This window comes from [Mycoplasma] gypis (genome assembly GCF_016924775.1).
Classification (GTDB): Bacteria; Bacillota_I; Bacilli_A; order Mycoplasmatales; family Metamycoplasmataceae; genus Metamycoplasma; species Metamycoplasma gypis.
In genome coordinates, this window is sequence record NZ_JAFFTD010000001.1 from 237,672 (window position 1) to 295,342 (window position 57,671).

The window sequence follows — 57,671 nt, forward strand, 5'->3', positions numbered from 1 at the left end:
TGGTAAATCAATTAAAAAATACTCAAATATTAAGAATCCAAGTATTAGTTACTATGCTCAAGAAATTAAAAAGAATACCTATAACTTAACAAGAATGAACTTATTGATGCGAGGAATTGAACATAATAAAATCCAAGTGAGAAATGGGGATACTTTAAAAGAAGACTGACCAGTTATTGACAAAAGACACTCAACTGATGTCGAAAGAAGATTACGTTTAGATGCTGTTGTTTCTAACCCACCTTATTCATTAAAATGAGAATCAGAAAACTTTAAAGATGATCCACGTTATACTGACTACGGTTTAGCTCCTAATTCTAAAGCTGATTTCGCTTTCTTATTACATGATTTATACCACTTAAAAACTGATGGTATTATGGCGATTGTTTTACCGCACGGAGTTTTATTCCGCGGTAATGAAGAAGCAAAAATTCGTCAAAAATTAATCGAAAATCAAAAAATTGATGCAATTATTGGGTTGCCTGCGGATATTTTCTATGGAACAAGTATTCCAACAATTATCATGATTTTAAAACAAGATAAAAAAGATAAAGATGTTTTAATTATTGATGCTTCAAAAGGGTTCACAAAAGTTGAAAAACAAAATGTTTTAAGAGCTAGTGATTCTAAGAAAATTATTGATACATATAATAACCGTTTAGAAATTAAAAAATATTCACGCCGTGTATCAATTGATGAAATCCGTGAAAATGAATACAATTTAAATATTTCACGTTATGTTGATTCAAGTGACAAAAATGAAACTTGAGATATTTATGCATCCGTTTTTGGCGGAATCCCAAAACAAGAATTAGAAGAATTAAATCAATATTGAGAAGCTTTTCCAAAATTACAAGATGATTTATTCAATATTAAAGATAACAAATATTGCTTCTTAAAAGACGAAGATATCAAAGAATCTGTTACAAATAACCAAGGAATTAATGATTTTAAAGTTAAATTCAATGAATCTCTTCAAAATATTTCACATGAACTTGATGAAATTTTAATTCAAAATTTAGACACTGTTCAATACGAGACACAAGAAGAAAATATTACAAAATTAATTCTTGGCGCTTTAAAACCTTATTCAATTGTTGATGGCTATCAAGCATACCAAATTTTTAGTGAAACATGAAAAATGATTCAAAATGATTTTGAAATTATCCGTACTGAAGGAAAAGAGCAAATTACTGCTTTAGTTGATATAACAAAACTTTCAAACAAAAAAACAAATGGTAAGCAAACTGAAGAAATTATTGGTCGTGAAGGAAAAATTCTTCCTTTAGACCTTGTTAAAAAAACTTTTTTTGCTGATCAAAGTAACAAACTAGAACAACTAAATAACGACAAGGAAGAAGCTGAAAATAATATTAAGCAATTTAGTGAAGAATTAAACGAAGATGAAATTGAATTAATTTCAGATATTTATGATTCAGAAAAAAACAAAATTGATTTTAAAAAAATTGATAGCACAATTAAATTCTTAAAACACGAAAAAGAAAGTGAAGAATTTATTGACAAATTAATACAAGTTAATGAAAATAATAAAATTTTTTCAGATTCTAAAAAAGAAATTTTAAATCTTGAAAAAGAACTTAAAACACTTTCTGAACAAAAGCTTCAATCATTAAATAATGAAGAAATTAAAATTTTATTAAACAAAAAATGAATTAATTCAATTATTGACAACCTAAACAAATTACCACAAAAAATCATCAATACATTAGTTTTAGATTTAACAACATTACATGAAAAATATAGTGAAACTTTATTAGATATTAATAATGAAATTAATAAAGTTGAAAAAGAACTAGCTGATATGATTGATGAACTACAAGGTGACGAATATGATATTAAAGGCCTACAAGAATTTAAATCATTATTATTGGGTAAAAAATAATTTATAAAGGAAAAAATAATGTCTGTTCACATTCCATTTAGAGATGATTATGTCAATGAAAAAGATTTTGAAGAAGACTTAATTGAAAAATTACAAAAAATTGGAAAATGATCAAAAGAAGTTTTATTTAATGTTGATCAAAATGATTTATTAGAAAACTGAAAAAGAATTATTGAGCGAAATAATAAAGGGGTTTTAAATAATTTACCTTTAGTTAAAGGTGAAATGGAACAAATTTATGACAATTTTAAAAACGCAAGCCCCTATCAAGTTAATGAGCTGCTTATTTCGGGTGAAGTTACAATTAAGCGTGAAAATCGCGATGACGTTATAAAAGTTGGTACTGATATAACTTTAAAAATTTTTGATCGTCATAATTTTGAAGCTGGTAAAATTGAATATCAAATTGCTCACCAGGTTGTATTGCAAGGTACAAAAGGTCAAAAAAACAGTAAAATTGCTGATATTGTTTTATTAATTGATGGAATACCTTTATTTCAAATTGAATTAAAGAAAAATAATGTAAGTTTAGATGAAGCTGAAAAACAATACGCGCGTTATATAAAAGCTGGTGTATATTCTGGTATTTTTTCTCTTATTCAAATTTTAGTTATGATGAATCCATCTAAATCAAGATATTTCGCAAATCCAGGAAACGGAGCCGATCCCAATATATGATCGAAATTTATCTTTGAATGAAAAAATAAATCTGGTGAGCCAATGAATCGTTGAAATGATTTTGTGGAAAGTTTTTTAATTATTCCAACAGCACACGAAATCGTGTCTAATTTTACGATAGCTGATACTTCTTTAAAAAAATTAATTGTTATGCGTAGTTATCAATATCATGCAACAAAAGAAATTATTCGTAAAATAACAAATAATCCTCTTGCTTTTAGACATGATAAAAACAACATAACTCAGAATGGTGGTTATATTTGACATACAACAGGTAGCGGTAAAACTATGACTTCGTTTAAGGTTTGTCAAATTCTAAGTCAACAAATTTTAAAAAACTCTGGTTCAATCATTTTTATGGTTTTAGATCGTTCTGATTTAGGCAAACAAACAAAAGATAATTTTCAGTATTTTATTAATGAAACAAGTAAAGATTCAGTGATTTTTACCGAAAGCACTGCTGAATTAAAACATCAAGTCTTTACAAGAAAAACAAATTCTTGTCGTATTGTTATTACTTCTATTCAAAAATTAACTAAATTTTTAAAAGCATATGATGGTCTTAATGCAAGTGATTTTCAAAACAGAATTTACAACAAAAAATTTGTTTTCATTTTTGATGAAGCGCATCGTTCAACCAATGGAGATAGTTTTAAATTAATTAGAACATTATTTTCAAGTAGTCCCTTCTTTGGTTTTACCGGGACTCCATTGCTTTCGAAAGAAGATTTTGACAATAATGGCGACAATATGTTTATTGAAGGTAAAACTACTGAAGAAATTTTTGGACAACCATTGCACAAATATTTAATTTCAGACGGTATTAAAGACGGTAATGTCTTGGGGTTTGACCCTTACATTTTTACAACTGTTAACTACGAAAGCTGAATGAAGTCATATCTTTCTAATGAACTAGAAAAATATGATGGGCAACCTAAAAAACAAGAAGAAATTAAGAAAAAATTGAACTTTTTACCCAATGGAATTTGTGAAACAACTTCTAAACAAAGTGATCTTTCAATTGAAAAACTTTTAGAAAAATCTGGTTATTATGAAACAACCCAACACCGGATTGATATGATAAAAAATATTCAAAGTACAATTGAAAAAGAGCAACTAAAAGAGAAAAAAGAAAAAGTTTTCCATGGGATTTTAGCAACAACAAGTATAAAAAATGCTTGTGAAATTTATGATTTATTTAAAATTCACGCACCTAATTTAAGAGTAACAGCATTATTCGATGCTTCTGATTATGAAAATGATAGTAATCATGATTATGATTACATCAAAAATAAAGATGAAAAAATTAAAGAAATTATGAATGATTATAATGAAATGTATAATCTTGCGTTTACTGATAATAAAGATTTCCATAATGATGTTCGTAAACGTCTAGCACACTCTGGTAATTATAATTTTTCAGCTTTTGAAAAAACACTATTGGAAAAAAATCGCATTGATCTAGTTATTGTTGTTGATCAACTTTTAACCGGTTTTGACTCAAAATGAGTTTCTTATTTATTTCTAGATAAATTTGTTAAAATGCATTTATTGATTCAAGCTTTTTCAAGAACTAATCGTGTTTTTGATGAAACTAAAAAATTTGGAATCATTAAATATTATCGTAAACCATATTCACAAGATTTAGAATTCAAGCATGCTCTAAATCGCTACGCAATTTCTTCAAAGAGTTCAATCAGTAATGTTAAGGCTAAAACTTTAAAACAAAATATCGATGATATCAATAAAGTCTTTGATGAAATTAAAAAACTTTATGAAGAAGAAGGATATGGAAATAACTTTTCTGAATCTCTTAAAGATCGTATAAATCGTCGTAAATACATAAAATTAGTTAATATGCTACACAGTCTTTCGTTATCAGCAACAATGCAGGGTTTTGTTTTTGGAGATGACGTTGAAACAAACACATTTTTCACTCATATTAATAATGAAAACAAAGAAGAAGAAATCTTTTGTAATTTAACCAAAACTGATTACAATGCAATTGTTCAAAGATATAAAACTCTTGAAAGAGAAGAAAGAAAAAAACAACAACTAGAAAAAAATGGTGAAATTGAAGAAATATTTGATTTTGAAAGAGAAATTTACGAATATGACTTAGAAAAAATCGATGCTAAATATTTCCGTGAAAAATATGCTACAAAATTAAGCCGTTTTTTCGATGAAAATCATTTTAATAATAATTCAGAATTAAATGATAGAAATCCCGATGGTACTTTCAAACATAATGCTAAACGTCAAGAATGATTAGAAATTGTTACTGATTATATTAAAGGTACTGAAAAATATTGAGCTTCTTTAAGTGATGAAGACCGCAAAATTTACGAAGACATTTTAAGCGAAATAACAAAAGGCGAATTGTTATTTACTGAAGATATTGAAATGCTGAAAAGTGAGTATTTAAATACAAAAATTAATAAAAATGTTAATTTAGTTTTACAAGAAGCAAAAATAACTCTAGCTAAAGAAATAGCAGAATTATTCTCAGAACGTGAAAAATATTATACAAAGGAAGATGATAAAGAATATTTCGATACCGATTTTATCAGTATATTTTCAAAAATCCGTGATGAAATTAAAAATAATTTAAAACATAATGTTTTATACACAAACATGTACGATGAAGAAGAATTTAAAAATTTCAAAGGCGATATTCGAAGAATTCTTTTAGCAAAAATTGAACAAAAAATCCGTGATTTTATTTGAGACGGGGATGTAAATAAATTTTTATCAAAGATTAAACCTGAATAATAAAAAAATGCAGAATAATCTGCATTTTTATTTTCATTAATTTGTATTTTTAAATTTTAGGTTCAATAATTTGGGATGTAGTTTTAAAGTTTGTTTTTGCAACTTCATCTAAAACCTCTGCTCCAAATTTTTTTATTAATTCTTTACCAAAGTCAATAATTTTACTTGATGCTCCAAGTGGAAATTGAACTCCATATTTTGCATTTTGTTGTTGCATATAATCAAGTAAAAAGTAACGAGCAAGAATTGATGCTACTCCAACGCTAAGTATTTTATCTTCAGCTTTTGTTTCGAAAAGGGTATTGTGTCTTGGGATTTGAAAATCTAAATTTAATTTTAATAATTTAGATTCATAACCCTTAATACTATTCAATGTTGAAAATTGATCAATAAATGCTTGTTTGTCAATTTTTTGTTGTAAATTATTAATATTTTTGTAGTGATAGAGTAATTTTATTTCATTAACATTTAAAAAATTGGTTAATCGATTATTGCCTTTTTGAGTCAGAATAGTTTTTGAATAAAAAACCAATTTTTGTAATTCTTGAGCAATTTTAATAATTTTTGTATCACTAATTTTTTTAGAGTCTCTAACACCTAAATCTAAAATTTTTTGGTAATTTTGTTTGGGAATATAAGCCGCAACAAAAACGATGGGACTAAAATAATCTCCAACACCTGTTTCGTCACAACCTATAAAATCACTATTCATCATAGAAATGATCTGCCTTAACTAGTTGAATTCTTTCTTTATCTAATTCTTTGTGAAATTTTTTAGCTCTCTTGATATATTTTTCTGGGTTGTCAAGGAATTTTTCAATGAAGTAACCAACAGCCCCTTCTTTATTTGTTTCTTCAACTGTTTCAGAAGCAAGCGATTTAATATATTGTTCAGCATTAGCAGGAGCTACTCCAACATTACAGATTTCAAACATACTTGCATCATTGAACGAATCTCCAAAAGCAATGGTGTCATTTACATCAATGTCGTAATATCTAAGCATTAAAGAAACAACTTTTGATTTTGTTACTCCAATCGAAGTAATATCGAAAACAGGAGTTAAACCTTCACCTTTTGATCATGAAGAAAATTCCCCAAGATCTCCGTAACGTTTTTTTAGATATGAAAGTAATTCAACAACGTTTGTAGTTGGTTTAACATCAAAAACAATTCCAGTTGGTTTAAGTGGTAATTTTGTAAGTTCAATGTTTTCTCTAAATTTTGTTGCTGTGTTGAAGTTGAAAACTTTTTCAAGTGCTTCATCACGGTGCATAAGCTGTACTCAGTCAGGTCCTTCAATTGCATAATTGGAAATTTCTTTTTTAACTTTTTCATCTCCAAGAATGTATAAAGCCTCATTTAAATCGATATATGAAATTGTAGGGATGAAGAAAGGTTCAAGGGGTGAGTGGATGTGGGCTCCGTTATAGTTACCAACGATTGCATTTAAACCTAAACGATCATAAATTGGTTTTGTACTTCTTCAAGGGCGACCGGTAATGATAGAAACAATATGTCCTTCTTTAACCGCTCTTTTAATTTGTTCTTCAGTTTTTGGGTGAATTGTTTGTTTTGCACTATCGGCAAGAAGAGTACCATCTAAATCTACTGCAAATAGAAATCTTCTTTGTGTTGAACGTCTGTTCATTTATATCCTCTCTTTGAATGATTTAATAAATTATTTGATAATATAATTTTAACTGAAAAAAAGCAATATTAAATAATTGCTTTTGCAATGATATAAATTTTTTCTGAATACATAGAGTATAATAATTATTATGTCAAATCACGAATATGAATCAAAAGATTTAAAAGTTTTAAAAGGATTAGAACCAGTCAGAAAAAGACCAGGAATGTACATTGGTTCAACTGATATAAATGGTTTACACCATCTTGTTTGAGAAATTGTTGATAACTCTATTGATGAATCGCTTGCAGGTTTTGCTACTGAAATTACTGTTACATTACACGAGGACCAATCAATTAGTGTTGAAGATAATGGACGGGGAATTCCTATTGATTTTCGCAAAGAATTCAACAAGACTGGAGTTGAATTAGTTTTTACTGAGCTTCATGCTGGGGGAAAATTTGATGACAGTGTTTACAAAACTAGTGGAGGATTGCACGGAGTAGGTTCAACTGTTGTTAATGCTTTAAGTAGCAAACTTGAAGTTGAAGTGTATAAAAACAATGCAATTTGATTAACTGAGTTTTGTCAAGATAAGATAATTCAAAAAACTCACAATATTGGTAAAACCACAAAAAATGGAACAAAAGTTCATTTTTGACCAGATCCTACAATCTTTAAAAAAGTTAAATTTAACTCACAAACAATTATAGAAAAACTTCGTGAAGCCAGTTTTTTAATCAGCAATTTAAAAATTGTTTTTAAAGATTTTGCTAACGATGCTGAATATGTTTTTGAAAATAAAGATGGGCTAAAAGAATATGTTCGTTTTATTAATGATACAAAAGATGAAATCAGCCAAATTATTTATTTTAAAGGTGTTGTTAAAGGGATTGAAACTGAAATTGCCTTGCAATATACCGATAGCTACTCGGAAACAATTCAATCTTTTGTTAATAACATTAAAACTAGAGATGGTGGAACTCACGAAACCGCTTTTAAAACCGCTTTAACAAAAACTATCAACGAATTTGCACAAGAAAAAAATTTCTTAAAAAATAAAACAACTTTTGACGGAAATGATGTCCGTGAAGGATTAACTGCAATCATTAATCTAAAAGTTCCAGAAACAATTCTTGAATTTGTAGGTCAAACTAAAGATAAATTAGGAACTCCTGAAGGGCGTGAAGCAGTTGATGAAGTTTTAAGCAGTAATTTAAAAGTTTATTTAAATGAAAATCGTAGTGATGCTGAAAAGATTATTAATAAAATAAAAAAAGCTTTTGACGCTCGTACTGCCGCCCGTAATGCCCGTAATGAAGTAAGAAAAGTTAAAGATAAGTTACAAAACAAAAAAATTATCAGTGGTAAGCTTACTCCAGCTCAATCAAAAAATCCTACCGAAAAAGAATTATTCTTAGTTGAAGGGGACTCAGCTGGTGGTTCAGCAAAACAAGGTCGTGATTCTAAAACACAAGCAATTCTGCCTTTGAAAGGTAAAGTTGTTAACTCCGAAAAAGAAAAATTAATTGATATTCTAAAAAATGAAGAATTTGCAACAATTATCAATATTTTAGGTACTGGTGTTGGTGAAGATTTTAATCTAAAAAATCTTCAATACAACAAAATTATTATCATGACTGATGCTGATACGGATGGGGCACATATTCAAATCTTGCTTTTAACATTTTTCTTTAGACATATGAAACCTTTAATTGAAAATGGTCATGTTTATATTGCATTGCCCCCACTATACAAAATTTCAGGGAAACTAAAGCAACAAAATACGGTTGAATATGCTTGAACTGAAGATGAATTAAGAAGCGTAACTGAAAAATTCAGTTCTTATAATATTCAACGTTATAAAGGTCTTGGAGAAATGAATGCTGATCAGTTATGAGAAACAACAATGGACCCACATACACGAACTTTAATTCGCGTTTCACTTGCTGATGCTGTTTTAGCTGAACGCCGTGTATCAGTATTTATGGGTAAAAACGCTGAACCAAGAAAAAAATGAATCGAAGATAATATTGATTTTTCACTTGAAGACGACTATAAAATTGATAAAAAATAGGTAATTATGGCAAAAAAACAACAAGAAGAAATTATTGAAAAAATTATTAATGAATCGTTAGATATTATTATGTCTAACGGTTTTAGTCGTTATTCAAAATATATTATTCAACAACGTGCTCTACCTGATGCCCGTGACGGACTAAAACCAGTACAACGTAGAATTCTTTTTTCAATGTGAGAAATGTCACTAACAAATGATAAGCCTTTTAAAAAATCGGCTCGTGTTGTTGGGGATGTTATTGGTCGTTTCCACCCACATGGAGACTCAAGTATTTATGAAGCTTTAATTAGAATGAGTCAAGAATGAAAAATGGCTCTTCCCGTTGTTGAAATGCACGGGAATAAGGGGTCGATTGATGATGACCCTGCCGCAGCAATGCGTTATACTGAAACAAGACTTGAAAAAATTGCCTTACCACTGATTGGTGAAATTGATAAAAAGATTGTTCCGTTTGCACCTAACTTTGATGATTCTGAATATGAACCAGTTGTTTTGCCAACACTTTTCCCTAATTTATTAGCGAATGGAGCAAAAGGGATTGCTGAAGGTTATGCAACTGAAATTCCACCGCATAATTTAAAAGAATTACTACAAGCTTGTGTGTTTATAATTCAAAATCCAGCAGCAAGCGACGAAGAATTACTAAAAATTATCAAAGGTCCTGATTTCCCAACGGGGGGAATAATTTCTGATTTAGAAGGGTTCAAAGAAGCATTTAAAACTGGTAAAGGTCGTGTTTCAATATATTCAAAAACTAATCTAATTAAAAATAAAAATGATGAAGTAGAAGCAATAGAGGTTACAGAAATACCTTATTCAGTTGTTAAAATTGAGCTTATCAAACAAATTGATAATTTAATTTTTACCAAAGCAATTAACGGAATTAAAGAAGTAAGAGATCAGTCATCTCGTAACGGTATTTCTATTTATATTGAGTTAGAAAAAGATGTTAATGCCGAAGCAATTTTAAATTATTTATTCCAAAAAACAGATTTAAGAAAATATTACAACTACAACATGGTTTCGATTTGCAATAATGCTCCAAAATTACAAGGAATAAAACCATTATTAAACATTTTCTTGGATCATCTTGACCAAATCAAAACTCTTTCGTTGCGTTATGATTTTGAAAAATTATCACGTCGTTTAGAAATTGTTGAAGGACTGATTCGTGTTTCGGAGATAAGTGATGCAGTTATTAAGACGATTCGTGAATCAGATAATTCTAAAAAAGGTGTTATTGAAGCTTTAATCAAAGTTTTCAACTTTACTGAATTACAAGCAACTGCCATTGCGGAATTAAGATTATATAAATTATCAAGAATGGACCAAGAAGAATATCGTGCCGAAAAATATGATTTAGAATCAAAAATTGCACGCATTAGTCTACTCTTAAACAATAGAGATGAATTTAAAAAATACTTAATTTCAATCCTTGAAGATATTTCGACTCAATATGCTATTCCAAGAAGAAGTTTAATTTCACATGAAAAAATTGAAACTGAGCTTGATATTAAAGACCTTGCTAAAAATGAAGATTTTTATGTTTTTGTCTCAGTTGATGGGTATATTAAAAGGGTTTCACAAAAAATTTATAATCTCAACAATTTTTCAACCTTCAATTTAAAAGATAATGACACTTTACAATTTTTCCAAGAAGTTAATTCACTTTCAAAACTTTTATTCTTTACTAGTCAAGGTAATTACTTTACTATTGATGCATTCAATATTAAAGAAAACAACTGAAAAGACATTGGTAATCACTTAGGTGACTATGTAAGATTAGATAATAATGAAAAAATTATTAAAGTAATAAATATTGAAAACCTTGAAGTTGACGGCTTAGTTTTATTAGTTTCAAAACAAGGTTTAGCCAAAAAGATTGATTTAAGAGAACTAAGCAATCAGTCATCACGGCGTTTAAGTGCAATAAAATTAAAACAAAAAGATGATGAAGTTGTTACAGCTCAACTGACAAACGAAACAAATAAAGTTTTTGTTTTATTAAATAACGGTTTATATCAATATTTTGATCAAGAAGCAATTCCGGTTTATAGTCTTAAAGCAAGTGGAATTCAAATGACAAAATTAAGTGATGCTCAAATTTTTAAAGTTCTTTGTGTTAATGAAAATGATTCCATCAACTTAGTTAACAGTCTTGGAGAATTTAAAAAAATTAATTTAAGCGAAGTTAGCGAAGTTAAGCGTCAAAACCAACCAAAAATACTTTACCTTAAACTAAAAAACAAAGATTTTGAAATTATTGATGTCTCAAAACACACAAAATTATCAAGATTTTGATATGTTGATCAAGAAAATATCTTGAATCAGTTTAATACTGAATCATTGTCGGTAACATCACCAAAAGACAAATTTAGCTTAACAAAAATCAGTTTAAAAAATGGTCGTTTTATTAGTGATTTTGTTTTAAGACAAAACGATCATGCGCCTAAAATGCAAAATATTGATAAAAACGAAAATAATGACGTAAACAAAGAAAAACCAAATTCTGAGCCAAAGAATAAAACAAAATCAGGCGGGGATGATTGATTGAATTTTGATGATTTGTTTGCAAAAGCTAACACACTTAAAAAAAATAATGACAAAAAATAATAATTTAGCAATATTAATAATTTAAAAAATTGTTATAATTACATTTATTAAAATTATCTTGTAAGGAGGATTGTTCATGCGTATTGAAATTAGACAAAGAAATAAACTTAGAGCTGAAAAAAGAGCTAAAAAACTAGCTAAAGAACACGCTCGTGAATTAAGAAGAGCAGCAAGACTACAAGAAAGCAAATAATTATGGAAATGTTTAAAGAACTTAATCTAAATAAATTAAAAAAATTAAATGTTGTTTCCTTGATTACAATCAACATTAATTTATTTTTAGTGTTCATTTTGTCTTTGGTAACAAGAATTAGATTAAGTGGTGATATAGTAACAGCAATTTTATCGTTATTAAATTACATTGTTTTAGCCTTTTTTATCGTTTTTGAAGTTATAAAAATTAAAAAAACATTACTTTGAAAAAAATGAGAATTATATTTAGTTAAATCCTTTTTAGGAATATTAATTATTTATTTTTTCATTAAAATTATTGGCTTAGTCTTGACAATGTTGAGTGTATCTGGTACTTATTTTTCAGCGATTTTAGGTATTTTAAATAGTTTAATGGCATTAAATTTTATTAACGCTTTATTATTTATGACTTTAGTAGCAGGAATGGGATGATTTATTTTTAAACAATTTAAAAATAAAAAAGTTGTTTATGATTTATCGAAAAATAGCGAAAAATCACTTGATTTAGTTCATGCTGTTTATATTGCTGTTATTTTTGGAATTATGTCAACATTTGCATTAAATAAATTTATAGTTGCTTCAATATCATTCCATAATTATATTTATATTTATAATTGAGGTGAAATTACATTTGTTTTAGCTTTAATTATTACAAACGTAGTTTATTTAGTTTTCAATAAAAATACTTTATTTGACAAACAAAAAATAAATTTAGAAGAAATGATTAATTAAAATAATATTAAAAATCACCGCTGGTGATTTTTTTAATTGTTTATAATAAGTTTATTAATTTAGGAAGCGAGATTAAAATGAATAATAAAAAAACATTTTATGTAACAACACCAATTTATTATCCAAATGGAAAATTACATATTGGTCACTTTTTTACAACAACAATAGCGCAAACCTTGGTAAATTACAAAAAATTAAATAATTATGACACATTTTTTGTAACAGGGATTGATGAGCATGGGCAAAAAATTGCAAAATCTGCCGCCAAAGATAATCTTAAACCACAAGAATATGTTGATTTAAGAACAATAGAATTTAAAAAACTTTGAAAAGATGTTGATATTGAATACGATTTCTTTTCAAGAACAACTTCACCTAAACACCAACTAACAATTCAAAAAATATTTAACAAAATGCTTGAAAAAGGTCTTATTTATTTAGGACACTACAAAGGTCTTTATTCAATTAGTGATGAAGAATATTTAACACCAACTCAAGCGATTGAAAAAGATGGAAAATATTATCATCCAACTTCAAATCATGAATTAGTTGAAGTAGAAGAAGAGACTTACTTTTTTGAAATGTCAAAATTCGGACCTTGAATTGCTAGTCTTTATGAACAAAATCCTGAATTGATTAGTTCTGAAAAAGTCAAAAATGAATTGCTTAATAATTTTATAAATAAAGGTTTAGAAGATTTAAGTGTTACAAGAATTAGTTTTGATTGGGGAATTGAAGTTAATGTTCCTTCAAAATTCAAACATGTTATTTATGTTTGATTAGATGCCTTATTTAATTATTTAACTGCTTTAAATTATTTAGAAGAAAATGATGAAAATTATCAAAAATATTGAAAAAATGGTGATGAAATCATCCATGTTGTCGGGAAAGAAATTACTCGTTTCCATTGTATTTACTGACCAATCTTTTTACACAGCTTAGATCTAAGAATGCCAACCAAGATTTTAACTCATGGTTGAATTGTTACACCTGAAGGCAAAATGTCGAAATCAAAAGGTAATACAATTGATCCATATGACTTAATTAATAATTATGGTGTCGAAGAAACCAAATATTTCTTCATGTCTCAAATTAGCTTGAATAATGATGGTGTTTTCGAAAAACAAGCTTTCATTAATAATTTAAATGCTGACCTTTCAAATAATTTCGGAAATTTATTAAACCGTAGTGTTGCAATGTTAAATCAGTCATTTCCACAAGGAATTGTATATCAAGAAAATGATTTAGAAAAAATTGATCAAGAAGTTTATACAAGGATTTCAGCTTCCTTAAAAGAATATCAACAAAATTTTGATAATTTTGAAATTGATAAAGCGCTAAAAGTTGCAATTGCACTTTCAAAAAATCTAAACTTATACATTGATCAAACCACACCGTGAAAATTAAAAGAAGATTTAAAACGTCTTAACGTAGTTTTATCCACACTTTTAAATGGAATTTATGCAGTTAATGTCATGTTAAGCGTTGTATTAAACAAAAAGTCAAAAAGAGTTAATGAATTCTTAAAACAAGAAGTTATTTCATTTGAATTAATTGAAAAACGAGACAAATTTGATCATAAAGCATGTAAAATTGATGAAATTTTATTTGCTAGAATTAAATAGCAACTAACAAGCCTTGGCTTGTTTTTTTATTTTAAAATAAATATAAAAAACTCTTAAAAAGAACAAAAAAAATAAAACGCAAACAAAATAATTATTTTTTATTTTGTATTTTTTTAAAAATTTATTATAATTTTATTCGAAAGGGAAAAACGTGAATACATCTTTACATACAGTGAAAATGAATATTGACAATCACATGTTTAAGAATACATGTGGTGTTTTCCTTTCAAATTTTGATTTTATTATTAAGGGCATTTGCAGCAGTTTTAAAAGTACAAATAATTGCTTCAACAATGTCGAATCAAATATTTGAGCGGAATATACACTTAATTAAAATAAAATCAAAATTTAATTGTTAAACTTTTTTAAGTTAATAAAACTTACAAAGTTGTTCATTTTAAGAATAATAATAATTAAAACTAGCAATTAACTTTTGATATATAAAGTTGATTGCTAGTTTTTATTTATTTTATTAATTTATATAAGTTTAACAATACATTTAAAAAAATATTATTAAAGGAAATACTTTAAAATGAAACAAAAATGATTTAAAAAATCGGTATTATTATCGTCATTAGCTGTTGTTTCTTCAACACTTGTTGCAGTACCTTTTATTGCTGCTTCATGTAATATAAAAACAGCTGCTGAACAAAAAATGTATGCATATTCATTCAACGTTACAAAACCAACAAGTATCTATCGTTATGATATGTCTTCATCTTATGGTTCGATTGTTGCTGCTGCAATGACAAGCAACGAAACAGGTGGTATGCTAATTAAACAACAAAGTTTAAACCAACCATCTATTTCATTTGCTAAAGGTGATTCAGATTCTGAAAATGTAAAGATTATCGTTACAAAACCAACATTTTGAAAATATCGTTTAGATTTAGCTGATGCTGTTGTTTTAACATATAGCGATGGTTCTACTGAAGTGTTTGATACTGACGAAGTTGATGATTTAGATAGCCAAAGAGGTGAAGGCCAACAACAAAATTCAGATGGATCATGAAACTTACTAACTTCTCGTGCATGATCATCGAATAATAGATCAATTAACTCAAAATACTTCTATAACAAAGCTCATGAAGCAGTTAAGATGCAATTAACAGTTAAAGATCAAAAATGAACAAATATTGACGGTACAGAAACAAAATATAAACTTACACCACGTGACTTTTACTATTCATGAATGAGAACAGTATTAAGATCACAAGGTATGCGTTTAAAAAATGGTTCAGTCGATGATATTGAAAATGTTGCTGCAAAAATTTCAGCTTCTAAAGGTGGGACTATTTACTTCACTGAAGAAGATAACTTCCCTAATGAATATCTATATGGTTTATACTACTTAAATACAAAAGATTTCTATGATGAATCAAAATTTGTTACTGCAGTTAATAGTCAGGATGCAAAAGTAGCGGGAAAACAAGCTGTAACATTTAATAAAAAAGAAGGTGTAACTGAAAAATCAGGTTTCTTCGATTTAATTAACGACATGGCAACAACATATACATTCTTTGCTGCACCTAGTCAATATATTGATGATGTAACAAAAGAAAAATCATATTCATGAGGAACATTATCAGATAAAACACTAGGAAAAGAACTAAAAGATTTCTTAACACAAGAAGAAATTACAGTTAAAAAAGAAGTAACCGAAGAAGAAAATGGTAAAAAAGTTAAAAAAGTTGTATCTGAAAAAATTAAAAACCCTCTTTTAGGAAGTCTTTCTGAAAAATTCGGAATGTTCTGATATGGAATGTCCGATGATCATGTTCTTTTTGCAGGTGGATACGTACCTGATCCAAAAGGTGGTGCTAATAATGAAGATTTAGTGCAAAACCCTAATTATTGAGATAAAACATGAGTAAATGCTGATGATTCTATTAAGAAAATTTCAATAAGATATCAATCAGGAACAGTTGACCCAACCATTTATGAAAACAAAGCATTTAATGAATATAAACAAGGAACACTTACAACTATTAGATATACAAGCTTAAATGAAGCGCAAAAAAGAGAAGTTTTAAAAAATGCTGACAAATATGGAGTAAGATACTTACAAACATTTACAGACAATACTCTATTAGACAGATTTTCATACACACCATATCCTAAAAAACTTTCTTTATCAAAAGAACAAAAAGAAAGACTTGCAGAACTTCAAAAAACCAATAGTAACGCAAAACCAACTGATGTTGTTGATGGATGAGAAAATAACTTTTCATACTCAAATGCATATGCAAGAATGATGTATGGACAATCACTTAAAGATCTAGCAAATGGTGAAAACTCAAATGTTTTAGAAACATTCTACACAGGAACAGGATTGCAATTAAGAAGCATTATTCAAACAGCTGTAAACTGATTACAATTCGGTGACACATATTCAAATGGACTTCAAGAATTTTATGGTGGTAGATTAGCTCCAGATGCTCCATTAGGTGGAACAGACCAAGAAACTTATGATAAAAAAACTCCACGTGATGCATTAAATGAATTATCTTCAACATACTTATTAGATTCTAATTTACATAGAATTGCTTTAGAAAGAAAAATTTCTGATACTAAGTCAGAAAGTCTAGGTGATTCAATTGAAAATAGTGAAGTAAGAGATTATCTATCATCAGTTACAACAAATGAAGAAAAATTCAAATCACCTGCTTTTGAACAAATTAAAGCAAGAACAAAAGAATTATTAGATAGTTTCTATAAAGCAAACCCAGATTTAAACCCAGAAGTAGACAAAGTAAAATGAACTTATTTCTATCCATTTACTAACTTTACAAGTTATAACCAAAAAGCATTTAAGAGCTTAATTCAAACATTTAACAGTTTAGATGATAGACTTGAAGTTTCATTAAATGAAAATGTTAAAAACGATAATGAAATCCAAAAAGCTATGGATGATGCCGGATTATACTACATAGCTTGAGGTTACGACTACACTGAAAGTGCTTCAGGATTTGATGGTTACTCTTCAACAGCAATGTTATTGGTTCCAGTACTATATACATTAGCTTCAAAACCAGAATTGTTAACAAAATTAGAAAGTTCATTCTCTCATGTCGTTAATGCTGCTAAAGCATTAAAACAATACTATGACTCAGGTGTTGCTGATGGATCATTTGTATTTTCAGATGCAGTTAAACCTTCTCAATGAGAAGCATTAATGAAAAAATACGGTGCTAACTTATTCCAAAGAGCAGTTGCTTACTTTAACAGTGAAAATGGATCTGATTTAGCTTTAACAACAGCTTTATTCTGAAAAAAATACATTGCAAATCTAACCAATGAAGAAATTATTAAATTAAACAATGAAATTACAAACTTTAGTGGATGATGACCAAGCGGAAGAGGACTTTTAGCAAAAAATAGATTCAATAGATTCTTAACACAACCTGAATACATGATGCCATATTCAGCAAACAGATATGATTGAATTGATTTCTACAAAATAGCTGCCAAAGACAAAAACGCAAAATAAAATTAACTAATGTTTAGATATATTTTAGAAAGAATAGCCCTGGCTATTCTTGCGTTATTTATTATCTCTATTTTTACATACACATTAACAGCGGCTTTTACAAGCACTAACCCATTTAGAACAATGGCAATTGAAAACCATGTTAAAAACATTGATGAGTATGTAAAAAACTTAGAACATCAATATCACTGAGATTTACCAATAATACAACGTTATTTTATATATATTGGTGATATATTCAGTAAAGGCTTCTGAGGTGATATATATAACCCAAAATTAGTGAGTGGGGATTTTTCAACAATTCCATCACTATTTTTTGAGCCTTTAAAATACTCAATCGCTGTTTCGCTACCCGCATTCGTTATTAGTGCAATAATTGGAATTTTCTTAGGAACCGTTTCAGGTTATAAGAGGGGGACTTATATTGATTCAATTATCAATACTTTTGTCTTAATATTTATTGCCTTACCTTCATTCGTTATTGCTCCTATAGCAATAAACTTGGCTGTTAAGTCAGGACTACCTTCAAGAGTTTTCTTAACAAACGAAGGACAACCATTAGGTGTCGTAATTCGTTCTTATATAACTCCAATTACTGTTGTTGTATTGGGTTCTTTAGCTGTTTATACATCTTATACAAGAAACCAAGTTATTACAGTACTTACTTCAAATTACATTCTAATTGCTAAAACAAAAGGATTAGGTTCTTTTGAAATATTCCGTCGTTACGTCGTTAGAAACATTTCTATTCCTTTATTCTCAATAATTTTCCCATCATACATTGGTCTTTTATCAGGATCAATTGTTATCGAAATTTATTGATCAATACCAGGAACTTCACAGGTTATTACTAACTCATTCCCAACAGGGGAAATAAACATTGTTATGTTTAATATTTTATTCTTTACATTCTTATCACTTGCAACAGAAATTGTTACCGATTCAAGTTATGTTTTACTTGATCCAAGAATAAAATACACTTCAAAATCAAACAAAAATTACTTAGGTTATTTAAAAGCATATTATGAACGTCGTAAACTATTAAAAGGAGAAATCGACAATGGAAAATAATTCTTTCAATGCAAAATACAAAATAAGCCAAGAATTAAGCGATAAATTCGTATTTTCTGATGCTGGTTCTCGTTCTAATTCAAATATTGCTGGAAAACCTAAAAAGATGATTTTAGAAATCATCAAACGTTTCTTTAAAAATCCATATGTAACAATTAGCTTTTTAGCTTTTATTGCTTTGTTGCTTTGTTCAATTATCTTCCCTGCAATATCAAAATTTTCACCAAATTCAGAGGTTGCAAAAGATAATGTCAATATGTTACAGTATTTACCACCATCATATGCACCAATGAAAACACTGGTTTTAAACCCATCTGATGAACCATTAACAACATATAACAAGATTTTAAAATTAATAGAAAAATATCCAACTTATAAACCTTATTTTGCTGGACTTTTAGATACAGCTTCAAAAACATTTGACGGATATACTGGTCAATATTCATTTACATTTAATGCTTATAAAATGTATGATGCATCAGTTTTATTAACTAAAATTAATTTAGAACACGCTAATAATGGAAATCAAGTAATTAGTGACGCAAAATTAACTGAACTTTCAAATTCAGTTCCTAGTTTCTCATTACTTTTAGGTTCAGATAGCTACGGACGTGATATTTGAACAACAAGTTGATATGCTACTTCAGAATCAATTAAAATCGCCTTAATAACCGCAATAACTCAAACAATTATTGGGGTTTCAATTGGGGCTTTCTTAGGATTTAAAGTCGGTACTAAAATTGATACTATTGCAATGCGTGTTATTGAAATATTTTTAGCTCCTCCTTCATTAATTTGAATGCTATTATTTGTTTCAATATTCGGTATTTCAAATACAGCTTTAATTCTTTCACTTGTTATTACTGGTTGAGCATGACCTGTATCATCAACACGTATGTTTATCATTACTGTTAAAGATGAAGAATATATTACCGCAGCAAAAAGTATTGGTGCAAAAACAGGAAGACAAGTTTTCTACCATGCCTTACCTGCAATATTAGGAAAAATTGCTACTTCATTCGTTAGAACAATTCCTTCAATAATTCTTTCTATCGCTTCACTTGCATTCTTAGGTTTCTACCGTGATGCAAATAGTGTAAACTTAGGACAATTATTACTAGAGTCTTCACAACAAGCCGCAAGTAATGTTTGAATATTACTTTTACCTTCATTAATATTACTAACACTTTCATTAACATTACAATTCGTTGCTCTTGGAGTGCATGATGCACTTGATCCAAAAGTAATTAGTAAAAAACATTAAAGGATTTAACTCATGGAAAAAATAGAAAGTCAAGAAAATCAAAAAAAGACTATATTTAAAAAACCATTTTCACTAAAAACTAAATCTCTGTATACTGATAATGTTTTAGAAAATAATGTTGTGATGGATGTCCAAAATTTAAACGTAAGTTTTAAAATAGGTAGAAAGAAACTACTTCACATCATAAGAGGAGTAGATTTAAAAATTTTTAAAGGACAAATTGTTGGGATTGTTGGTGAATCAGGTTCAGGTAAATCAGTAACTTCAAAAAGTTTAATAAACGTTAATGAACATGCTTTAATAAGTGCTAATTTTGCTCAAGTCGATGATATTGATTTAGTTAAAATAAATCGTGAGTCTCAATGAAAAAAAGTAAGGGGTTCAAAAATTGGTTATATTCCACAAGACCCACTAACTTCTTTAAATCCAACTCGTAAAATTGGTAAACAACTTTTAGATGCTTTAAATCATAATAATGAATGAAAAAACCGCAGTTACAAAGATAAAAAAGAATATCTTATTTCCTTATTAAAACAATTTGGTCTAAGAAATGCAGAAGAAATTTTCTATATGTATCCACACACATTAAGTGGTGGAATGAAACAAAGGGTTGTTATTACCATGGTTGTGGCACTAAAACCTCAAATTATTATTGCCGATGAACCAACAACTGCCTTAGATCCAACTGTTCAAGCTTCAGTATTAGCTTTATTTAATGATATTAATAAAAAATTTGGTATTTCAATCATCTTAATTAGTCACAACATTAGTGTTGTTGCTAAATTCTGTGATTATATATATGTTATGTATGCAGGAAGAGTTGTTGAAAGAGGAACTAAAAAGGAAATCTTCACCGACCCTCGCCACCCTTATACATGAGCGTTAATAAGTGCTGTTCCTGAAAATAAAGAAGAAAGATTATATTCAATCAAAGGTACTCCACCTGATATGGCTAATTTACCATTAGGGGACCCCTTTGCTCCTCGTAATGATTACGCTTTAGAAATTGATTTTTACAAAGAACCACCATTAATTGATATAACAAAAACACACGCAGCAGCAACATGATTGCTACATCCAGATGCTCCAAAAGTAGAATTAAATCCCGACTTAGTAAAAAGACTTGAATCATTCAGAAAGGTTTTTAAAGATGAACAATAAAAAAGTTATTTTAGAAATTGATAATCTAAAAAAATACTTTGTTAACGGTTCAAACGTTAACAAAGCAGTTGATTCAGTTAGCTTTAATCTTCATGAATCAGAAATCATCGGTTTAATTGGTGAATCAGGTTCAGGAAAAACCACTGTCGGAAGATCATTAATGCGTCTTTATGATGACTATAATGGTTTTGTGCGTTTAGATGGAAAAATAATTAGTGGAAAAAGAATTTCACGCGACAGACAAAAGTTTTTACGTCGTAACATTCAAATGATTTTCCAAGATCCACATGCTTCACTAAATGGACAAAAAAATATTTTTTCAACTTTAAAAGAACCACTTATTGTTAATGGAGTAATGCGTGATAAATTAAAAAATATTTTTTCAGACTGAAGATATGTTAAGAAAAATTTCCGTTTCACTTTTAAACATAAAGCACAAGAATATGAAATTATCAACCTTAATGCTTTCAATGAAAAAGCAACTGTTTTAGTTGATAAATGAAGTAAAAAATTTAACGATATGTCATTTAGTGATGATGTATCAATTGAAGACAACTTCAACAAAATTTTTGCTTTTGCCGAAGAAAAACAAAGTATGGAAAGTGAAGTAATTAACGTTATGTATATCATATCAATACAAACAAATTACTAAACTTCTATTATCAAAAACAAAAAGATTATCGTGAAGATAAAATTGATGCAGATGAAATTAAATTGCGTCAAGCACAACAAAAATTTGATCTTGCAAAAATGCAAGCAAAATATTCACTTCAACAACAAAAAGCCTTTGAAGAATTAAAAAATAATCAAAAATTACTACATGAAGCAAAAGAAAATTTAAAAGAACATATTGCCGTTTCAAAAAATACTTTCTTAAACTTTGCTCAAGAATTTAAAAATGAACGCTCAATGTTAAAAAATTCGCGTTTATTAGCAACAGATCTTGATTTTTACACATATTCATACAAACGTGAAACTTTAAATCAAGCAGTATATAAATTCATTAAAACTAAAAAATCAGAATTAAAATATCTAGAATTAGAAGAAATTAAAGAATTAGTTAAAGAACTTAAAAAATACATTTTAAGTTTCTATTCAAAAAAACTAAATAAAAAATCTGAAAAATTAACAAAACACCAAATTAAAGAAATTGTTGATCAAGAATTTAATTTTGAATACGATTTATACTTACAAAAAAGTTCAGAAAATGAACAAAACTTAAAACAAAAAGTAAGAGAATTGGAAATTTTGGTTAAAGCTAATAAAGCTGTTTTAAAAGATAAAACCCACAAACCACAAATAACTAAAGAACAACTTCAACAAAAACGTAATGATTATGAGCAAGCTGAAAAAGCGTTTGAAATAATCTACGAAAACTTCTTAGTAACTAATCGTCAAATTGTTGAAGAAACAAATGAAAAAATTAAACAAATCAACGTAACATACTATGATTTAAGAAAAAAAATTGATGATTTAAATAAAGAATTCAAAAAATCATTTGAAAAATTCAGAAATTATTTAAAAGAACAAGCCGATCAAAAATTGAATCAAGCAACTTCAGAAGCTGATAAAAAACAAATTAAAAAACAATTAAAATTTGATTTAATCAACTATAAAACAATTGTTGAAAATAAACTTGAAACTCAAAAATCATTTGCGATTGAATATAAATACCTAGTAAAAGACATTAAAAATATCGATTTATTGCTAGGAATTAGAAAAAATCTAATTGATTTATTATTTAAAGATCGTTTCCCTAAATTACGTTATATTTATGCAAACTATTTCTATATTTTCTTTGCATGATTTAGAATTCAAAATCTTTTATACAAAACAATTATTTATAAAGCTTTAGAAGATGTTGGGTTATTAAAACAATTTGCTTACCGTTATCCACATGAATTTAGTGGTGGTCAACGTCAAAGAATTGTTATCGCAAGAGCCTTAATTACCCAACCAAAAGTAATTATTGCCGATGAACCAATTGCTTCGCTAGATATTTCAATTCAAGCGCAAGTTGTTAACCTTTTAAAAGATTTATGTAAAGAAAAACAAATCGGATTAGTATTTATTGCCCATGACTTAAGTATGATTGAATACATCGCTGACCGTGTACAAATTATGCACCTTGGAAAAATTGTTGAATCAGGAAATACTGAAGAAATTTACAATCACCCAGTTCACCCTTACACAATTAACTTGTTTAAAGCTATTCCAAAAATTTCTAATGCTAATGAAAAATTTGAAAATGTTAGCTTCGAACTTGATTACTTAGCTGAACAAAAATTCCCAAATGTTCCTAAAAACTTCAAAATCAATGCAAAACACTTTGTTTATGGAACTAGTTCACAAGTTAAAAAATGAACAAAAGACTTAGCAGAAACCCAATCGGTAGAAGCTGAAAATAATGATTCAAGTTTCCACAAGAATTATTAATAAATGATGAAGAAAAAAAATAAAAAATTCAATTTTTTTCAATGATACAAAAAAGGTTTTAATAAAGCAACAATAATCCATTTAATCATTAATATTGTTATATATATATTCTTATTTTTGATTTTATTTTTATGATTCCCTAATGCAAAATTAGTTGATGAAAACAACAAGGTATTTTACGTTAAAAGAACACTACCGTTTTACGATGCTTTAACAGTCGCAAATGTTGTTATTTTATCGATTAATTTAATTGCTTTATTTATTCGTCGTGGATTAGGACAAGGATTTTATCGTTTCTTTAAGGGGACATTCCAAGGAATGCGCTATTATAATGAAGAAAAATGAAATAAAAAAACTGTTCGGCGTTCAGAACTTGAAATGAAGCAATATTATGAAAAATTAAGAGAACAAAAAAATAAGCAACCTGAAATAAAAGATAAATACACCGCTCCTGTTTGAAAAACAACAGCATCAGTATTTTTGACATTAGTTTTAGTTGCTTGTATTTCCGAAATAATATTAATTCCTTTTATTATTAATTAAAAAAACAACCCACAAAAAAGGGTTGTTTTTATTTTTTGATAAATTAATTTAGTAAATAGTTTATAATTTTTTTAAACAGGGGTGCCCGCAAGGGCTGAGATTATACCTAAGCTGATCATGGTAATTCATGCGTAGCGTGTTGAAAGAATTGGGAAAAATAATTTTACACATCTCCTGTTAATTAAACAAGGAGATTTTTATTTATGAAAATTAAAAAAAGCTTATTTTTATCTTCAGCAGTTTTAATAGCCGCAACAACAACTTTATTTGTTGCGACTAGCTGTAGTACAGAAAATCCTGACACACCAGCTACAAAAACTGAAATTGACACACTAAAAAAACTAACTTCAGCTTCAAAAACATTAACAACAATAGAAGTTAAAAAAGATAATGTAACCCAACAAGCTTTAGCACAAGAACTTAATGTTATTGAAACAGTTTTAAAAAGCGAAAAAATAACCAATAAAGATATTTTGCAAAGCGCAATAAGATTAAGAAACGCTTTAGAAGAATATTCACTTAATAATACTAATTTAGATAATCGTAAAGAAGCTCGTCTTAATAAGATTAAACAACAAATTGATCAAACACAAGAAGTTTTACAAAATTCAAGTTCTTATGAATTTAGTAATTTGCAAAAATCACTTTCAGACTTAGTAAAAAAAGCGCAAAAGTTAAGCCTTATTAATTCTTTAAACGAATTAACAGATGTTTATCTTCGTTTAGAATTTACAATTAACAATTTGAATTCTAAACAACAAAAAAGCATTAATGAAGCACAAAAAATTCAAGAACAAATTCATAATCAAATTTTAATTTCACAAGAGTTAGCTGAAAGTTTACCAACTTTTTTTAGCGGAGAAAAAATTGATATTTTTCAAGCTATTAAAACATTACAAAAACCGCAAAAAGTTATTTCTTATCAAAAAAATCAAGATGATTTAGAAAATCTTCTTGAAAAACATAATATTGCAAAATTAAAACTAGATTTATGAAATAATGATTTTGCAACAAGCAGCAACACTTTTAAAAAAGATGTTACAAAAGCCAAAATTCTTGCTAATTCTCTGCAACAACAAGACAAAAATTACTATGCTTCAAAAATCGAAAAATTAGTTTATGATTTTGATCAAAATGAATTTGACGATAAAGAAACTCTTAGCGAAAAAGTTGTAAACTTTTTAGTTGCTTTTTGAAATCTAGAAAAAGAAATAAATTTACGTAATAGTCAAATTGATTCAATTAAACAAAAACGTGATATTTTAAATCAACTAAAGACTCAAAAAATAAATTATTCACTTGTAAGTAGAATTGATAACTTAATTAATTCATTACCTTTAGAAAACGAATTAAATAATATTGAATTTGATCAATTTAAAAATATTTATACACAATTCGTTAATGAATACGAAAGCATCAATGAACAAAGTCAATATTTAGAGTATTTAAATCAAAAATTAACTTCATTAGATGATAATTTAGCCTCTAAAACATTAAGTAAAATCAATATTTTGATCCAAAATAATCCTGATTTAGAAAATCTTAAAAATCAATTATTAACAAATTTAGATAACGAAACTAATTTTAGTGAAACCTATCAAGAATTTATGTCAACATATTTTGTACCTTATTTATTACAAAATTCAAAAACCACAAAAAACGCATCATTCTTGAACGATTTTTACTATCAATTTAAAATTTATCAAGATCTTTATAAAAACGATCAAAACCTTGTCAAAAAAATTGCTTCAACAAATTTAGATGCATTGTTAAATGCTAAGAATCCTTCTTGAACAGATGTGGATAAAAACACAAAAAAAATGTCAGAAATCTTGGAAACTATTCAAAACAAAAATGAACAATATCAAACAACTTACCAACAACAAGTGACAAAAACAAAGCAAACAATTAACACAATTTTAAGCTTTAAAAAGATTAATAATACCTTTAAAAATGATGTTATCAGTTCACTTCTTGCTTCTTTATCAAATGTAAAAACAAATAGTGATTTAAACCAATATTCTGCGTTTGTTGATAAAGTTAGTGATGAAAATTACTTATTATCATTTATTCAAGATCAAAAAAATTTAGCAAACAGCTTACTAGAACAATATCAAAAATTATTTAACCAATATACAGAAAATAATTATTACAATACTAACACCTTGAATGTTTTAAATATAGTTCAAGAGCTTAAATATTCAAATGTTTTAACAGCTACTAAACTAGAAAAATTTGTTGAAAATTTTCAAAAAATGGTATTTTCGAAGCAACAAACTTTTACTTTCTATAAAAATAGACAGCAAACTCTACAACAAACAATTTTAAATTTTGCTGAGGATTTTAAATATATTGAAAATTCTGAACAATTTATTGAGAATTTGTTAAATATTCATTTTTTAAGTCATGGTGATGCAAGAGAACTAAAAGCTGATTATTTATCTAATCTAGAAACTTTTAAAACTAATGCAACAAACATCTTAGATTTAAACAAAAGCGATGATGATGACACCGCTTTATATCAACAAAAATACTTAGATTTAGCAGTTGAAATGTTTAAACAAGCAAGCAATTTATTTGATTATAATGATGAAGAATCAGAAGAAGCAGCTAGCCAAATCGAAAGCTGAATTTCTGAAGATATTTTAAGCTATCTTGACTCATTTAGAGTAGCTGCAATCTGAGACGGTAATGTTTCACAGGAAAATTATGGTCAAAAAGCTCAAAAAGTTGTAAATGATTATCAAGAACAACTTCAAACTTTTAACAATAAAATGAAACAAGTGAATTTAGAGTTCCAACAAATTATTCAAAATAATAATCAAGAGATATTAGAAAAATTTAAAAAAGGTTTTGAAGATTTAAATAATATTAGTACAGAATCTAGCCTCTTTATTGCTAAAAATATTTATAACAAAAAAGAAAAGCTTGTAAAAGAAGTAAAAAAAGCAATTGATGATTTTATTCCAACATCGCAAGAAATTAATCAAAATTATTTAACACAAATTATTGATGGTTACTTAAGACAAAATAACTTAAAAGCATTATCACAATATATAGCAAATTACACATTATTTATAAATTCTTTTGGAGTATTAGTTCCTGACTTTTTAGAAGAATCTAAGCAAGAATTAAATACTTTAAACACACAAACAGATAATATTAAAAATATTGAAAATATCAAAAACCTTAACGCTAAAAACTGAGTATTAGAACTTCAAAGCATTGCTTTATTAAATCCAAGCTTAAATAATAAAGCATCATTTTTAGAAAATCTTGTTAATGAAGCAATTGGAAAAGAGCAATTAAAAGTTGAAAATATTAATACTTATGAAAAAATGATTATTGATTTTGAAACTCAATTCCAAAATCAACTATTTACAGATCTTCATAAGCTAGGTAATGAACAAAATGCAAAATTTTCAAACCTTGCATTAGCACCTTCTGTACTAAAAATAAGTTTCTGAGAAAAATTAAATAAACAAAGACTTGATGGTCTTGTAAAATTAAACAGCAGTGATGAAAAACGTATTAGTGTTCTTGAAAAAATTAAAAAATTAAGAGAAGAAATTTATGAAAATGATATTGACTCATGACTAGACTATAATTCTTATCTTGAAAATAATATTTCAATCCAGTTAAAACAATTAATGAATAAAGATGAAACACAAATTATCGATATAAACGATTTAAATCAATTCTTGATTAATTTAACAAACCTTAAAACACAGTCATTAGATTTACAAAAACAATACCAAGTTTTCGATAAGCAGAGAAAACAAGTTCGTTTAGTATTAAATAGATATTATTCAGATGTTATTTACAAAAAGAATGTTGATGAATTAAGCATGGCTTATTATAAATATTATGATTCATATAAAGAAACAAACCTTTTAAAAACTTCAGATTTACAAACTTACTCACAAGCATTAAAAGATGCCTTAGACACTTTTAATAGCAAAATTAGTCAAATTGATAAATTAGTTGAAAAACATAGTCCAATTGTGGAAGAATTACAACAAAAAGCTAGTGAAACAAACAGTATTGCAAATGAAAATGAAGATCCAGAAATAGCAAAATGAAACATGAGCATCTTAAAAGATAAAAACAGTTTATATGCTATTATGAGTTACGATGATGAAGCATTTAATAAAGAAATTCAAAGATTTAAAGATAAATTAGCCGAAACAGATAAATTAATTAGAGATACCGTTGCAAAAAAACAAAAAATTAAAGAAAAAACAATTAGTTTAATTAATGAAATTAATAAATGAGTAGCTGACAATATTGATTCCCGTGAAGATAGCGAAAAATATTTAAACTTAAAAGACTGAATTAATGACAAAACTAGCGGTTCAGATTCATGAGATATCGTTTTAAGACAGCTAAATTACAATTATCAATACTATCAAAAATCATTTGAAACCTTGAAACAACTATTTGAAAAAAGACAATCATTGATTTTACAAAATCAAAATCTACACAAAGAATATGACAAATTAAGTGATGAAACAAAAAATAATCAAGATGAACAAATCAAAAGCAAAGTCGAAGAAGTAAAACAACTTTTAAATGTGCAAATTGATAATCTTGAAAACAGTGCAATTGAAGTTAATAACAACAGAATTAACTTACTAATTTCACAATTAAAATAATGTCTAAAAAAATGTATTGAAGTTACGCTTTGATGAGCGTACCATTGATTTCTATTAGCTTTATTGCAACAACGTGTAATACACAACAAACAACACAAAATAATCAAGATAAAATAATACAATTTATTGAAAATAAATATCAAATTCAAAACGTTCTTTTAGAGCCAAAAATAGAAAATATAGAAAAAATAAAAATTTCCAAATTACAAAGCTATTATGCTTTGGAAGAAAATAAAATAAAAAATGAAACAATAAACAAAATAAAAGTAATTATTAATAAGATAAATGTGGCGTTAAAGTCTTTATACCCAACTGAAGAAGAAATTAAAAAACAAGTCGCAATTTATGATTATCAATTAAATAAGTTAATACTCAAACACAAAAAACTTATAAACGATTTTTATGGAAATAAATTAATAATTAATTCAGTTATTACTGCAATTGATTCAGATGACGAAATTACCAAGAATTCACCAAATTCAGTATTAAATCAGTTAATTCAAAGCTTAGAAAACAATATTAACAGTATTTTTCCAGTATTAGACACAAATTCAAGCATTAGTCCTAATCAAAACATTGCTAATTTCTTAAACTGATTTTTAGGTTTTCTTAACTGAAAAAAACAAATTTTGACTTCAGAAATTGCAACAATTGACTTAGAAAATCTTATTCAACAAATTAATGAAAAAATGCATAATGATGACTTGAAAAAACTTTTTGTAAATTTTGTTGAAAATATTAAAATTTTAAAACCAAAAATCCTTTTAATAAACACAGAACAAAAATTTAATCAAAGTCAAAATGATATACAAAATTTTTTAAACTGAATTAAACAAAAGTATTCTCAAGTTCAAAATTTAATTAAGCAATATCAATACACAGACGATATTGCAAACTTTTACGATGAAAATTACAAAAATATGCTTAACAGCGACTTACGAAATTACTATAAAAAATATCAAGAAGCAATTCAAGATGTTCTAAAAAACCAGCTTGGTTCAATTACTCGATCTACGGATACATTAGATAAACATTTCAATCAAGAAATCATTCCTAAAATCAATAAATATCTTGAAAATTTCAATATTTATAAAAAAGATAAATGAATGGTTTTTTCTGCTCAGAATGCAATAAATATCGATTCTTATTCAACTGTAAAACCCTTTATTGAGGTTAGAGCAAATAATGAAGAATTTGATCGTGTTAATGATTATATGCGTTGAAAAGTGCAAAAGATTCTAAACATTAATGACTATGATGATGACGAAGGAAATATTATCCACCAAAAAACAAATGAAGAGATTCAGCGAATTGATGAAATGTTTAAAAAGTATGTTTTAGTCATTAAACAAATCCTACCAACAATTATTAACAAACAATGAGATCTTGAAAAGAGAATTTTAGCAATCGTTAAATACTTAACTGTAAAAACTCACTATGCACCAGCAAATGGAGTAAGTTTCGACAAAATGGTTTATATTTTCGCAGATCAAGAAGGTGAAATAACCTTTAACTGTCAAGGATATAGTGAATTTTTATATGCAAGTCTTGATGCTATGGGAGTTAAAAATATTCTATTTAATTTTTATTATGTTAATAAAGAAGATAACACACCCCTACCACATGTTAATTTTTCTTTCATAAATAATGATGGAAAAGAAATTATTGTTGATGCAACATTTAGTGATAAAATCAACGATTGAACTAAACATTTTGACTTAGATCAAGTTAATTTAACTAATTCAAGAATTAAAGAAAACATCTTAATTACAAAAGATAAATGAATGCAAAACTATAATTTGTATTACTTACCAAAATATATAAAAATTAAATAATTTTAAAAGTTAGCAAAGTAATTTGTTAACTTTTTTTGCATAAAAAAACAAATGCACTAAATATTGTCTTCTATTGCTAAAAATCAGTGTTAAAAAATGAAATTAAATAAAAAAATCAGTGAAATTTTTTAAAAAAATTATACAATTTAATATATTAAGAAACTTTTATGTAATATTAAGAGTTTCAATATTATTTAATTGAAAAATCATCTGAAAGGATTTTTATGAAAAACAAAAAATTTCTTTGAATTTTATCACCATTACCATTCTTAGCAGTAGCACCAATGATTGCGATGAGTAATGAAATTCAAGAAGATGCTGCCAAGTATCCAAATTTAACAATTCCACAGTTAGAATTAGCAAAATCACAAAAATGAAGTGCTGACGATAAAAAACAACTAAATGATTTAATGTCGAAAGTTGATAAAAACTTAAGAGTTGCTGAATCATTAACTAAAGGGGTTCCTTTTGCATTAATTTCAACTTTAAGTGCTTCACAATATACAAATTTAGCAAAAAGCCTTGAAGAAGCTTTAAAGGTTTTAGGACAACTTTCTCAATACAATCACGACACTTATGAACAAGAAGTTCAAAATAATACAGTTCCTGAAGATAATTCATACTCAATTAATGCTATGAAATTATCTGCTATTTATCAAGCAATTAGCGATTATAAAAACGAAGCTCAAAACCCAAATTCAGTCATTAACCACTATGCAAAACTTATTGAAAGCAAAGCAAGTTTTATCCCTAAATATATCCTAGACGGAGTTAGCAAAGCAAGCAATGTTAAAGGATGATTATCGGATAAAGAAACTAATGCTCAAACCCTTAAAGACTTTGAAAACAGTTTAAATGCATTCATGGGTTATGTCGATATTTATGATTCAGTTAACAGTGCACTAAAATCAATTGAAGATGAAAATATTTTTGATATTAATTTCAATATTCAAGAACAAAAAATAAAAGCTTACTTCGAACAATTAAAAGCTATCCAGAATAAAAATGACTTTAATTTAGCTACTGAAAACTTTAAATACTTTAAAGCCAATAATTTAGAAGTTAATAAATTACAAATGAACGCGTGATATAGCAAATTAGCAGATTATCGAAACTTAGTGGAAGGTAAAATTTCAGCAAAATACTCATGAATGAATAATGACGATTCTTTATCGACTAAAGATTTAAGATTAATAAACTGAATTTTTACATACATTGAACAAGATCTTCCAAAAACTAATACAAGTGACGAGGAAGACACTGATGATCAACAACCAAACAAACAAGATGCAGCACAAAGCCAAGAACAACAAAAACAAAATATTCAAACTACTTATCCATTTTTAAACTTTAAACAAGTTGATGGAGCAATCGAAAATTCATCTACTCAAGAAGATTTAAATTCTTTAAACGAGGCAATGAAACAACTTTCTGAAACATTAAATAATGTTAGTGGAGTTTCATCAAGTTTAGAATATTTATTAAACAGTGAAAAAGAAAGTGCTTTTGATCAAGCGTATAAAAAAGCAAAAGTATTAGTTGAATCGAAAACAAATGACAAATTTAATGAATTAACAAGTACAGAAACACAAGAAGTTAAAGAAAGTCTATTAAATAGTTTAAATGCATCAATAAATGACGTAAATGCTTTAAAATCACAATTAGAAAGCGCTAAAAATGATTTAAGTCAAAACGATGATATAAATACTGTTATTGCTAAAATTAATGATTCTTCATTCACTGCATCAACACCTAAATACTTCCAAGATAAATTTACCGTTAATAATCTAAAGAGTTTAAATCCACAGCAAAAACAAGAATTATTACAAGAATTTAAAGAATTTAATGATGAAAAAGAAGTAATAAATAATTTAAGTAATTTTGTTACAAACCCTGACATTGCTGGTTTAATCAATGATGAACAAAAACAAAAACTAGATTCATTAGTTTCAGAATATTTAAATCCAGAAAATACCAAAAATCCAAATAATCTTGAAAATAAAGAATTTATTAATAATTTAAATCAAGAATTAAAAAACAATTTAGTAAATAGTTGAAAACAAAAAATTAATGATAAATATGATTTAAGTAATTTAAGTCCAGAATTAAATTTAGAAAAAGAAAAATTATTTAATAAAGATTTTGCAAGTGAAAATCCTAACCAAATTAATAATGACTTCACTACATTCGCTTCAAAATTAAGCCCTAAACCATCTCAACCGACAGCACAACCTACCGAAAACCAACCAACACCTTCACGACCTGTTAAAACAAAAGAAGATACAAAAAACAAATCTGATTTTAGAAAAGAATATAGAACATTGATAATTGTTTTAGTCGCTCTACTTTCTTTAGGTGTTGTTGTTGCAATTATTTGATTAGCTCTTCTTTTAAAAAGAATGAAAAAATAATTAATAAATAATCTATGTATCAAGTTAAACGCTTGATACTTTTTTATTATTTTTTTAAACCATATATATATTTTTAATAAAAAAATAGCAAGATTTCTCTTGCTATTCGGATTAATTATTAATTATTTTCAATATGACGTTTTTTAGCGATTAAAGCTATTAATAGAACTACTCCCAATGAAAGTAATGACATAACTAAATATCAAATTCATTCATGTTTTTTATGTTGTTGAACAACTACTACTGGTTCTTTTTTAATCACTTTGAAATTATCATATACTTTTGCAAATGTTTTTTCAACACCTTTTTTAGTTAATTTATAAGTTAGAACAAGATTATTTTGTTCAGGGTTTTTAACAAGTGAAACCACTTCATATTTTACATCGCTTGGTACTTCTGGGTGATCGAAAGTATCATTTTGAGTAACTTCTTCTAATGTATATTCTGTAGTAGGTTTACTATTAATTGTTTTTACTTCATCTATTTTTCTTGATAATTCAGTAAGATTATTGTTTACACCTTGAGTGTTTATAATTGTAGTATCTGTATTAATTGCTGTTCAAGCAATTTTTTTCTTGAAATTAGAATAAGTTTTTGTATATTCTTTGCTTACGTTATCTTTTGTTAACACATACACAAGTTTTACTGTATTATCGGCAGCATTAACTGCTACGTTTTTAGTTACAAAATTAATATCTGAAGAGTTTTCATGATCGAAAACACTTTGTGCATTCACTTCACTTATAAACATTTGATTTGTTGGTTTTGAATTAATTAGATCTGTTAAATTAAATCTTGAAGCATAAGAGTCTAGTTCGTTAACGATTTTAGCTTCTTTGTCCGCTTGTGGATTTTCAGTTGTTGGTGAAACAGGTTCTTTGACTTCTTCTGCTTTTGGAATTTGTCTGAAATTAGTGTATGTTTTAGTGTATGTTTTTTCGTATACTTTGTCTTTAGCAACAGTTTTTAATTTATATGTTAATTCTAGTGTATTATTTTTAACATCTTTTGAAATAGCTATTTTACTAAATTCGATAAAGCCTACTTCAGTGTGATCATATGTAGAATCAAAATCAACTTGATCTATTGTTCAATTATTTGTAGGTTTACCATTTATTCTATCATCAATTTTGAAACCTTTTGCGTATCAGTCTAGTCTATCATAAACAGCCTTGTCACTTAATAGTGTGTGTGGACTAATTAAGGTTGCTGGTTTAAACATTTTTTGTAACGCTTCATCAATTAGATTTATTTTTTGATCAGGATTATCGGGTTTAGTCACTTCAAAGTCAACATAGCTTGGATAATCTTCAACGTAACGACTAAATGCATCTGGACTTCATTTTGTATAATCTTCTTTGTCTAAACTAAATCTTGATAAATTCAAAGCACCATTTCTGAATAAGGTTTTAATAGGTAAAGTATCTTTATTTTCTTTAACTCATTGTTCTGGTGAAGATCAATAAACTTTATTTTGTGCATTTTTATGAACTTTTGATTCATTGATTTGATATTTAGGTTGACTAAATAGTTCATTATATTTATCAAAAACCTTTTGTCACGCTTCTCTTTGTTCATCAGTTTTTGCTTCATCTTTCATCTTTTTTGCTAGATTATAAACTGCTTGACCTTCAGTTGCTTTAATTAAGTGTATTAATATTTCTTGAGTTTGACCAAAAATATCTGCTAACTTGTCGTAATATTGCAATTCACGTTCAATTTTTTCAAGTTGAGTTAAACCTCTTTTTAAGAAGTCTATTTTAGATTCATTTTCATTACGAATTAATTTTGTCATTTTAGCAATGTTTGGCTCTAATTTCAACACTTCTTCAGTTTGATTGAATAATTCCAATATATTGCGATTATTGTACGAGAATCAATCCATAAAAAAATTATATTTAGTATCAAGAAGGTTAATTTGATTTGCGAATTTAGGCATATATTTTTTAAAAATGCTTTGCAGTCTTACAGAATTATTATTTTTAGTCCCCTCATCAAAAGAACCGTAGCTAAATACTGGTTTTATATAATAGTTAAATGATTTTTGTATATCATTTGAAAAGTATGTTTTATAAAGATCAACTTTTTGCTTTAAGGCTGTTCAGTTATATTCGTAAATGTTATCAATATTTCCTGTTTGATCACCTTTATAAAATTCTGTATTTTCTTTTTTAATTTTTTCTTTAATATCTTGAATCCCCTTTTGAATTAATGAATTGTATTTACCAAATTTTTCAAAAGGTAGTTGATTTATTCATCAGTCGCGATAAGTAAAATCACCATCTTCATAACCTTCAAATTCTTTTTTAGCAACATTATTATCAACAAGATTTCTGTTTAATCATTTATCAATTTCTTTATTTGCTCTTTCCAAAAAGTCATCAGCCATCATTTGAACTTCATAACGATATTCATAAACGTTATTTCTATTGTTTGAATTTTTAGTATTTAAATAAATACCACTTAACCAATGGTTATTTATGTAATAATCAATAAAAGGTGTGCCATCAATATCAAAAAGAATATTTTTAAGACTATCTAAATCCATTTTTGTAAGCTTGTAGTCTTTAAATGCATTATTTATAATTGGATTTCAGAATTTATCTTTATAAATTAATTTATATTTTGACTTTTCAGGATCATTGTATGAGTCATAAATAACATCGTCTCAAGCTTTTATTCTATATTTATCCTCTAAAAACACTTCAAAATTTTCAGCAGCAAATTTTAAAGTGTTAATAGCATCCTTAAGTTCATTGTTATCACTTGAATCTAGCTTTTGCGATGCTTCATCTTTTCTGTTTTTTAAGGTTTGAAGTTTGTCTTCAAAATTTTGAGTATATTGTGGGTCTTCCTGATCACCTATACGCCCTTATCTTTAACAGCAAGTCCATAAAAATATTTAGCTTTCATTGTACTTCTATCAAAATATGCTGATTTATATGAATCGTTTATACCAAGGTTAATGCTACCAAGTGCGTATTTTTCATAATTTTTAATATCATTATCAGCATCTTTGCTAAATTTCATTTCTTTTCAAACATCATTACCATAGTCATAGAAATTAGTTGATAAATAATCAACATTTGGCATTGTAATTGGATTTGGTTCTAAGTATTGAATTGATGATTTGAATAATTTTTCTTCGATAGGCACTTGAATTTTTTCATTTTGTTCATCTGATTCAACTATTGATTTATCAAAAGGAAATGTATAATTGACTTTATTTCCAAAATTAAAATAAAAGTTTTGTATATTATAGTTGTTGTAATAGTAAGTACGGTTAGCTAGTCACGAATCTGAAAAAGAAGGAACGTTAAAATTAGGAGCGGTTAATTTTAATTTAATAATAGAGGTATCGTCACGTTCCTCATCATCTTCATAAAAATATGAATCAGGATCACTATCCACAATATCTTCATTTGTCAATAAATAAGGAGATATTATATCATGTTTTTGAATATATTCTCAATATTTTTTATCTAACCAAGAACTACCATCTATGGGTTGAATAGCATCTTCATTAAATCATCCCTTTTTTATAAATTCTCTTTTAAACAAGTAAGCAGTCTCAACATTAAAAATATAGTTCCTTCCATTATTTGTGTCTCTAGATTTATATGTAGGATTTAAAGTTCTCATCCAAAAGTCTCTAGATAAATCATCATCAGGGGATTCTTCATCTAAATCTTCATTATAAGCACTAAGGAATGATTCACGATTGCTTTTTTCTTCATTTAAATAGCTGTAACCATCATTCATACTTTCTTTTATAAAATCTAAAAATTCTTTATTTAAATCAGAATTTATGTCACGATCATCCTTAACAAAATGTAAAGTTTTCCCATCATTCATTTTAATATTTGAATCATTAAACAATTTGGTTGTAAAAATAGGATTTTTTTCAGGTTGTTCAGCATTTTTTTTAAAATTAATATATACCTCGTTTGAATATTTTTCTCATAAAGCAACTAAAAAATCAAGCTTTTTCTGTAAGATTCTATATGCTTTTTGAGATTGAATCATAAAATTCAGACGTTGTGTTTCATTTTTAATTTTTTCTTTATCATAGCTTGTATTCACTTGTGAAGCTGAAGAAAAAACGAAAGGAATACTCAACACCGAAGTCACGGCTAGTGGTAAACAAAAGTTAAGAATTTTTTTGGTTGTTTTCATAATTCCCTCTCTTTTTTTATATATAAAAAAATAATATTTCGATATCGAAATAGTGTAAAAATTATAGCACTTATATTTTTAAACTACGAAAAAAGTATTATTTTTTTGATATTATTTGTTTTTTTTGCTTGACTTTTTTAAATTATTGGTAAATACAAAATTTTCTTGTTGTTTTATAAAAAAGTAATTATTCTTTTATTTTTTGAGGAACATATAATTGCCTCACTTCTTCATTGTATGTATGATTTTTTTTATCTTGGGGGTGTAGATATAAGTTTTTAAGAAAATGTGAACCTCATCCCGCATTATAACGTGATTCAACCAAACAAAATTTGGCAATGTCATTTACACGTGGATAAATCATTTGAATTCTTTTTGGTTCAAATTTATATTTTCTTAATGTTTCGATTAAATCAATAAAACGGGAAATTGGTAAAACGATTGCAAGATAACCTTTTTGTTCGATAATTTTTGCACAACCACTAACAAGTTGATTTAAATTTAAATAAATTTCATGAGTTGCGATTTCTTGAAATTTTGTTGTTTTTGAACGTGCAATATTGTTTTCTTTGTTGTAATAAGGTGGGTTGCAAATAATTAAATCATATTTTTTCGCTTCTTTAATTCCAATCTTTTTGGCATATTGTTTTGCAAAAATATTAAAATCTTCATTAATAACATTTATTCGATCTTTTAAGTTATTTAATTCAACATTATAATTAGCAAGTTCTACAGCTTCTGGCTGAATTTCAACAGCATCAATATTAATTTTTTGCGAACGCTGTGCAACAAATATACTTAATGCTGCATTGTTAGTTCCAACTTCTAAGACATTGCGAATTGAACGATTTAAGGAACAAAAATTACCAAGTAAAATAGTGTCTACTGAGTATGAAAACATTTCTTTATCTTGATATATTTCCAACCCATCTTGATAACCAAGATTATTTTTAACTCAACTTTTTTTAAGAGGTTTTTTAAACTTATTTTCAGTCATATAAGTATTTTAACTAACAAGAATTTTTTTTGAAAAAAATAATCAAAAAAAATTGCTTTTTATTTGGTTTTTATGTCAAATAAGAATAAAATAAATTTTATATATGATTAAAATAAAGAAATGAAATAAAAAAGAAATCCATGGTCAAGATCGTGCTGTGGAATTATTTGAAAAAACACCAATTAAAAAAGCAATTTTTATTGTTGCTATCCCTGGTTTACTAACGATGCTAATGATGGGGCTTTATTCATTTTTTAACCAAGTTTTTGTTCTAAATTTCGTTCCAAAAACATTAGCAATGTTCAATGGTGATTTAGCTAACCAAACAGGTTTAATTTACAGTTACTTACCTGAAAATATTACCGCTTTATCGCGGAAGGAATTTGATGAAATATTTAGCTATTATTCACAACTAATTTCACAAAACGGGCTATCTTCTAGCAATATTTCCAGTGATTTAATTGCTTCTATTTCGGTTAATGCAACAATACCATTTGTGGTTTTTTTAAATGCCGTAACATTTTTAATCCCCATGGGAACAAGTGTTTATTACACAAAATGTATATCAAAAAAAGTTGAACACACCGGAAAAGATCTTTGAGCAACTTCTTTCTGAATGACAATAGTTTGTTCAGCAGCTGCAACATTCATTGTATTTATTGCAATGTGAGCTGGGTTAGTCGAAGTTGTATCATCACATTCAAAATTAGAATCAAGTTTTTTTGGAGCTTTAAATGAACACTTTGCTGATAAATATCAAAATATAAAAGCAAGTGATATCTTAACAAGTTATTTTGATGCAAGTCACAATATGGCTGTTTGATGAACCAAACAATATATTTATATCTATGGAGCAGGAAATATATTGCAAGGACTTTATGTTTTACTTTCATATTTAATTAGAGCTGAAGGTAAAAACTCATACGTTATGATTTGAGCAATCCTTGCTAATATCATCGGATTAGTATTTGATGCAATCTTAATTATTGTTTTAAGAATGGGTATTCTCGGAGGAGCGATAGCAACAATTATTGGTTGATTTGTCAATGTTGGTGCTTACTTTATTTATATTTATCGTTCCAATAAAAAACAAACAACCTGAATTGATTTAAAACATATCTTTAAATTTAAATTCAGATACCGTTTATTAGCGCCAATTTCGTTACTTGGACTTAGTGCTTTTGTTAGAACTTTTGGAGTAGCTTTAACTAACTTTATTATTACTCTGCTATTTAATTACTTACCTTATAGCGATGGTTTTGTTAATGTTTATAATTGAGCTAAAGCTGCACCTTCCATCACATTATTCTTCTTAGCTTTATTTGGAATTGCTGATGGTACTTCATCACTTCTAAGCTACAATTACACCCAAAGAAATGTAAAAAGAGTTCGGGAAATATATTGATGATCTTTATTAATTAGTTTTGTGTATTCGATCTGTGTTTATACTATCGTCGCAATCTTCGCACGTTACTTTGCGATGATATTGTATGTTCCAGAAGAAAAGATTTCAAGTGTTGTTGATTTTATTCGTATCAACATGGTAAGAATGGTATTTTACTCAATGGCGATTGGGGGAATCCTTTTATTCAGGGCAACAAACGATATTAAAATGTCTATTCTTGTTACTGCAATGGAATCATTTATTACTTTCTGATTTGTTATGGGTGCTTTTGTTGGAATCGGTTTTGGAATGCAAAAAGCCGGTATTGCAGATATGTATTCTTCTTTAATGGTTTCAGCAGGATTTGCAATTAATGCGCTAGTTACTGGTATTATTATCTTTACTATGTCGATTCACTGATTGTATAAAACACTGCCACACATCGACAACGTTAAAATGACATGAAGCTTAAAAATTGAAAAAAAATTCTTTGATAATGCTGTTATTCACGAAAATAAAATTAACGAAGAATTAAGACGTAAACAATCAAATCCAACAATTCAAACTTAATTTATTATTGACGCTTAATGCGTCATTTTTTGTTTCCTATATTTTAATTAAAATTAAAAAATGATTATGTAAAAAAAAGTAGCTTCAAAAGCTACTTATTTTTTAATTATATTTTTTTGTGCTTTGGTGTGCTTATCCATAATCATTAGCATTTCATAAAAGCTATCAGCATTTAGTGAAGCTTTTCCAACTAAAAATCCACTTATATAAGGAATGTCAAGAATTCTGGCAATGTTTTCCGGTTTTGCACTACCACCATACATAAAGATTGTATTAGGTAGTAAATTACCTAGTCATGAATAAATGTCTTCAAGGTGTTCATTTGAAGCTACCAAACCAGTTCCAATAGCTCAGATAGGCTCATACGAAACGATAATATTGTTTCTGTTTTCAATGCCAGCTAAAGCAAGGTCTAATTGTTGTTTTAGTGATTGTTTTGTTAATCCTTTTTCATATTCTTCTTTTGTTTCACCAATACATAAAATAACATGTAGATTTTTTGTTAATGCATTTTTAATCCGTTGATTAATTTTTTCACCAGTATCATCGTGATATAAACGCCGTTCAGAGTGACCAATAATAACAAAATCTAGTTTTAAATCACTTAATTGGCTTGCAGAAATATCACCAGTATAAGCCCCCTTTTCAAACATAGAAACGTTTTGTGCACCAACTTTGATTTTCGATTTACTTACCCCTGTAAGTCATGTTTTAACAGCAAGATTACACATCGAAGGTGCAACACCATAAAATATTTCTTGTGGTTTTTTCTTACTTAATAAATATTCTAGTTCCACCATAAAACGAATTTCTTCAGTGAAAGTTAAATTCATTTTGTGGTTACCAATTAAAAAATACTTATTCACAGTTTTCTCTCCTTAAAAAATAATGTTAAAATTATACTTTGTTTTAGTATAGTCATTCTAAAAAACTTAAATTTTTAATTTTGAACCCCAAAAACTTCATTTTTAATAAAAAAAATGGCTATTTCTAGTTTAAAGGCAAACTTGTATAATATAATTTTATTATGGTATTAGAAGTAGCAGTGGGATTAATCAAAAACGAAAAAAACGAATTTTTACTTTTGAAAAGACCCGTTAACGGAAACAATCCAAATCTTTTTGAATTGCCTGGTGGTAAAGTTGATTATAAAGAAAGTCTTGATGACGGTTTAAAACGTTTGATTGCTAAAGAATTAGGAGTTGAAGTAACAAGCCAAACATTTTTAGAAAAAATTGTTAACGTTCACGAATTGGGAAGTCAAGAAGTAAACTTTTATAAAGTTACAACAAAGGGAGAAATTAAATTTTTAATCCATGAAGAAGGCGGTTGATTTACTGAGGAAGAAGCATTGAAACTACCACTTACAAAAGCCGCAAGAGCTTTTATTAAAAATCTTTAGGATTAAAAAACGAAAAAGGCACAACCAGAAGTTGTGTCTTTTTAAAATTCTGAAAGTTTAATAATTGAATTGAATTTTTCAGCAAAATCTTGATTTTGTTTTGCAAAAGCAACAATTAAATTAATAATCAAACTCACTATTGTCATTGGTCCAACACCACCTGGAACAGGAGTTATTGCTTTAACTATATTTTTAATTGCTTCAAAATCACAATCACCTGTTATTTTGTTATTTGTATCTCGATGAATTCCTACATCGATTACAACTGAATTATTAGTCACGTGTTGAGCGTTAATTAAATGTTTTACTCCTGCTGCCACGATTAAAATGTCGTGTTGTTTTAAATTACTTATTCCTGTTTGTTTGTTATAAGAAGTAACTTTGGAATTATTCTTTAAAAGTGCAAGTTTAATAGGATAGCCTACTATTTTTGACTCACCCACAATGCCAATGTTTGTATTTTTTATATTAATATTATAGCTTTTTAATAATATATAAATTCCTAGGGCTGTCGCTGGTAAAAAAGCTTCCTGATTATTTTCTAATTTTTGATTATTTAACAATGTTAAACCATCTATATCTTTTTCTGGTGTAATTGTATTTAAAATTTGATCTTTATCTAAATGCTTAGGAAGGGGAAGTTGGACAATAATTCCATCAAATTCTTTTTGAATACGTTTTATTTCATTAATCAAATAATCTTGCTTAACATCCTTTTCAAAAACAAACAATTCAGCTTTAAAACCGAGTTTTAAAGCTGTGTTAATTTTATTTTTAACATAGATGTTTGATTCAAATAATTGGTCAACTTGGATAATTGCTAAACTAGGAACTTTAGTAAATTTATTTTGCGACATTATTTGGGAAATGTTTTCTTGGATTTTTTGACTAAGTGTTTTACCGTCTAAAATTAAAACCATGAAAGCTTTCTGAACTTTCCTTCTTTAGATTGCAACATAATGCTTTCACAATTTTTAATTGATTTAGCATAATCTACTGCTTGTTGTTGAGTCTTGGTGTGTTTTAGGATTTTCCCGCCTCTTACCTTAACTCCTCATCCCTTTTCTCCTAAAGAATCTGTATGGTTAACAACATAATAAACTTTTGATGGTTCTTTTTTTATTGTTTTTTCTTCTTTTGATTCTGGCATCTTGTTCTCCCGTTATTTTTATAACTTTTACTTACTTTAATTATATTTAATTTAGTTTATGAAAAAAAGTAAAATTGCATTTTTTTATAAACCATTTGATTTTAGAATTCAAAAAAATTAAATTTTGTTAAAAGTTATTTATTTGTTTTTTGCAATTATTTAGAAAATCATTTTTTATAAAAACTCTTAAAATAATGATTAAAAAAGTAATAAAAAAGAAAAAGTTAGTTTTTGTGTAACTTTTTCTTGAATATTTAATCATTTTGAAGCTTTCTTAATTCGTTTTCATAGCTTTCTTTTTTAGTATTATAAACTTCTAGTTTTTGTTGCTCTTGAGCAATTTTTTGAGGATTTGCTTTCGCCATGAAATTTGGATTATTAAGCATTTTTGATACGTGATCAATATCAACTTGATTATCCTCAATTAATTTTTGTAATCTTGCAATTTCTAATTCTTTTGTTTCTTGATCCATTTTAATGAATAATTCAAAACCATTTGCTTGGATAAGAGTATCGTTATTTATTTGATATTCAAAGTTAGCTAGTTTTGAGATAATAAATAAATCATCAGGGTTAAGAAGGATGTTTTTATAATCAAAGTATAAAACCTTAGATTTTGAAATATTTTTTTGTTCACGATATTTTCTAAGTTCAGTAATTAATTCAATCATTTGTTCAGTGTTTGACTCATCCGGTGTGTCAAATATTATATTTTCAACTTCTAGAATATTTCCTGAATACATTTGTTCATATAAATAATCAGTTGTAAATGGTAAGAATGGATGCATTAATAATAAAACTTTTTTAAATAATTTATGAATCAAGTTTTTGTTTTCTTTGAATTTAGCAAATTCTAAATATCATCCACTAAATTCATTAACAATGAATTTTTGAATTTCTTTATAAATAATACTAAATTCATATTTATCCATGTTTTGTTCAATTTGTTTTTCAAAATTATTAATTCTTGAAATAATTCATTGATCATATTTATCTAAATTATTTGTGTTTTCAGTTTCTTCAATTGAATTTACATAACGGGCAATGTTTCAGAATTTATTAACAAATAATTTTGCGGTTTCTAATTTTGAATTACCAAAATTAATATCTTGTCCTGGAGTTGAATTAAATAATAATGAGATTCTTAAAACATCTGAACCATAGTTATCGATGACTTCAATAGGATCAATTCCATTCCCTAAAGATTTAGACATTTTCTTACCTTGCTCATCACGAACAAGTCCGTGTATTAGAACATTTTCAAAAGGAATGTTATCCATGAATTCAAGACTCATGAAATACATTCTTGCAACTCAGAAGAAGATAATATCATATCCTGTTACAAGTAATTGAGTTGGGAAGTAACGTTTTACCTTTTGATCGTTTTGCGGTCAACCTAAGAAAACAAAAGGAGCTAAACCACTACTAAATCAAGTGTCTAAAACATCTTCGTCTTGTTTTCATCCTTCACCAGGATTTTCAAGACTAACAATCACTTGATTATCTTTATAATAAGCAGGAATTCTGTGTCCTCATCATAATTGACGTGAAATTGTTCAATCGTATACATTTTCCATTCATGTTTTAATTACTTCATGGAAACGTTCAGGATAGAATTTAACTCCTTTTTCACTTTGTAAGTTATCAAGAATTAGTTTTGACATTTTATCCATTTTTAAGAATCATTGCGGTTGCACCAAAATTTCAATAGGAGCATTTGAACGTTCACTTAATCCCACATTTGAAATAGTTTTTTCAGTTTTGATTAAGTAACCTTCTTTTTCGAGTTTTGAAGCGATAGCTTTACGTGCTTCAAAACGATCTAGTCCTTCAAATTCTAAAGCTAATTGATTCATTTTTCCATGTGTATCAATACATTCTTTAACTTCAAGATTATTTTTAAAAATGATGTCTATATCATTAGTTGCGTGGGCACTTACTTTCATTAGTCCCGAACCAAATTCTGGATCAATATAATCGTCTTCAATAATTGGAATCAGTTGTTTTGTAAATGGGTGAACAACATTTTTACCTAAGTATTTTTTATATCTTTGATCTGATGGATGATATGCAATCGCAACATCACTCGGTATTGTTTCTATTCTTGTTGTAGCTACTTCTAAAAATTCATTTTCAAAGTCTTGAAGTGGATATTTAATGTAATACATATTTTGTTCAACAGGTTCGTTAATTACTTCTATGTTTGAAAGTGCTGTAAGTTGCACAGGATCTCAGTTAATTGCTTTAGTTCCGCGATAAATAATGCCTTTATTGTATAAAGTAACAAAAACCTTTAAAACGGCCTCATTTGCATCTTTATCGAGAGTAAAACGTTCGTTTGAATAATCCAGAGCTAAACCAAGTTTGGCTCATTGCTGATGAATGATTAATGAATACTCGTTTACTCATTTTCAAACTTCATCAAGGAATAACTCACGACCCATTTGTAATTTATTTTTACCTTCTTTTTGTAATAATGCATCAACCTTAGCTTGAGTGGCAATTCCGGCATGGTCAGTTCCTGGTAAAAATAAAGTGTCATATCCTTGTAATTTTTTATAACGAATAATTGTATCTTGGATATAGCCATCTAAAGCATGTCCTATATGTAATTTACCTGTTACATTAGGAGGTGGCAAGATAATTGTAAATGGTCTTTTAGTTTGATCATGTTTTTGAAACACTTTCGAGTCTTGTCATTTTTGATATCTACCTTTTTCAATAATTTTGTGGTCGAAATTTTTATCCATTTCTTTCCTTTCGAATTTATTTATATTTTTATAATCAACAACAACACTTTCGTTAACGAAAAATTTATCATTAAGTTTGGTTGTGATTGGCTTGGTGTTTTTTTCAATTTTTTGATCTTGAAGTGCTTTTTGAATTTTTTCATCTTTTAAGCGATAATTAGAAGCTCATTTCAAAAGCTCATTTCAAGAACAATAAATATTATGGAATTCATCGATTTTATATTCTTGAATATTGATATTTGAATATGAATTAGTTTTATTGACGTCGACGATGTTTAACATTTTCTTTACAAGCGGATGCATTGGATTAGTGCATACAGCAGAAACTTTACCTTCTTCAATCACACGCTTGTTATCAAAAACAATAACATGAGTTGAATAGTCATTAGCTAATTGTAAATCATTTAAAAATGAAATTGCACAAATTTGGTTTTCAAAAACATATTTGTTCACTTCACTTAAAATGAATTTTTTTAAGTCATTTTCAAATTTATTTACTTCTGGTCCAACAATAATCAATTTTGGATCTCCTACAAATAAATTAGCTAACTCAATTTTAATTATTATTTGTTTGTCAATATTGGCAACAATTTTTTCAAGATTGGAAACATCAATATTATACTTATCTAATAAATTATAAATGTGACGCTTAAATAAAAATAAATGTCATGAATAATTATTGCTTATTTGTTCTTCATCGAAAATATTAAATAATTCATTTAAATTATTTTCATAATCATTAGTTTTAATTTCTAAATGTTTAACAAATTTAAATTTAGATTTTTGCTCATTTAAAATATTTTTGTTAGTTTTGATATATTTTAAATAGTATTCATAAATATTTATGAAATTATTTCACGATTTTTCAAGATTTTTGATATTGGTTTTAAGGAGCTTTTCATTTTCTTGAAGTTTATGATTTGCTTGGTACAAATTTTCATTAATTTGCCTTGATACTTGTTTGTTGTTTCATTCATAATTTAAACGATACTCATTGATAGTGTGGTTAGTTTGTTTTAATTCAAAAATATCTGATTTAGTTAAAACTTTTTTGGAAATGTTTTTTATATTTTTGAATCAATTTCATAATTGTTTAGCATTTTGTTGATGTTTTAGATAGTGAGATTGACGCTGTTCTTTTGCGATCACTTTATATTTTGAGTAAGGAAATTGTCCATAATCATAAGATTGCAACTTTATTGATTTCGCAATTTTTGAATTTGAATCACCTTTTTTATAAAGAATAGATGCATAATCAAAACCATCAATGGTTTGTTTACAATCAGCTAAGAATTCTTCAAAATTAGTAATGTCTAAATATTTAACATTAAAAAAATTCTTGACAAAGATTTTTTTAACGATCTTGCATGCTAAATATTTTTTATAAAAATAAACAAAATCTTCGCTGTTACGTTTAGATTTATAGATTTTTTTGTAAGCCTTTTGGCGAATTCTTAAGTCATGGATAGATTTAAGACTAACAAAAAGATTTCGGTTCTTATTTTGTTTAAATTTTTGGCTTTCAAGCTTAAATTTTGAAATCAAGTTTTTAAAATTGTTTCAATTAGAATCTTTTTTATCATTTATAAATTGTTTTTTTTGTTCTTCTAACTCAATAATTTCTTGTCGATTTAAAAATAATTTATTTTCACGGTAAAGAGTTTGATGTTTTTCAAAATTTTGGATAATAACTTTTTCGGTTTCTTGAAAAAGAACAATTAATTTTTGATAAAAATTGTTGAATATATTTAATATCTCATCAATAAAAATTTGGGTTTTATTAGATTGTAAGACATCCTTGTATTTAGGTACTTCTACAGCTTTTAGACTAGCAAGAGTTTGTGTTAATAAATCGTTATATGTCTCATAGTAGTTGAGTGAAATTTCACGTTGAACTAATTCAAGAATTTTGCGATATTCTCCAAGAATCTTTTTTCAATCGCGTAAAAAGTCTTTAGCATCTGTTTCAAAAATTCCACTCTCAATAAAATTATCATAAAGAATATCAATCAATTTTTGACGCTTATTATTTTTATCCCATTCTTTTCCGAATGCAAAGTTAATGTTCTTAGTGTAGTTTGTTGCACATTTAAAGTGGTGGTAATTACGATAATGCACAAATTCATCGTTAAAGATCATTAGCCCCAAATAATCTTTAGCCATAATGTTTTTATCAGTTAGAATTTTATAAATATTTTCTGAAACCTTATTATTTTGATTAACAAATGCCAAAATATTATTAGAAAATAGCGAAAAGTTGATGTTTTCCACATCAACAATCATATTTTTTTTATTAATTTTTGCTAATCTTATCGCCTGAAAAATTGGTTTTTTAGATATTTTTTGCATTAAAAACCATTTACTTGTTTCTTTTGAATTAGTGGAGAAATAATACGATAAGCAGTAAAAATAACTAATAAGTTAAATCAAATTTTTACAGGACTCAATAAGGTGTGACTTGTTAAGTTAACTCAAAAGTCAGTCTTTAGAGTTTGGTAATCAGCTCATGAAAGTAATAAAACATTTAAAAATTCTAATACGGCACAAAAACTAATAATCGCCATAATGTCAATAAAACGTTTGTATTTTCTTCTTAAAACTAAACGATAAATAGTTGCTCCCACCATCATTGTTACGAAACCAGCGGTAGTAATAACGATATAGAATCATTTATTTTTAATAAATCTATTATTTGCAAAAATACTATCAGACATATTAGCAAATATTGCAAGGATGATAAGAATTTGTAATGCTAAAACTATCATTGTTGAAGCATAAGCGAAATTAATTAATCCTAATGGTTTTGATTTTGATTCCACTAAAATTAATTTAACTTCATAGTAAGCAACTTTTTCTGAATAGTATTGTGAAAGATCTAAATCTTCTTTTTCTAAAGCTAAAGCATTTTTTTCTTTAAAGTAATCAATAATTTGCTTTAAAGAATAAATACGATAACGGTAAGAAAATAGTAAACCACCAACAGTAAAATAGTATCAAGCAAAAATACCAGGTACTATTCCTGCAGTAGATACTGCTAAAGTATAAAGAACATTATAATAAGTTGGTACTAAAGCAAATGAAATTAAATCAGCTAAAATTCCGGTAATGGCACCAATGAATGGACCAAATAAAAAACCAGTAATTTTGACAGGTAAACCAATAAAAGAGAATTTAAAACTTGGTAAGGCACTGATTGGAGCGATTCTTACACTAATTATGAAAAAAACAACACTGATTGCAATTAAAACTCCGACAAAAGCAATCTTTTTTGAGTTTCATTTACTGAAATTTATATCAGTCTGTGCGCGTAATCAAGTCAGGTAGTGTTTAAATCCCCCTGGGATTTTATCAGACACTACTCTTGATGGTTTTTCCATATATTCTCCTTAACTCTTTTATAATTTTAATATATTTTTTAAATCCGACTGATTTTTTTTGGAATTGTTTGATTAGAAATAAAAGTTCTATAAAAGCTTGCATTAACAAGCAATCCTACATAGGTAAAATAGGACATAAATAATAGAAAAATTTGTAAGTACATAAAAGATGATACTGCTCCTCACTTATCGTAAGTACCTAAAGAAACAAAGGTACCAAAAACAGCGGTGAAGATGGAAGAAGGTATCGCACTTACAAATGCTCCAGGTATAACGTGTTGGTATTTTAGTTTAAAGTTTGGAGCAAACTTAAATAAACCGATATAACCAGAAATAAAAATCACAAAAATGAAAAAAATCGCTAAAACATAATAAACAAATAAAAATTGTCATGAATTAGTTGCTCAACCTGCTTTTGCGTTTAAAAATCACATAAAAGCACTGAAAATTAAGAAAACAATAAAAATAATTAAAGTTAAACTAATAACTATTCATAAAGCTTTAATTTTATTTCTTAGAAAGCGATTTGGACCCTTATGATCATAAAAAATTGATACTGAATCAATAAATTTTGCATACCCTCGACTTGAAAGTCATAAGGCCGAAAAAACGAATAGAATGGCAAGAACAATGTTATTAGTTGTTCCTGTTTTAATAATTGTGCTTAAATCAGGAACAATTTTTTCGATTCCGGGAATAATTCTTCCTAAAACAACCGAGCGCAGAATTGTATTAAGATTTGAATTGATGAATCCTATTGAAGAAACTAATGTAACAATCGGCACAAAAGAAATAAATAAGTACAAGGCTGAACCAGCAGGAATGTACATAAATTCTTTTGAACGAAGTCTTTTGTATGTATCATCAATGATATGTTGAGTCTTTTCGCGACTTTCTTGCATATAATCACGGATTGACAATTTTAAAATTCAAAAAATAATTGTTTTTAAAATTCTTTCAAAAATGAATGTTCCACTTGAAAACTTAATTGCTTGTCCGTGTTTAAAGTTTTTAGCGCGATAACGTTTAATATGATTTTTTTTATTACGCATTTTGTAATTTGGCAATTAAAATTTCAGTTGCTTTTTGTGGGTTAGCTTTCCCTTTTAATTGTTTCATTACTTGCCCAATAATGAATTTTGTTACTCTTTCAGGTCTTTGTGAGTATTCTGCAACCATATCAGGGTTGTTTTTTAAAGCTTCATCAATAATTGCGGCGATTTCTTCGCTTAAATCTTGAGCTTTAAGATTTAATTTTTCAATCAATTGACTAACGCTTTGATATGAATTTTGTTGTGCTTCAGTTAAACATTGTTTTAAACTTTGTTTTAAAATTTCACCATTTTCTTGTTTAAGAATAATTTCTTTGATATCACTTACTTTTAAAACTAAATCTTTTAAAGCAAGATTGTTTTCATTTAAAAACGACACTATATCGCTAAAGAAAATGTTAACGACTTTTTTAAGATTATTTTCATCCAGACTATCAACAAAATTAGCGTAGTCAATATTATTAATTAATTGATTATATTGCACGGAGTTTAAACCTTTTTCAATATATCTTTGTCTACGTTGTCAAGGCAATTCATTAACTTCAACTGAATCAATTAAAGCTTGGCTTAATTTTACAAACGGAATATTTGGTTCTGCGAAGTATTTATAATCCACTGCGCTTGATTTAGAACGCATAGTTTTGTTAGTTTGAGTTGCTTCATCAAAGCGTTTTGTTTGTTGTTCAAAAGTTTCGTTTTTTAAATATTTTTCAACTTGTCAGTTAAATTCTCATTCAATTGCTTTTTGGACATTGTTTAAAGAGTTAAGATTTTTAATTTCGACTCTAGTTCCGTAAGTTTGTGAACCTTTAGGACGTACAGAAATATTGACATCAGCACGCAGTGAACCTTCTTGCATTTTGGCATCAGAAATATTTAAAGCAAGAGCTGTTAAACGAATTGTATCAATATATTCAACCGCTTCCTTAGCACTACTCATGACTGGTTTTGACACAATTTCAATCAATGGTACACCAGCACGATTATAGTTAATATAAGATCATTTTCCTTCATGAAGTTGTTTTGCTGTATCTTCTTCAAGGTGAATTCTTTCAATAGCAATTTCTTTATATTGATTATTTTCTAAAAGGATTGGTAATTTTCCTTCTTGACCAATAGGACGAAATTGTTGGGTAATTTGATAACCTTTTGGTAAGTCTGGATAAAAGTAGTTTTTCCGATCAAAATGAAGCTCATGATCGATTGTCATATTTAAGGCTTTTGCTAATTTTATTCCATAAATGACTGCTTGTTTATTTAATAAAGGCAATGTTCCTGGGTAAGCTAAATCAATAACACTTGCTGATGTGTTAGGAGCTAAATTAAAATCATTGGCTGCATATGAAAACATTTTAGTTTTTGTATTTAATTCTAAGTGAATTTCAATTCCGATAACTGCTTCAAATTCCATTATTTTTCTCCTAATAAGTCTTCAATATATAGTGCGTGTTGCAATAATTTAACATCATTAAATTTCTTTGCATCTACAGCTAATGAATAAGGCATATTTAAATCATTTGTACCCATTTTTAAAGTTAATGAAGGATTACCTACTAAGTTAGCATTGGTTAGAATAAAATCCATAAATGATTCTTTATTGTTTTTAGCATCAAAACGTGGAGCACCATCTTTAGAAGCTGGGTAAATAAACAAGTCATTTTCAGTATGAATTTTAGTAAAATAATCATTCAAGTAACGACGCATTTTTTGTGCTACATGTAAGTATTTGTCTTGATTTTCTTTTTCTAGATAATATGAACCTAAAATCAATCTTCTTTGAACCATTACTCCCAAACCTTGTTGACGAGTTTTGATATAGGTTTGCATTCATGAATCTTGTTCACTTCTTTGTCCGAAACTTACTCCATTTAGATTAGCTAAATTTGAGCTAGCTTCAGTAAAAGAAATTACTTGATAAACAACACTAATTGAATTTAATAAATCTTCATTAATGGCAATTTTTTCAAGTTGCACACCTTGTTTTTCTAATTTTTCTAATATAGCTTTGTATGATTGTTTAACTGCATCACTTAGATAGTCAAAACAGTCTAGATAAGCTACTTTTTGAGGTTTAATCGATTTAATTTCATCTTTTGAAAAACTTAAATCAATACTGGTGTTATCGTTTTCAAAGTCACTTTTGAATAAAACATTAGCAACTTCGAAAGCATCATTTACATTGTGGCTAAATCAAGCAACTGTATCAAGTGAAGAAGCAAAAGCATAAAGCCCATAACGACTTACTGCTCCATATGAAGGTTTAAAACCAACTTTACCAACAAATGAACCTGGTAGTCTAACGCTGTCACCAGTATCAGAACCAATTGCAAATGCAATATTATTTGTCATTGTTGCAGCCGCTCCTGAAGAAGAACCACCAACAAAGTGTTCGTGATTTAGTGGGTTTTTGATTAATCCGTAGTGTGAGTATTGTCCTGTACCCCCTAAACCAAATTCATCTAAATGAGTTTTAAAAGCACATGTTGCTCCAGCTTCATTTAGTAAACGAAAGACGGTTGCATTATAGTGAGGTTTGAAGTTTTGCAAAATATAACTTGAACCATCGGCACTGACTTCACCAGTTGCATAGTTATTTTTAATTGAATATACTGACTGTGCTAATGGGCCAAAATCATTTAATTGTGCTTGTTCATAAACGTAAGCAACAGCATTATTTTGATCATTTTTTGCGTCAAGAATTGCTTGTTTTAAATTTCCCTTATTAATCATTAATAACCTTTCTTATTTTGACAAAGTCAGCATCTTTATCAAAAGCATTATCTAATAATTTGTCTTTTGCCAGTCCTTGTTTAGGTTCATCTTCTCTTAATAAATCAAAATCTATTGCAGCTTCATTAATATGAGTCATTGGTTCAATGTTATCTAAATTGAATTTATTTAGCAAAGTAAGTTGTTTTTTAATATTTTCGTGTTCTTCATTTAAAAGTTCAAAAACTTCTTCTTTAACATCAAAAAGCAAATCATTTGCTAACTTAATCATTTTTGCTTTTTCCATTTTTACTCCTTAATTATCATTTTGGATAAGAAACAAATTCTTGATCATTTAAGTATTCTCATTGTTTATCTAAATTACGTAATGTAACTGAATATGAGTGTAAAAATACACGATGATGTTTAGTTCCACCATATTTAACATCACCTAAAATTGGATAACCCATGTATTCAAGTGTTGCCCGAATTTGGTGTTTTTTACCAGTTTTTAAGGTTGCGAATTTCTTTCCTTGTTGTACAAAGAAATGTGTTGTTGCTTTAGTTCCAAATTTATTATCTTTATCAACAGTCATTTTCTGATTTTCAATATCTTTTTTTAGTCTTACTGTGATAATTTCATCACCATCAAAATCGCTGATAAATTGATAAGTTTTAACAAAATCATTATGTTTTGCTTTTAGTTCTACTAAAGTTGGGTAGTTTTTAGCATAAATTACTAATCCTGAAGTAACTTTATCTAGTCTTCCGATTGAATCAGGCATAAATGCGCTTTGTTTTTCATATTTTAAATATGTTAGTACTTGATTGTTTAAACAGTTTTCTTCTCCCACCATTGCAATTCCTGGTTTTTTGTCCACAATCAAAATATCATCGTTTTCAAAAACTTTTTTGAAGGTTACATTGGTTTTTTGAACCTTTTTTTCAATATGGGCATTTTCAACACCATATACTAAAATTTCATCACCTGGTTGAACTTCATAATGTTTATCATTTGTTTTTTTACCGTTTACTTTAACATCTTTTAAACGGAAGATTTTTTCAATCTTTGAGGTTGGTAAATTATTGGCGTTTTTTTGCACAACCTTATATAGTTTTCTGTTTTTATCGTTTTCGTTTGCAATTATTTTAATCATTAAAATCAAACTCACTTTCTATTTCATCTTCTTGTCTTTGCGAATTGAATAAGTCATAAACTTGTTGATCTTTTACTTCTTCAACTTCGTCATAACTATCAAATTCTGGAAATTCCGGTAATTCTGAAAGTGATTTTATTTTGAAGTAATCATAAAATTTATCAGTTATACCATATAAAATTGGTTGTCCTGGAGTAGGTGCTACCCCAACTTCTTCGATAATACCTTTGGTTAATAAGGTAATTACGATGTGGTCACTAATTACACCACGAATATTGTTAATCATTGATCGTGTTATTGGTTGTTTATAAGCAATGATTCCAGCAACTTCAATCGCTGCTTGCGAAAGCCCTTGACGTTTTGAAACGCTAACTAATTCACTAATTGCATCTTTTGCTTCACTAACGGTTAAGAATTTAAAAATATCATTAAATTCATAAACTTTAATTCCACGACCTAGTGAGTTAAATCATTTTTCAAAATCTTGGAGCATTTTTTTGGCTTCTTGATCTGAATTTAGCTTTAAAACTTCTTTTAATTGGCTAACACTCAAACCTTGATCACCTTGAACATATATCAAAGCTTCTAAAATTTTATTATTTTCCATACATTTCTCCTTTTACAACCTCAATAATTTCAGTGTTTTCATTGTGGTTTATCACAAGAATTTGTTGTCTTGCAAGATCTAATAAAGCAATTAGACTAATTACAAAATGTCCATATGTTGGAACTGTAAAAATATCTTCAAAGCTTAATTTGGTACGATCTTTAATTAATTCTAAAATTCTTTGTTTTTGTTCTTCTGGTGAAACTTGTTTTGTGCTTAAAGAAATATTTTTTAATTGCTCAGCATAAGTTCTTTCAAACATTTTTTTCAAAATGATTGATAAACGATTTACTGATGAATGACCATCAACAACATTTTCATCAGTTTTTTTAACAAAAGATTGCAAATTACTTGGAATTTTATTAAACATTTCTTTACGTTGTTGCTCGTTATCTTTTAAAGTAACAGCAATTTCTTTGAATTTTTGATATTCAGCAATTTGTGCAAGCAAGCGAATTTTTTCTTTTGAAACTTCTTCTTGAGTTTCAGGATCTTGTAAAATCATTTTGGCTTTCAGATTAATTAATGTAGCAGCCATAACTAGATATTCGCTAGCGGTATCAAAATCATTTTCTTGCAAGTTTTCAATAATTTTTAAATATTGATTAGCAATTTGTGCAAGATCAACTTCTCAAATATCAATATTTTTATCTTTAATCAAAGTTACAAGTAAATCAAGCGGACCACTAAATGAAGAAAGCTGAATATCTAAATATGATTTTTCTTCATTGATTTCGTTGTTCATATTCTAAAAGTCCTCGTATTTTCTTGCTTTTGCTTCTAGTTTAGCTTCTTTTTTTGCTCGTTTTTGTGAATATGTCAATCTTTTTGGATTACGTGTTTTTTGTTTTGGTGATGAGTAAACTTCTTGGTTTTGATATTCTGAAGCAACAATTTTTTGAGTCATTTGTGCTATTTGGGCTGTTTCAGCTTGTTGAATTTTTAAAGAGTCAACAGCATCATGGAAAATAACTTGAACTTTGATTCTTTTGCTTCTTTTTGGATTAAGAGCTTGCCCACTTCCATTAATTGTGACAGGAATAATTGGATAAAAATTAGTTTTGGCAACTTTAAAAGCACCCGCTTTAAACTCAAGTAATTGATCAGATTTTGCTCTAGTTCCTTCAGGGAAAATAATTCCAAGATTTCTTTGATCACGAATTAATTGGCCAAAACTTTCCATAGTTGCAAGACTTTCTCTTAAATTTTGACGATTTAAATACATAGTATCTAATATGTATAAAACTTTACGAGTGATAAAGTTATCTTCTAATTCTTGTTTTGCAAGAAATGTACATGATTTGTGATTTACTGATTTATCTTTAGTTTGTTTAGCTAAAGCTGCAACAAGAATAACAGGATCAAGGTTAGAAACGTGATTTGGATATAAAATTGCACTTTGTTTAGGAAGTTTGTCATACCCAACAACTTCTAGATCAATTTTTAAAAATTTTAAAATTCATTTTGCTCTCTTAACCATGAAATCCATACGCATATCTTGATCGTACATACTTGGGTTATTACGATAGACTCTTGATTGTCTTAAAACTTTTAAGGTTTTTAAAAATAGTCAAGGACTTGATAAAATCATTTTGGCTTTAATATTCATATTTTGCTCCTTAAATTGAAAAATTAATTTTTGATTGCAATTGCAATTACCATTCCGTTTTCATTACTTGTCGAAAGCGAAAAATTCTCGAAATGATATACATTATCATGTTTGGTTATATTGATTTTTTTAAACTCATAAAAACGATTATCAGCTTTAAATATTGCTTCTTTTAAAGCTCATCTTGTTGCTAAAAAAAGGTTTATAAAATCTTTTGTATGAGTTTTTGTAATTTCTAAATACTCATCAAACTCTGATTTTGATAAAAATCTTTTAATAGCTAAAATATCAATTTCATCAAAGCGTTTTATAGTTGTTAAATCAATACCGACATTAAACATATTTAAAAATTATATGTTAATTTTTTTATATTTTTTAAATATAAAAAATAACATAAAAATATTTTTTTTGATTTTTTTTACAAAAAAAATAAATTAATATTAAAAAGAATATTTTTCAGTAGTTTTTTCAGTAAAAAATGTTATTTTTGAAAAAAATAGAGATTTTTTTATTTTTTATATCTTTTTTCGTACTTTAAATAGTGAAAGGAAAAAAATGTCAAAAAACAAAGGAATGCTTTTAGAATCAATTATTAATCAAGCAAATGAAAATTACTTTTTTTTAAATAAAGCCTTAATTCACAAGAAAAATCTTGATATAAAATTTACTAAAATCAAAAATATGGATAATAAAATATTTTTGGAAAAGGCTCGAATTGTGCAAAAATCTACAGTCGACTATTATGGCGTTTATCAATCAAAATTTATTGCGTTTGAAGCAAAAGAAACCGAAGATGATAATCTACCAATAAATAATATAAAACCTCATCAAATTGAATACTTAAACTTAATTAACAAATTTGGGGGTGTTGGTTTTTATGTGATCTTTTTTAAAAAATATAATACGTTTTTTTATGTTGATGCATCAAACATGCATGAATTTTTTAAAAATAAAAAATCCCTTAGTTTTAACGAGTCCAAAAACATTGGACACGAGTTAAAACTAATATTTCCAGGGATTTTAAACTATTTAGATTTTATTAATCTTCATTAACATTTGCTTTAGCAACACGTGAAAATTTAAATTTAGGTTCTTTTTTTGCTTCAACTATCATTTTTTGGCCTGTAAATGAGTTAGTTGTTTCACGTTCTTCTTTTTCTTGAACACTATATGTTCCGAAACCAGAAATAACAATTTTTTCACCTTTTTTAAGGTTTTCTAAAATTACTTGTTCCATTGCATCATATACTAATTCAACTTCACCATATGTTTTTTCAACACGATTAGCAATTTCTGTCATTAATTCTTTTTTATTCATAATTACTCACTTTTTAAATCTCTTGTTATTAATAGTTTTAGCATTTTATCAATATCATAATCTTCATAAATTACTTTGTATAAACCTTCAGTAATGGGAAGTTCCATAATGTTTTTAACAATAATATTTTCATGAATAGTTTTTAAAGCTGTCAATCCTTCTACAGTCATTTTAGTTTCTAAGGCTTTTTTACCTTCTTTTGCGTATAAAGTACCAAAGCTAAAGTTTCTTGAAAATTCACTAAAAGCTGTTACGATTAAGTCGCCGATACCAGTTAAACCGAATAATGTTTCGAGTTTTCCATGATTATATTCTGCGTATTTA

General features: G+C 27.3%; 38 protein-coding genes and 1 pseudogene (2 of these 39 cut by a window edge). 18 read left to right on the forward strand and 21 right to left on the reverse strand.

Annotated elements, in window-relative coordinates:
- On the forward strand, window positions 1–1,903 hold the 3' portion of the coding sequence (locus JV175_RS04300) for a type I restriction-modification system subunit M (RefSeq protein ID WP_205498481.1). It extends 695 nt beyond the left edge of the window; the window shows 1,903 of its 2,598 coding nt (coding positions 696–2,598); its start codon lies beyond the left edge, outside the window; its stop codon occupies window positions 1,901–1,903.
- Between the two features lie 18 nt (window positions 1,904–1,921).
- Window positions 1,922–5,353 (forward strand): HsdR family type I site-specific deoxyribonuclease, encoded by a 3,432-nt coding sequence (locus JV175_RS04305; RefSeq protein ID WP_205498483.1) that lies wholly within the window; start codon window positions 1,922–1,924, stop codon window positions 5,351–5,353.
- 49 nt (window positions 5,354–5,402) lie between these two features.
- Here JV175_RS04305 and JV175_RS01145 read toward each other — a convergent pair whose 3' ends face one another.
- Both JV175_RS01145 and JV175_RS01150 read right to left on the reverse strand, forming a co-directional pair.
- Window positions 5,403–6,068 (reverse strand): ribonuclease HIII, encoded by a 666-nt coding sequence (locus JV175_RS01145; RefSeq protein ID WP_240337561.1) that lies wholly within the window; start codon window positions 6,066–6,068, stop codon window positions 5,403–5,405.
- The gene (locus JV175_RS01150) at window positions 6,058–7,002 is read right to left on the reverse strand and encodes a Cof-type HAD-IIB family hydrolase (protein ID WP_205498485.1); all 945 of its coding nucleotides are present in this window, start codon (window positions 7,000–7,002) and stop codon (window positions 6,058–6,060) included. Before JV175_RS01150 ends, JV175_RS01145 begins: the two co-directional genes overlap by 11 nt.
- A gap of 130 nt (window positions 7,003–7,132) precedes the next feature.
- Between JV175_RS01150 and parE the strand changes: the two genes are divergently transcribed.
- The 13 genes and pseudogenes from parE to JV175_RS01220 all read left to right on the forward strand — a co-directional run bounded on the left by parE (window position 7,133) and on the right by JV175_RS01220 (window position 33,089).
- Entirely contained in the window at window positions 7,133–9,058 is a 1,926-nt protein-coding gene (gene parE / locus JV175_RS01155; protein WP_205498487.1) for a DNA topoisomerase IV subunit B, read from the forward strand.
- Window positions 9,059–9,064: 6 nt separating this feature from the next.
- Window positions 9,065–11,674: a DNA topoisomerase IV subunit A gene (parC, locus tag JV175_RS01160; protein WP_205498490.1), complete on the forward strand. Its 2,610-nt coding sequence runs from the start codon at window positions 9,065–9,067 to the stop codon at window positions 11,672–11,674.
- A 201-nt stretch (window positions 11,675–11,875) separates the two neighbouring features.
- Window positions 11,876–12,598, forward strand: a complete 723-nt coding sequence (locus tag JV175_RS01165; protein WP_205498492.1) for a hypothetical protein — start codon at window positions 11,876–11,878, stop codon at window positions 12,596–12,598.
- A 77-nt stretch (window positions 12,599–12,675) separates the two neighbouring features.
- A complete protein-coding gene (gene metG / locus JV175_RS01170; protein ID WP_205498494.1) occupies window positions 12,676–14,223 on the forward strand; it encodes a methionine--tRNA ligase in 1,548 nt (515 codons plus the stop codon).
- A 532-nt stretch (window positions 14,224–14,755) separates the two neighbouring features.
- Window positions 14,756–17,713, forward strand: coding sequence for an OppA family ABC transporter substrate-binding lipoprotein (locus tag JV175_RS01175; protein ID WP_205498496.1), 2,958 nt, complete (start codon window positions 14,756–14,758; stop codon window positions 17,711–17,713).
- A gap of 9 nt (window positions 17,714–17,722) precedes the next feature.
- On the forward strand, window positions 17,723–18,784 hold the full coding sequence (locus tag JV175_RS04310; RefSeq protein WP_205498498.1) for an ABC transporter permease: 1,062 nt from the start codon (window positions 17,723–17,725) through the stop codon (window positions 18,782–18,784).
- Window positions 18,774–20,048 (forward strand): ABC transporter permease, encoded by a 1,275-nt coding sequence (locus JV175_RS04315; RefSeq protein ID WP_205498500.1) that lies wholly within the window; start codon window positions 18,774–18,776, stop codon window positions 20,046–20,048. Before JV175_RS04310 ends, JV175_RS04315 begins: the two co-directional genes overlap by 11 nt.
- Before the next feature lie 12 nt (window positions 20,049–20,060).
- Complete coding sequence (locus JV175_RS01190) at window positions 20,061–21,209, forward strand: ABC transporter ATP-binding protein (protein WP_205498502.1); 1,149 nt, start codon at window positions 20,061–20,063, stop codon at window positions 21,207–21,209.
- A 7-nt stretch (window positions 21,210–21,216) separates the two neighbouring features.
- Window positions 21,217–23,645 (forward strand): annotated as a pseudogene (locus JV175_RS04325) (ATP-binding cassette domain-containing protein).
- Between the two features lie 117 nt (window positions 23,646–23,762).
- Window positions 23,763–24,188 (forward strand): hypothetical protein, encoded by a 426-nt coding sequence (locus tag JV175_RS01205; RefSeq protein WP_205498506.1) that lies wholly within the window; start codon window positions 23,763–23,765, stop codon window positions 24,186–24,188.
- A gap of 203 nt (window positions 24,189–24,391) precedes the next feature.
- Window positions 24,392–28,843 carry a V-type ATP synthase subunit I domain-containing protein gene (locus JV175_RS01210; RefSeq protein ID WP_205498507.1) on the forward strand — a complete coding sequence of 1,484 codons (4,452 nt, stop codon included), beginning with the start codon at window positions 24,392–24,394 and terminating at the stop codon, window positions 28,841–28,843.
- A complete protein-coding gene (locus tag JV175_RS01215; protein WP_205498509.1) occupies window positions 28,843–30,678 on the forward strand; it encodes a hypothetical protein in 1,836 nt (611 codons plus the stop codon). The genes JV175_RS01210 and JV175_RS01215 overlap by 1 nt, the downstream gene beginning before the upstream one ends.
- Window positions 30,679–30,902: 224 nt before the next feature.
- Window positions 30,903–33,089 carry a hypothetical protein gene (locus JV175_RS01220; RefSeq protein WP_205498511.1) on the forward strand — a complete coding sequence of 729 codons (2,187 nt, stop codon included), beginning with the start codon at window positions 30,903–30,905 and terminating at the stop codon, window positions 33,087–33,089.
- A gap of 118 nt (window positions 33,090–33,207) precedes the next feature.
- Here the strand turns inward: JV175_RS01220 and JV175_RS01225 are convergent, their stop codons facing one another.
- The 3 genes from JV175_RS01225 to JV175_RS01235 all read right to left on the reverse strand — a co-directional run bounded on the left by JV175_RS01225 (window position 33,208) and on the right by JV175_RS01235 (window position 38,262).
- On the reverse strand, window positions 33,208–35,793 hold the full coding sequence (locus JV175_RS01225; protein ID WP_205498513.1) for a hypothetical protein: 2,586 nt from the start codon (window positions 35,791–35,793) through the stop codon (window positions 33,208–33,210).
- 158 nt (window positions 35,794–35,951) lie between these two features.
- Complete coding sequence (locus tag JV175_RS01230; RefSeq protein ID WP_205498514.1) at window positions 35,952–37,265, reverse strand: hypothetical protein; 1,314 nt, start codon at window positions 37,263–37,265, stop codon at window positions 35,952–35,954.
- A 187-nt stretch (window positions 37,266–37,452) separates the two neighbouring features.
- A complete protein-coding gene (locus tag JV175_RS01235; protein ID WP_205498516.1) occupies window positions 37,453–38,262 on the reverse strand; it encodes a tRNA1(Val) (adenine(37)-N6)-methyltransferase in 810 nt (269 codons plus the stop codon).
- 103 nt (window positions 38,263–38,365) lie between these two features.
- Between JV175_RS01235 and JV175_RS01240 the strand changes: the two genes are divergently transcribed.
- Window positions 38,366–40,216 carry an MATE family efflux transporter gene (locus JV175_RS01240; protein WP_205498518.1) on the forward strand — a complete coding sequence of 617 codons (1,851 nt, stop codon included), beginning with the start codon at window positions 38,366–38,368 and terminating at the stop codon, window positions 40,214–40,216.
- Between the two features lie 95 nt (window positions 40,217–40,311).
- Here the strand turns inward: JV175_RS01240 and JV175_RS01245 are convergent, their stop codons facing one another.
- Window positions 40,312–41,082: a triose-phosphate isomerase family protein gene (locus JV175_RS01245; protein WP_205498519.1), complete on the reverse strand. Its 771-nt coding sequence runs from the start codon at window positions 41,080–41,082 to the stop codon at window positions 40,312–40,314.
- Between the two features lie 161 nt (window positions 41,083–41,243).
- On the opposite strand from JV175_RS01245, the gene JV175_RS01250 reads away from it, so the two are divergent.
- Window positions 41,244–41,618, forward strand: a complete 375-nt coding sequence (locus JV175_RS01250; RefSeq protein ID WP_205498521.1) for an NUDIX domain-containing protein — start codon at window positions 41,244–41,246, stop codon at window positions 41,616–41,618.
- 41 nt (window positions 41,619–41,659) lie between these two features.
- On the opposite strand, the gene JV175_RS01255 is transcribed toward JV175_RS01250, so the two are convergent.
- The 13 genes from JV175_RS01255 to JV175_RS01315 all read right to left on the reverse strand — a co-directional run bounded on the left by JV175_RS01255 (window position 41,660) and on the right by JV175_RS01315 (window position 56,370).
- On the reverse strand, window positions 41,660–42,538 hold the full coding sequence (locus tag JV175_RS01255) for a bifunctional 5,10-methylenetetrahydrofolate dehydrogenase/5,10-methenyltetrahydrofolate cyclohydrolase (RefSeq protein ID WP_205498524.1): 879 nt from the start codon (window positions 42,536–42,538) through the stop codon (window positions 41,660–41,662).
- Complete coding sequence (locus JV175_RS01260) at window positions 42,529–42,768, reverse strand: DUF2188 domain-containing protein (RefSeq protein ID WP_240337562.1); 240 nt, start codon at window positions 42,766–42,768, stop codon at window positions 42,529–42,531. The genes JV175_RS01255 and JV175_RS01260 overlap by 10 nt, the downstream gene beginning before the upstream one ends.
- A gap of 254 nt (window positions 42,769–43,022) precedes the next feature.
- Complete coding sequence (locus JV175_RS04330; protein WP_308699416.1) at window positions 43,023–47,867, reverse strand: valine--tRNA ligase; 4,845 nt, start codon at window positions 47,865–47,867, stop codon at window positions 43,023–43,025.
- Complete coding sequence (locus tag JV175_RS01270) at window positions 47,867–48,895, reverse strand: ECF transporter S component (protein WP_240337563.1); 1,029 nt, start codon at window positions 48,893–48,895, stop codon at window positions 47,867–47,869. Before JV175_RS01270 ends, JV175_RS04330 begins: the two co-directional genes overlap by 1 nt.
- A gap of 38 nt (window positions 48,896–48,933) precedes the next feature.
- Window positions 48,934–49,947, reverse strand: a complete 1,014-nt coding sequence (locus JV175_RS01275) for a YihY/virulence factor BrkB family protein (protein ID WP_205498526.1) — start codon at window positions 49,945–49,947, stop codon at window positions 48,934–48,936.
- Entirely contained in the window at window positions 49,940–51,358 is a 1,419-nt protein-coding gene (gatB, locus tag JV175_RS01280) for an Asp-tRNA(Asn)/Glu-tRNA(Gln) amidotransferase subunit GatB (RefSeq protein ID WP_240337564.1), read from the reverse strand. Before gatB ends, JV175_RS01275 begins: the two co-directional genes overlap by 8 nt.
- Complete coding sequence (locus tag JV175_RS01285; RefSeq protein ID WP_205498528.1) at window positions 51,358–52,677, reverse strand: amidase family protein; 1,320 nt, start codon at window positions 52,675–52,677, stop codon at window positions 51,358–51,360. Before JV175_RS01285 ends, gatB begins: the two co-directional genes overlap by 1 nt.
- A complete protein-coding gene (locus JV175_RS01290; protein ID WP_205498530.1) occupies window positions 52,670–52,963 on the reverse strand; it encodes an Asp-tRNA(Asn)/Glu-tRNA(Gln) amidotransferase subunit GatC in 294 nt (97 codons plus the stop codon). Before JV175_RS01290 ends, JV175_RS01285 begins: the two co-directional genes overlap by 8 nt.
- A 13-nt stretch (window positions 52,964–52,976) precedes the next feature.
- On the reverse strand, window positions 52,977–53,813 hold the full coding sequence (locus tag JV175_RS04175) for an RluA family pseudouridine synthase (RefSeq protein ID WP_205498532.1): 837 nt from the start codon (window positions 53,811–53,813) through the stop codon (window positions 52,977–52,979).
- On the reverse strand, window positions 53,806–54,420 hold the full coding sequence (scpB, locus tag JV175_RS01300; RefSeq protein ID WP_205498534.1) for an SMC-Scp complex subunit ScpB: 615 nt from the start codon (window positions 54,418–54,420) through the stop codon (window positions 53,806–53,808). Before scpB ends, JV175_RS04175 begins: the two co-directional genes overlap by 8 nt.
- Window positions 54,410–55,165 carry a segregation/condensation protein A gene (locus JV175_RS01305; RefSeq protein WP_205498536.1) on the reverse strand — a complete coding sequence of 252 codons (756 nt, stop codon included), beginning with the start codon at window positions 55,163–55,165 and terminating at the stop codon, window positions 54,410–54,412. Before JV175_RS01305 ends, scpB begins: the two co-directional genes overlap by 11 nt.
- 3 nt (window positions 55,166–55,168) lie before the next feature.
- On the reverse strand, window positions 55,169–56,029 hold the full coding sequence (locus JV175_RS01310) for a lysophospholipid acyltransferase family protein (RefSeq protein ID WP_205498538.1): 861 nt from the start codon (window positions 56,027–56,029) through the stop codon (window positions 55,169–55,171).
- A 23-nt stretch (window positions 56,030–56,052) separates the two neighbouring features.
- Window positions 56,053–56,370 (reverse strand): 4'-phosphopantetheinyl transferase superfamily protein, encoded by a 318-nt coding sequence (locus tag JV175_RS01315; protein WP_205498540.1) that lies wholly within the window; start codon window positions 56,368–56,370, stop codon window positions 56,053–56,055.
- Window positions 56,371–56,584: 214 nt separating this feature from the next.
- Between JV175_RS01315 and recU the strand changes: the two genes are divergently transcribed.
- The gene (gene recU, locus JV175_RS01320; RefSeq protein ID WP_205498542.1) at window positions 56,585–57,082 is read left to right on the forward strand and encodes a Holliday junction resolvase RecU; all 498 of its coding nucleotides are present in this window, start codon (window positions 56,585–56,587) and stop codon (window positions 57,080–57,082) included.
- Here the strand turns inward: recU and JV175_RS01325 are convergent.
- Both JV175_RS01325 and JV175_RS01330 read right to left on the reverse strand, forming a co-directional pair.
- Entirely contained in the window at window positions 57,069–57,347 is a 279-nt protein-coding gene (locus JV175_RS01325; RefSeq protein WP_205498544.1) for an HU family DNA-binding protein, read from the reverse strand. The two genes, recU and JV175_RS01325, sit on opposite strands and share 14 nt — an antisense overlap.
- 2 nt (window positions 57,348–57,349) lie before the next feature.
- Window positions 57,350–57,671, reverse strand: partial view of an NAD(P)H-dependent glycerol-3-phosphate dehydrogenase gene (locus tag JV175_RS01330; protein ID WP_205498546.1) — the 3' portion only. Its footprint extends 674 nt past the window's final position; the window shows 322 of its 996 coding nt (coding positions 675–996); its start codon lies beyond the right edge, outside the window; it ends in the stop codon at window positions 57,350–57,352.